Origin of the sequence: Enterococcus raffinosus, assembly GCF_019175485.1 — a bacterium.
In the GTDB taxonomy this organism is placed as follows: Bacteria; Bacillota; Bacilli; order Lactobacillales; family Enterococcaceae; genus Enterococcus_A; species Enterococcus_A raffinosus.
The window spans coordinates 981,028-1,038,698 of the sequence record NZ_CP072888.1 but is presented as its reverse complement, the minus strand read 5'-3'; the positions used below and the strand labels follow the sequence as shown (position 1 = coordinate 1,038,698).

The following is a 57,671-nucleotide window of genomic DNA, read 5'->3' as shown; positions in this document are numbered from 1 at the left end:
TCTTTGAGTTTTCTAGTATCATCAGCCTTCTTGATCGCCTGTGCCATTTCCTCAGTATAAGGGATTCGATGCCCCGTCACCAATAATCGATGACTATTAATCATATAAGGCGTACAGGTCAAAAGTTTCACAATGTCTCGCCCCGGTTCAATATCTATGACGGATGTATCTCTCGGTTCCACCACATCTATCTTGTCTACCTCATAGGCAAGCTTTTCTTCAAACAGGGTGATGACAAAAATCTCACCTATTTTCACATCTTCCAAATCGGTAAACAACTTCTTTTCTGGCAAGCCGCTGTGGGCAGAAATGACAGAGTGGGTATCGACTCCACCTGTCGGAAAGGACGTTCCTTGTAATACCGTTGCCCCTTCCTGCAGCAGCTTTTCATTGGTCGTATCAAACAATGGCAGCGTCACCTCAATCGAGGGAACACTAATGGCACCGATCAAATGCTTGCGGATGTATTCATCACTCACAATCTTCCGCTCATTATCGTTCGTAAACTTTGGCGCCTTTGGAACAAGCCCATTCTTTTTTAACTCTTCGTTACGCTTTTTCATCCGCTCTTTGGCTTTACGAACCTGTTCCTTGTTTTGCTTGATATTTTGTTCCTGAACTTCCTCCATCCTCTTTTGATCAATAAAATCATTCACTGCATTGATATAAAAAGGATACATCATGACCAGCACGCCTACTAGAAAGACTAGGATCATAAAGATTTTGCTGAGCATTTGCCGTCTATCGCTTCTAGGCTTCGGTGATCTTTTCATGCTAGCTCACCTTACTTTCAATAATAAAATGCTTGATCTTCTGCTTGATGTTCTTGTAACTGCGATGGCTTAAAATCTTGAATTTCTTATCCTTCAATCGCCAAACTTTCCCTTTTACACTCAAGCCATTTTCAGTCTCAACTCGATAGACGCCGCCAGGGATTTGCTTGAACTCAATTTTTCCATAGGCATCACTAACAGTGTGAACAAGTTTTCCATCAATTCGAACCACATCTCGCTTCTGCGTAAGCAATGCACGGACACCAGGTAACGGCTCGCCATTCTCGTATAGATAGAAAACGAAATTGTAATTGCGTTTTTTGGATTGATAAAGGATGATTTTCCGCCAAACAAAGTAGCCGAAGATCAGAGCAAATAAGAGACACCCTGCAATAAGGTAATACACACGGCTACGATGATACTTTTCTGTCTCTTCGATTTTTTTCGCAGCAGCAACTGGGTAGCTGATTCGATGACCGGTAACCAATAACCGATGACTGTTTACTCCATAGGGTGTACAGGTCAACAGAGTGACCAAATCACGATCCAATTCAATTTTAAGCGCGTCAAACTTATCAGGTTTCACAATTTTTATGCGATCAACCTGATAAGCTAGTTTTTTCCCTTCTATATGTAAGTAAAACTTATCCTTCTTTTTAAGAAGCTCTAAATCTGTAAACAGCTTTTTTTCTGGTAGCCCAGTATGACCAGTAATGACTGAATGCGTACCCTTTCCTCCTACCGGAAAAGAGGTCCCCTGCAAAACTGTCGCTCCCTTATCCAATAAAAAGTCATTGGTCTCATCGTAAACCGGCAGGCTGACTTTTATTTTGGGAATAAAGACAGCGCCGATCATATGCTTTTCATAATATTCCTTTTTAGGACTCTTGGTTCCCTGAAGGGAGGATTCAAAGGGATCATCAAAACTTCCAGCCCCAGGAATGATCGTTTTTAATTTTTTATTTTCTTTTTCAAGCTTGTCTAATCTTTTCTTCTTTTCAGCTTCTGATCGAGCCTCCATCTTGTCTTGAACCTCTTCCAGACGCTGCTGATCAATGTAATTATTGATCGAATCGACGACAAATGGATACATAAATATTAGAAAACCAGTGATAAACATGACAGCGATTGATAATTTTAAAAATAAGTCAATCTTGTCTCTTTTGTTTGGTTTTGCCATTATGATCCACCCCCCTCTACTTATGCTAATTCTCGCATAATAAAACTCAAAAGAGAAATTCCAATTGTAAAATTTCTTTCAAATATTTGAATAATTTTGCTTTGAAAGCCATCTCATTTCCTATGATTTAGGTGTTTTGTTTCATGTGTATATTCCTATTTTTTAAGTTATTTTTTTCAATTCCAAAAGTTAAAAAGCGCCAATCTTAACTAAAAATAAATATTTTTCAGTTTAATAATAAGATTCTCTCTTTCCCTAGCTCTTAGTAGATGGAGTCCACAAAAAAACAGGAGCCGAAGCCCCTGTTCCTCTCATTTATGCTTTTAATTCTTGGACAATTTGTTCCAGCTCATCTAATCGTAACGCAAAAATTTCCATCGCATCTTCGATATAGGTTGGCTGAGTCATGTCTACCCCTGCCTTCTTCATGACCTCGATTGGGTAGTCACTGCTGCCGGATTTTAAGTAAGCCAAATATTTTTCCAATGCATCTGGTTCGCCTTCCACGATTCGTTTCGCTAAGGCACTGGCTGCAGAAAAACCAGTCGCATATTGGTAAACATAGTAATTATAGTAGAAATGCGGAATTCTTGACCATTCATCCTTGATTTCTTCGTCATTCACTACGATTGGTCCATAATACTTCGCGTTTAGTTCACCGTAAAACTTGCTTAGGTGTTCGCTAGTTAATGGATTTCCTGCGGCATCTTCTGTATGAATAAAGTGCTCAAACTCCGCAAATTGCGTCTGACGGAAAATCGTTCCCTTAAAGCCATCTAAGAAATGATTAATGATATAGGCCCGAACCTTTGGATCTTTTTCTGTTTCCAATAGATAGCTGGTCAAAAGATTCTCATTGGTTGTTGAAGCAATTTCTGCTAAGAAGATGGAGTAATCACCGTAAACATAGGGTTGTGTGTGTCGTGTGAAATAGCTATGAACACTATGACCCATCTCATGTACCAATGTATACAATTCATCCAGACGATCATGCCAGTTTAATAAAATATATGGCTGTGTGTCATAGGCACCAGAAGAGTAGGCCCCGCTGCGCTTCCCTTGATTTTCCACAACATCGATCCAACGTTCATCGAAGGCCTTTTTAACGACTTCTAAGTATTCCTCACCTAGCGGTTTCAATGCTTCTAACGCTTTGGCCTGCGCTTCTTCGTAAGTGAACTTCACTGGCGCTTCTGCTAAAAGCGGTGTGTACAAATCATACATGTGCAGTTCATCTAAACCGAGCAGCTCTTTCCGTAATTCCACATAACGATGCAATAGAGGTAAATATTGATTGACTACTAGCGTCAATGTTTCATACACATCTTCCGGGATATGATTTCCGCTAAGTGCTGCCGCACGCGCAGAGGCATATCCGCGAATCTTCGCCTTGTAATTATGGCCTTTAATGTGCGTGCTTAAGGTTGAAGCAAAGGTATTACGGAATTGATGGTACACCGAGTACAGCGCCTTGAAGGCTTGTTCTCTCACCTTTCGATCCGTGCTTTCCAATAACTGACCATAAACACCGTGTGTTAATTGAACGTCTTCGCCTGCTTCATTTTGTACCACCGGAAATTTAAGATCGGCGTTGTTCATGACAGAAAAAGTATCTGCTGAGCTGCTGAAAATTTCACTGGCTCCTGCTAATAAGGCTTCCTGTTCAGCCGGCAAGACATGCGCTCGCTCTGAAATGATCTGCTCAACAAAATGACGATATAATTCTAATTTGGGCTCTGCTTCAAAAAATGACCAAATTTCTTGATCAGAAAGCTCCAGCATTTCTGGCTCAAACCAGCTAACCGCTTCACTCACTTGTGCAATTAAGCTAGAAGCGCGCGCATACAATGCTTGGTTCGTCGTATTGGCGGTATCTTCATCATTTTTTAAATGGGCATATACGTAAATGACTTCCGCCTTGCGATAAATATCTAGGACGTATTCGATCGCCGCTAAAAATTCGGCCGCACCTTTTCCTAAACTCCCTTTGATCTTATCCACTTCAGTCAGTTCATCAGATAAGGCCTGGAATTTTGTTTCAAAGGCGGCGTCATCTGTAAAAATTTTAGTTAAGTCCCAAGTCAGTTCAGTGGGTACTTCCTGCCGTTTTGGCAATTGTTTTGCTTCACTCATAAAAAACACTCCTAACTTGTTTTGAGATTTTCTTCTCTTTTATAATGGTAAATCCATAAAGAGTAGACAACCCTCATCTATTTAATCACCCTCAATCTTACCACAATTTTGAAAAAAGTATTTTTAAAAGCTGTCAGGCAGATGAAACTTTAGCCTTTCTTTGACAAAAAAGAGCTTCTAAATATAGGCGCTCCAATATTTCTCGCTGTTCAATACGATGAAAAAGCCATTCCCTTTGGTTTTCTTCACGATAGGCTAAAAACTGGTCAAAAATCCTTGAAGCATGCTTCCCTTCCTTTTGAAACAAGTAACGAAACACCAACAAATCATCCTGATAAAAAAAGGAATACCGACTAGGGAAGTACATCCAATCCGGCAAATACAATACGTGTCGCCGCTCTTGATAAAAATAATGCTGCAAGCCTCGAATTTTCGGATTGCTTTGAACCAGCTTAAGACTTAGCGCCTGCTTTCGTTTTCTAATACTTTCTATCGTAGGAAAAAGCTGTATTGGGCGTTTAGTTACAGGGGCTTTGATTATTTCACTCAAGGGCTGCGAATAGCTTGGCCAACTCTCTTCGCAATAAATCAATTGCTCCAGCTCATGAATATGATAAAGGAGACGGATCTGCTCTTTTTCTACTAGCCAAAGATGCAAGCCTCGCTCCTTATCAAAGGAGCAAAATTGTTTTTGCAAGGCTGAAAACTTGTCCGTAGGCCATAATTTCTTTCCCAGCAGCCACCAATCTTCATACCCCTGCTGCCGATATCCCGCCATTCGTTCCGCCAAACGCGCCCCCTTGATTGACGAACATTGAATCTCCACTGCCAATTTGTTCTGCAATAAATCGGGACGCTGCGGCAAATCGGACAATGGTGACTCCAGCTTCCAATCGTCTTCAAATTGATTTCCCCATGAAAAAAATAATTGCTTTAACTCTAGATGTTCAGGCGTTTCCCCTTCACTCAACCCATGACAATCTCCACTACACCGATGAGCGAAATGAGGAATCTTCACTTTTCCCACTTTTCGAATCAATCGTTCTCCACAATCTGGACAGTAAAAGGAAGTGTCCTCGTGACTTTCTGACGCTGGGATCATTTCTTTTTCTTTTGTATACGCAAACAGCATTCTTCTCACCTCATGAAAAGATACGCAGTTTTTCGCAAACTTTTGTCGAACCGCTCTTTTTTTGCAGAATCCCCGTTTCTTTTTGCTGAACGAACGACAAAAAAACCACCGTTCAAACGAACGATGGCGGTGAACACTTTAATTGAAATGCGCACGCGTAATCTCGATTGCATCACGATGCATCAAAAGCTTTCCATATTCCTCCAGCATTTCTGTAGAAACGGCAGAATCTTGAGCATATTCTAAAATTTCAGCGATCACATCGGACAATCCGAATTCACCGAAAACTTCAGGGTCAAAATAGACTTGCAGATAGTATGTCCCATCTAGCAGGTATAAATCACACCAGGCCTCATCTAAAAAGTGATAGCTCGACAATTCAATCATGTCTTCAAAACTATTTAATTGAAAAACCCGTAATCGGCTTACTTTTCCGTCTTCTTCAAGACTCTCAGAGTTTGCTAAAATCTGCTGCCGAATCAATTGATCGAAATCACTTGTTTCGAACTCTGTTGAGTTGTTCATTTTATTGAGATCCTCAGGTGTCAGGTTTTTACTAATAAATAGCTCCAATCCGTCATTCTTCGGAAGTACTTGGAAAGTGACAGCCTCACTGCTCTTGAACTCATCCTCGATATCGACTTCCTCTAATATACTATAGAAGAAAGATTCGATTTCACGATGATTTCCTAGCAAATCTAAAAAAGTAATTCCTCGTTCAGCTAAATCTTCATTCTCGATAATGACGCGGATCGTATTCTCATTGATGTGTTCCATCTCCATCTTGGCACACCTCACTTTAAAGATAGATTATATGTTCATTGTAACTGATTCCGACTAAAAGTAAAGAAAGCCGACGAATTTTATTAAATTCCTATAAATAAACAAGGCTCGCTACTTCAAACACAAGCTCAAAGTCTTTTTCAATTCAAGTTTTCGTTAATAAATAGGAATCGTTCTTGTATGCACGTCTAACTGACGTATACTTTGGTAAAGGAGGTCTTTTAATGATCAAGAGTATTGTGTTTGATTTAGGAAACGTTTTAATCGATTTTGACCCTATGCGCTTTGTCCGTGAAAAAACGACGGATCCTCAACAGCAAAAAATGCTAGTGTCAGAAATCTTCGGTTCAGTGGATTGGCTACGTTACGACAAAGGGACTATGACAAAAGATGAACTCTCTTTATCAGTCAAAACTCGCTTGCCTCGCGAACTGCACCCTCTTGCAGAAGAGCTTTTAGCATCCTGGTATGACGGTCTAACTCCCCTGCCTCATATGGAAGAATTACCGCGACGTTTGAAGGACAAGGGCTTAAATGTCTACATTCTGTCGAATGCGCCACAAGATTATTATCTCTACGAGGAGAAAGTCCCCAATCATGACGTTTTTGATGGGGTCTTCATTTCTTCAGATTGGAGATTATCCAAACCCGAGCATGAGATCTTTCGAGCCTTTTATAGTCATTTCCGCTTGAATCCTGCCGAATGTTACTTTATTGACGACATGGCTGCCAATATTTTAGCCGCTGAAGAAACAGGTATGAGGGGCTTTCATTATAAAAAGAACTTTCCTCCATTAGAAAAAGAAATGACGCGACTTCAGCTATTATAAAAAAATACCCCGCAAACGCGGGGTATTTACTCTATAATCCAGCCATTAATTGGGCTTGACGTAATTCATATTGGCGAACGTCTCGTGGTAAGAAACGACGAATTTCATCTTCGTTAAATCCAACTTGCAGACGCTTCTCGTCTATCATGATCGGACGACGTAACAATCCAGGATTTTCTTTAACTAAGTCCAACAATTCTTTTAGGGACAATTCATCTAAATCCATGTTCAACTTTTGGAAAACTTTTGAACGGGTAGAAATGATCTCTTCAGTTCCGTCCTCAGTCATTTGTAAAATGGCCTTCAACTCATCAATGTTCAATGGCTCAGAAAAAATATTTCGTTCAACGTAAGGAATCTCATGTTCCTGTAGCCAAGCACGTGCTTTCCGACATGATGTACAACTAGGGGAAGTATATAGTGTTAACATGCATATCACTCCTTTTCTTGACTCTCAATTTTTGTAACAGGTGATACTAGCTTCCTGCTATCTGTTTCTATTATACAAAAAAAAGGTAACAAAAAAAAGAGGTGCTACGTATTTTCTTTACAAATATTAGCGTTATTTAATTTATCTTAAGGGGATCAAGGGTGTCACGACAGCACTGATTTGTCAAGATGAGAAAACAGTGGCGCGACTCTCATTTAGCGCAGTATTATAACAGATGTAAAATCTGTATTAAAAAGTAGCGTTTTTTTATCAAATTATCAATTTTACATTCAAAATATAATTTTTTTATTCAATCGAAATTATTAAAATATATTTTTAAAAATAAAAAAAACACGAAAAAAACTTTGTTTTACAAGGTCTTATTAGAATCATTTTAAAATAGCTTGCTCATTAAAAGACAACTGTTATTAATTTACAGTTATTTAATCGCGAACGGTAAACCCTTGATCTGTATTAAATTTTATCAATAAAATCAAGAGATAAAATAGATACAGCTTACAAAAAATCAAAAAAAATCAAAATTTTTATACGGTTTTCAAAAATTGGTAAACCTTAAAAATTCACGCATTTTTCTCTTTTCAATCATTATTTTTTTTTGTAAGAATATTTTTGATTGATTGCACGATATGTTTTTTTCCATTCGAACCAATCAGAATAACATAACACCATTCATCTAAACATGTTGTTTTTTTGTTTACTGACAATAAAAAAAAGTATTTTTTGGTATAATAAAGGCATTGATAATTTAGGAGTGGTCCGATGATTCAAGGAATTGTTTTTGATTTAGATGATACATTATATGAACAACAAGCCCCGTTTGCTGAAGCAATCCATTCGCTTTTTCCCACGTTTCCGACTGAGAAAATGAATGCATTGTTCATCCGCTTTCGCTATTATAGTGATTTCCATTACATGAAATCAATCACTGGGGAGTGGTCGTTGGAAAAAATGCGCTACGAACGTATTCGACTGGCCCTAGCTGATTTTGAATTCTCACCAAATGATTCAGATCTTGATGCCTTTCAAACAGCATATGATGAGGCCTTACAAACTATTTCACTCCCACCAGCGATCTGTACAATGCTAGATTTTTTAGTCGCCCAGAAAACACCACTGGGAATCATTACTAATGGACCTGTGAAGCGGCAAGAGGATAAGATTCATGCGCTACAACTAACACATTGGATTCCTTCAGAAAAGATCATAATCTCCGATGGCGTCCAAATTCAAAAGCCGGATCCAAGGATTTTTAAATTAATGGAAGAGAAACTTGATCTGACGCCCGACAAGCTGCTGTATATCGGAGACAGTTTTGATAATGATGTGGTTGGGGCCAAAGCCGCCGACTGGTCTGTTTGGTGGTTCAATCATCAGTTAAGAGCGATCCCCAAGGGCCAAACAGCGTTGTTTGAAAAGGAGATTACGTCTTTCAGCGAATTGAGTAACGCCATCACCCATAAAAAAAGTTTGCAACGCTGAGCGCTGCAAACTTTTTTACTTTTATTCTCCCAAACTCAAGATTAAGCGAATATCTTCTTCTGTAAGCTTGCTGGATTGTTCTTCATTGCCTTGGATCACTTTTTGGAATAGTTCACGTTTTTCCTGCTGTAGTTGATTCATTCGTTCCTCAATCGTACCTTCAGCAATCATTCGCCAAACTTCAACGACTTTCTTCTGACCGATTCGATGTGCGCGACCAGCGGCTTGCTCTTCCACCGCAGGGTTCCACCATAAATCATAAAGAATAACGGTGTCGGCCCCCGTCAGATTCAATCCTGTTCCCCCTGCTTTTAGTGAAATCAAGAAGACATCTTTTTCTCCTTCATTGAAGGCATCCACCATTTTCAGACGATCAGAAACTTTCGTACTACCTCTTAAATAGAAGCTGGAAATTCCTTCCTCCACAAATTCCTTCTCAATGATGGAAAGCATGCTGGTAAATTGAGAGAACAGCAATACACGTCTGCCATTTTCTTTTGCTGCATGAATCAAGTCTTTGACCTGCTCTAATTTGCCTGAACCGCCCTCATACCCTTCCATAAAGAGGCGGGGATCATCACAAATTTGTCGCAAACGTGTCAGTCCTGCTAAAATACTTACCCGCTGCTTGCGGAAGGTCGCAGAATCCATTTGATCCACTTCTTGCCGCATTCGTTTCAGATAGGCCAAGTAGACGGTTTTCTGCTCTTCAGTCAGGCTGCTTAGAACGTTGGACTCGATTCGCTCTGGCAGCTCTTGCAAGACGGTATCCTTGTCTCGGCGTAATACAAATGGCTGGATCATCTTCGCGATCTCAGACACCGCCAATTGACGGAAACGTCCGATTGGCGGGAAGAATCCTGGCATCACCGTTTGGAATAGTGACCAAAGCTCTTCTAAATTATTCTCAATCGGTGTCCCGCTCAACGCAAAGCGATGCGGGATCGATAGATTTCTTAGGGCACTGGAGGTTTTCGTTGCCGCATTTTTTACCATCTGCGCTTCATCAAGGATCATATATTGATAGCCCATCGCCTCATGCAAATCAATGTCTTGGCGCAGACTCGCATAAGAAGTGATGACCACTTCTTCCGCGTCCGCAAGTAATTGCTCACGCTCACTCCGGTTTCCTGAAACCACTACCGAATTCATACTTGGTGCGAATTTTTTGATCTCAGCCTGCCAGTTATAAACCAAACTTGCTGGCGTTACGATCAGTGCTTTGATCGGCTGCTGAGCTTTTTCAGCTAGTAGGAAGGTGATTACTTGAATCGTTTTCCCTAGTCCCATCTCATCTGCTAAAATTCCGCCAAAACCGTAATCACTAAGCATTTTCAGCCAGCGGAAACCAGCTTCCTGATAAGGCCGCAGTGTTGCGTGAAGTGTATCAGGCAGCACAGCTTGATATTCCTCAGGATGAGTCAGATCCTGTACCATCGTGGTAAAGCTCTCGCTAAACTGTGCCTGCGGGTTATCCTTCAATCGCTGCTCCAGCATAATTCCTTGGCTCTTCGGCAAGCGAATCAACCCATCTTTTGCACTGATGCGTTCCCGTAGCTGACCAATCATCTCACTCGTTTGCTGAAAGGCCTCTGAATCAAAGGACAAGACCTCTCCGTTTTCAAGCGTATAAAAACGATCCTTCCGCAAAAGGCTGTTCAGGACTTGATCAATCTCATTGTCTTTGATACCGGTGACATCAAACTTGATGTCCAGCCATGAGCCTTCTTGATTCACTTCTAAAGTCGGCTGAAATTCCTCTCCATCTAAGAAGAGTTGACGCAGCTTTTTCCCCATTCGTACTTCTGCATAGCGTCTGAATTCTTCTATTTCGACTTTGAAGAAATAGTACAGATTCTCTTTGACCGGCAGCTTCTTCTCAAAGCCAGTATCGATTTTTTGATATCGGTACGTATCAAAGAGGTCTAGAATTTGTTTCTCCTTCTTACTATCCCGCAAAATCTCAACATTATTAGGCAGTTTGGGCTGGTGGGCCTCATTGGTAGAAAAGTAGGCATTCCCGTAATGGAATTCTGCCTCTGCCTTGACCATCCCTTTAATCTTTCGGAAGATTACCACTGCTCGCAGCGGCTCTTCCTTCATAATTTCCGCCACCTCATCAGCTACAATGACACGTCCGATTTTCCGTAAATAAAGAAAGACCTCTGTAAACAATTGTGAAAGCTGTCGTTGCTCATAGGCGATAACTGGTTCTTTCAAGCGCTTCATCAGCTGCTTCAATGTGATATACGTATCCTGCTGCTCATGGGTCATCAGGTAATAGGAATTCTCTACAAAGCCCATGAAATAATTGCTATAGTAGTTCGTAAAACCATCCTCGATTGTTAAGCCAAAATCGTTTTCTCCACGTTTTTCTAGCGTGAAGGTTAACGGCAATTCTTGTCCTTCGTGGACTTCTGAATAGACCTTATCGCCCAAATGAATACTCAAATTCCCCGTTTTCTCCATCGCTTCCAATAATTCCTGTATTCGGTGGACAGGTAATAGAAGGTAGCGCTTGTCTAATTTCCCCTTGACCTGCAGTCCGGCTTTTCCTAATAGCTGATACGTCTCGCTGACTCCAACTAGATCCTCGATCAAATCGCGGCATTTAGGGTCAAAGGCGCCGGCTTCAATCTGGAATTTGTATTGCTTATTGACGGTATAAGCCGAATCCGTTTGATAAGCATGCAAAAAGTCGTACATTTTTTTTACAATGTAGCTGCGTTTGCTTAGATTGCTGCCGATGCGCAGTGACACCGCCAATACATCCAATTCAGGATGATAAGGATTGGTGGGGATCGCTTCGACTACGAATTCAACAAACAAGGATTGCAATGGTTCGGCTTCTTTAGCCAAACGAGAAAAGCCTTGATTCAACAAATCCGCAAAGGACACACTGCTCTCCATTTTCTTAGGCAGCACTGTTTCAGGTTTGATCACACGAGACAGTCCTTTTTCCCGCAAATACAATTCCACTGCTACAGTGTGCTTGCAATAACCATGTTCCTCCCAATAAGGACACGCACAAATATCATTTTCTTTTCCACTGCCATCTAAATCAACCAGATAAAGTTCACTGCCTAATACTTCACCATGCCAAACACGCCGAGCAGGGTCTGCCTCAACGGATAAGACCCGCCCCTCTTTCAAGTACGTTCTGCCGCGTTCGATCACTTTTTCTGGAATACTCCATCTCATTTACGTTTCACTCCATCCTTCTAGCTGGTAACGAATACTGCTGCGTCCCGTTCCGCTAGTTTCCACAATAATTTGTTGTGGGATACGTTCCTTCAACTCTCTTACGTGACTGATGATACCAATCATCCGCCCCGCATTTTCGATGCCTTCTAAGGCCTCCATCGCCATTTCTAACGCTTCTTCATCTAAAGAGCCGAAGCCTTCATCAATAAATAGTGCTTCAATCGTCACGCCGCCAGCTTGGTTTTGAATCACTTCCGCCAGCCCTAATGCCAGAGAAAGTGCAGCAATAAAGCTTTCACCGCCTGACAGTGTATGGGAACTGCGGGTCGCACCGGCATTGTCATCATATACGTTGATCTCCAAGCCTGTATTGCCCTTCGAACGTCCGGTCTCCTGCTTTAATTCAAAGCGATATCGACCTTTCGTGAGCTGATTCAGCTGCTGATTGGCGCTTTGCAGCACCTCAGCTAGATACCATTGCAGCACATAACGCTCCAAACTGATTTTTTGTGGATTGTCCCCGTTCATCGTCTGATACAGCTGGATCATTTGGCTCAATTCATCCAACTGTCCCTTACTTTGCTGCTGGAGCGCTTCGATTGCTTCGACCAGCTCACGCTGCTGACGCAATTGATTTTCCTTTCCATAATGCTGCTGCTGGAATTGGGAGAGCTCTTCTTCTTTTTCCGCCAACTGCTGCTGTAGAGGCGCCAACTCGGGTTTTTCTCGCCCTTTGATGACTGCTTTTAAACGCTCCTGTCGATCTCTTAAAACCAATAACTCTTGATCGAAAGTCGCAATCTCTTTTTCCAATACTGAAAGATTAAGCGCTGGCGCTGTTAAATCGGTCATGTCTAAGCCTGCTTCAACGAATTGTTGCTGTAATTGTTCCTGATACTGCTGCAGACTCTCCGATGTTTCAAGCTGCTGCTTCGTCAACAGCTTTTGGTTCTCTTGCAATCGAATCCGCTGCTGCTCCGTTTCCTTCATCCGCTTTTCGTGTGCTAGAAGTTGTTCACGGTACTCTGACAGGCTTTCTGATAATTCCTTGATACGGAATTCAAGCTCTGCTAATTGCCAAGCAGCTGTCTGCTCTTCTAATCCAGCAATTCTGCCTTGGAGCGTTTGCAGCTCACCATTGATTGTATGAAGACTTGCTTCAGCCTCCTGTTTTTTGGTTCGATCCTCAGTGAGTTCTGTTGTCATTTGTTGCAACGCGTGATCGGCTTCAGTGATCTCAAGCAAAGCCTGCGTTGTTTCAGCCTGTTGCTGTTTGAGAAACTCTTTAAGCTCCGCTATTTCAGCAGCTACCTCTAGCTGATAATACTCCTGGAAAGCCTTCTGGCAATCTTGAAGTTGCTGCTCCAGAGATTCCTGCGCGGCTAAGCGTTCATTTTGCAGGTGGTCAAATGCCTTCATCGCTACTTCATAGCGAGCTTCTGCTTGCTCCTTTTGTAGTTCCAGCTGTTTGATACGAGCTTCTTGTGTTTCGAGTGCTACCTGCAATTGTCCCAGATTTTCCGTAGACATTTCTTCATGCTGTGCAGGATTAGGATGCTCCTTCGAGCCGCAAACCGGACAAGGCTCACCCGGTAGAAGATCCATACTCAAGCGAGCAATCTCCGCAGATGCCCATTGACTCTTTAATTTCTTATAGATTGCTGTTTCACTCGTCAATTGATTGCTAGTACGACTCGCTGTTTCAACTAATTGAGCAAGCTTGATCTGCTGATCTTCTTCCTCTTCCTGTTGATCAAAGATCTGCTTATCCAGCTCTTGCAATTGCAGAATTTTTTGCTGATATTGCAGTTCCTCATACCGTCGCTCCTGCCAAGCTTTTTCAGTCTGCCGCTTGGCTTCCAACGTTTTTTGCTTTTCTTCACAAGCCTTTATTTTCTCATTGATCAACGTCAGTTGGGTTTGCTGCTGGGTCTGTTGTTCAACGAACTCCGCTTTTTGCGTCGTTAGCTTCTCCCTTTGTTCAACTAAAGGCCGAAAAGATTCTAAGCTTTGCAGTTCTTTTTCTTTCGCTGCCCATTCAGACTTACTTTTTTCAAAATCAGCGGTAATTCTTTGGTATTCCGCATAGCTTGTCTCTAACGCCTCTGCTTGTTGTTGATTTTCATCAGCTTCTTGATTTTTCTTTTTTTGAAGAAGTTCCAACTCTTGGACCCGCTCATAGGTCGGTCGCAATTTTTCGATTTTTTGTGCCTGAACTAGTCGACTTTTTTTCTCCGCCTGTTCAGGAAGCTGTTCCTCTAATTCCAGTAGCTGCTGCTGGGTTTCCTCTGCTTGATTGAATTTCTCACAAAGCTCCTGCGCATGCTGGAATTTCTGCTGAAGCGCTTTTTGCTCCGCCTGTTTTCCCGCCAACTCCTTTTGGCTCTTTTGAAGCGCCTGTTCCTCCTCCAAAAGATAATCCTTCGCAAAAATCAGAGATTCTTCATAGGTGGCTCCTTTTTCACTGATAACCTGCTGAAACAGCTGATCAATGCGGGTCGTCAGCTCGCTGACTGATTTTTCCAATTCGCTCTTTTGCTGCTTCAGGCTATCGGTAAAATTACGATAAATATTCGTTCCGAATAAACTGCGTAACACCGTTTCTTTTTCTGTACTGTTGGCATTTAAGAAGGTTCGAAACTCTCCCTGCGGCAGCATCACGATCTGACGAAATTGATCCTTTTGTAAATGCAGAATCTGATAGATCACTTCATTCACCGCATCAACCTTTGTATAGGCCTCCGCTTCTTGACCTGCGTCATTATAAATACTCAGTTGAACTTTTTGATTCTTCGTTGTCTCGCCTTTACCGTTTTTCTTAGCCAATGTTTGTTTAGGCCAGCGCTCAATCGAATATTGCCGTCCTTGATGTTCAAATAGAAATTGAACGCGGGTTTCTTCCGTGGGCTCAGCAAAGGACGAGCGAATTTCATTTGATGAGCGGACCCCACCGGAAGCATCTCCGTATAAAGCAAAGGTGATGGCATCAAAAATCGTAGTCTTGCCCGCACCTGTCTTTCCACTGATCAAAAACAGCGGCGCATCAGACATTTCTTCAAAGTCCACTTCTTCATGAAGAAACGGACCGAAATTTTCCATGATTATTTTCTTCGGAAGCATTCGCTTGCGCCTCCTTCTTTAAGGATCGTATGTAAGCCCTCTTCGATCCATTGCTTTTGTAAGGTTGTTAATTCATTTTGCGAAACGTCCATAAAAAAATCTTCGGTTAAGGCAATAGGAGACTTTTCCTTGATATTTTCTGTTTTCAGTCGAGCTTCGACTGCTGTTTCAAAGCCATTGGCCCGTTCCACTTGAATAATCCGCGGATAAACCTGGCGCAACTGATTCATTAAGTTGGGGATTACCGCTCGATCTTCTAAGAGGATCGAGAGATAATTTTTCCGATCAATAGCAGAATAAAACGTCGGATCTAATAAAGAAGCAAAGCTCGTCTGCAGCTCCTGAATCTCGTGCAGCGGTGTTACCTCCCGAAAAGAGAACTCTCCCGTTTCCGTCTCCACGATCCAAACCCCTTTTGTTTGATCCTTTTCTGATAGAGAATATTTTAATGGCGAGCCGCTATAGCGAGCATTCGCGAGCTTCAACGCATCCTTACCATGAAGGTGTCCCAGCGCCACATAGTCAAACGCCTCTAATAAAGTACCGTTGATCCCGTCAAGGCCACCAACCTCAATCTTCGTTTCAGAGTCTGTCTTGCTGCTCCCTGCAACGAAAAAATGACTCACCAATACATGACTTTTCGCTGGATCAAAAGATTCCTGGATTTTTTTTATTACTTTAGGCATTGCCTGCTGAATCGTTCGCAGCTCAGGGTCTTCGAAATAAATCCGTGCGTCAACGGGTTCAAAATAGGGCAAAAGATAAAATTGTGTATCCGCCATTTCGATCGGAGTGAAAGCTTCTGCCAAGCGAGTGTGAAGATGGAAATTCGCTTGATTGAACCAGGGCGCCCCCGTAGCTAAGCGGGTCGCACTATCATGATTGCCTGAAATCGCCAGCAAAGGAAACCCCTCATGCAAGTTCCAGTCTGCGATTGTTTGATTTAATAACCGGACACTCTCTTCAGACGGTACTGACCGATCATACAAATCTCCCGCGATCACGATGGCATCCACCGCTTCTTCTTTTGCGATTTTTTTGATTTGATCAAGAATGTATGCTTGATCTGGCAGTAAATCATACCCGTGAAGCTTTTTTCCGATATGCCAGTCAGCCGTATGTAAAACTTTCATTGATCCACCCTTTTCCTCATTTAGTCCTTCCCAAAAGTATAACACGATTCAGCATTTTTTTCTGCTAAGCAAGTGAGTATCGTTTCATAAAAAGCTTTCTCTTCAACGAATTTTGCGCTACGATAAATCAAGTGACAAAAAAAGGAGGAAATTTTGTGCCAATTGGTATTATTATTAATTCTTTATCCATCATTATCGGAGGGCTTTTGGGTGGCTTCTTAGGCCATCTACTCTCTGAAGATTTCAAAGTGCAAATCACCTTGATCTTCGGCGTTTGTTCTATGGCGATGGGGATTCCCAGCATTAGTCAAATGGCGAATATGCCCGCCGTGATCTTAGCCATCATTTTAGGTACGTCATTAGGACTGCTCTTAAATTTTAATCAAAAGATTAATGCGGCAGCAACCTTGATGCAAAAACCCATCGCGAAATTCCCACAGCAGGAGTTAAAGCTTTCATACGACGACTACATGAGTACACTCGTCACTATTGTCGTTCTTTTTTGCGCTAGCGGTACTGGAATATTCGGCAGCCTAACAGAAGGAATGACGGGAGATCATACGATCCTAATCGCAAAATCAATTCTCGATTTCTTTACCGCTGCGATTTTCGCCTGCAATATCGGTTATGTAGTCTCTGTCATCGCGATCCCGCAGTTCCTCATTTTTTTCAGTTTATTTTTAGTCGCGACAGTCGTTTTCCCTTTGACTACGCCAGCCATGATCCTGGATTTTAAAGCCTGCGGCGGTTTTTTAATGCTTGCCACCGGTTTTCGTATGATTAAGGTCAAGATGTTCCCGACCGCTGACATGATTCCGGCGATGCTCTTAGTGATGCCTATCAGTTGGATATGGACCACTTGGATTCTTCCCTTATTAGGATAAACAAAACAGGTATCCTCTCATTTTTGAGATGGATACCTGTTTTATTTACCGTTTATGGCTGAACTACTCAGCGTCCTTTTCTTTAGCCACATATTTATAGTTTGGATTAATCTCATGATCCAGCTGATCGAACGCACCTTGAACTCTACGCTCTACTTCCGCCAAACCAGCCTTATCCATTTTCTTGATATCAGAAATATCGATCGGATCGCCATACCGAATAATCACGGGAGTCCGTTTGAACAGGTGTGAGAATTTAGTTGGTCCTTGATAAACGGATGGAACGATCGGTTTCTTCGATAGACGTGAAATCAAAGCCATTCCGCCTTTTAACTCAGAGGAATGGCGCGTACCGCTTGGAAACATGATCAAGCCTTTATCAGAATCCTTCAACATTTTTACTGGTCGTTTTACAACGCTGGGACCAGGCTTATCACGATCCACAGGAAAAGCATTCAAATGGACCAAGATAAAACGTAAAATCGGATTTTTGAAGAGCTCCGCTTTAGCCAAGAAGCTGAATTGCTTTGGTGATGCGCCGAGCGCCATATAAAACGGGTCCCACCATGTTCGGTGAGGAGCGACCAAAATGTAATTTCCTTCTGGCAATTTCTCTTTATTTTGATAGTGCGCATTGCCATTGATGATGGCTAAGAGGACGCGAACGATGACTCGAATAAATTTAAAAAACATTTTTTCTTCCTTTCAGTGTACTCACTAAACGTAGTATAATACAACGGTATGATTTTTTTAAGGGGGCAAAAGAAATTGTTAAGAAATGGTGAACGGATCGATCAGCTATACGCCGAGGATATCCAAATTATCCAAAGCTCAGAAGTCTTTTCTTTCTCGATCGATGCAGTCTTACTAGCAAATTTCGCTCGTGTACCAAAACGCGGCAAAATCATTGATCTTTGCGCCGGAAATGGGGCAATCGGGCTTTTTCTGAGTCGAAAAACAGCCGCAACCATTGATCAGATCGAACTCCAGCCTCGCCTCGCTGATATGGGACAGCGAAGTATCGCTTTGAACCATTTAGAAGAACAAATGACAATGCATGAACTGGATCTCAAAAAAACCTTTGATGTTTTCAGAGCGGACTCGACAGATTTAGTGGTCTGCAATCCGCCTTATTTTAAGGAGCTGCCTACTAGTCAAAAAAATCCGAATCCCCATTTAGCGATTGCTCGCCACGAGATTCACGCGACACTAGAAGATGTCGTCAGTGTCTCTGCAAAGCTGTTGAAAATGAATGGTCGTTTTGCGATGGTTCATCGTCCGGACCGCTTTTTGGAGATCGTGGATTGTCTGCGTGCCAATCGTCTCGCACCTAAACGGATCCAATTCGTTTATCCTAAACCAGGAAAAGAAGCCAACACCCTTTTGATCGAAGGCATCAAGGATGGCAAAAGCGAAGGGCTGCGTTTTCTTCCACCATTATATACGTATGACCAATCCGGCAGCTACTCAGCCGACTTACAGGAGATGCTTTATGGCAACTGATCAATTCTTTTATGTCCTTCTTTGCAGGGATCACAGCTTTTACGGTGGATATACGACGGATCTGACACGGCGTTTAGCGGAACACAACGATGGAACAGGAGCGAAATATACGCATCCCAAAATCCGCCGACCTGTGCAAATGATCCATGCCGAGCGCTTTGAAACACGCAGCGAAGCAACAAAAGCCGAAGCTGCCTTTAAAAAACTCCCTCGTAAACAAAAGGAAAAATATATACAAGACAACCAAAAAAAGAACGTTTTGTGATCCCTCACAAAACGTTCTTTTGATTATACCCCTTTTAAAATTTCTTTTGCGATCAGGTGGCAATAATGAACTGAGCCAACATCGTTTGGATGGACTTGATCATCATAGAACCAGTCTGGATGATCGTTACTGAAATCATACCAGTTAATCAAATGAACATTTTTATATTCCTTTGATGCAGCCTGTAAATTCGCGTTCACATCATTCTGCCAACGTCGGGTTGGGACATGGGTATTGATAATGAAGACCTCATGCTTATCTCCCAAGACATTCATGATCTGAGCAAAATCGTCTTTGCTGAAGACACCATTTGTTCCTAAACTCAATAGGACAGTATCGTTCAACTCACCCTTGTCCTTCAACGCTTGCAAAAGTGGCGGACTGTCTTTCAGTTGTCGTCCGACTTCCCCATCTACCACCATATTAGGGAAAATTTCCGTTAATCCTTTTGAACCTGCTAGTAACACAGAATCCCCGAAAGCTGTCACCTTTAGATTTTTTGCTTTAGTGATTTCACGATTGCTAAGATTGTACTTGTCCCCTAAGCTTTTTGGTGCTTCCGAACTGCTGGTGGTCTCCTCTGTTGGCGCACTTCCAGCAGTGGAATCACTTGCCGAAGGTTGTACTTCTGTTTTATTTGCAGCCTTCTTATTTTGTTCAATCTGCTTTTGCAGTGCTTGTTGATTCGCATCGACCTTATTTGTCGGCGCGATAATCACTCCGACAACGGCAATTATAGTAAGCACGCTCGAAAAGATAAAACCGATTTTTCTGCGGCTTTTTATTGGCGCCCAAAATGATTGCTTCAATGAGACGAAGGTTCGACGGTAATTGAAGCGACGCAGCGGTGTCTCCACATATCGATAAGAGAGCTCTGTAACAAAAAGAATCAGAATCACTTCCATGATCGTATGAAGAAAGGTATGGTTTGCAACATTGACCTTTGCTTCATAGAAAATCATTACAGGAAATTGATACAAATAAATCCCGTAACTGCGTTTTCCGATCCATGAAAAGACTGGGTTCGTCAACCAACGATTCCAGCTTGCTCCCGGATGTGCCGTAATAGCCACGAGTAAAACACTTAATAAGCTCACTAAGAACATCCCGCCGTAATAAACGAAGGACCAATCATCTCGCATAAAGAGAAAGGCAAGAACTAATAATAGCAGTGAGCCTAATCCAATGCCGTTTAGTATCCGTTTCGCCTGCCGTGGAATCTTGGCTTTCAGTCGAGTACTTGGCCAAATAAAGGCCAATGCCCCACCTAATAGGATCGAGAATAAACGAGTATCTGTGCCGTAGTAGATACGCGTTGGGTCTTGCCCCGGAACGAACCAAACCGCCATTAAAATAGCAGATAGAAACGCTGCTGCGATAATCCCCAGAAAGACTTTCCCCTTATTTTTCACCAGCTTCATCAGTAAAACAAACACGATCGGCCACAAAATGTAGTTCTGTGTTTCCACGGCCAATGACCAAATATGGGTAAAGGGAGATTCGCCAGAAAAGCGGTCAAAGTAAGACATCCCATGATTGATCTGCCACCAGTTGTTTACATAGAACAAACTGCTTATGACGTTGCCTCGTAAATTATTTAATAGGTTTCGCTGAAACAATGTTATGTACGCCGAAGCTCCAATCAGCATTGTAACCAACGCAGGATACAAACGCTTCATCCGTCGATAATAGAATTGCTTGATATCAATTCGGCCGGTCTGCTTCCATTCCTGCAATAATAAATCTGTGATCAAGTAGCCAGAGACCACAAAAAAAACAGGAACCCCTAAATATCCGCCCCGCATTTGCGCAGGCATCAAATGATATAAAATTACGCCGATTACCGCTAGGGAACGAATCCCATCAAACCCAGTAATATAGCGACTATGCTTTAGTCTTTTTCCCATAAGTTTACTTTCCAACTTTACTATAGAATATCAAATTAACTATACGTATTATTCTGACAAACTGCAACATTTTCTCAATAAAAAAAGTATTTCCTAAATATTTTAGTTTTTAACGGAATGAGGTTTGATGAGAAACTTCTATTCAGCTAGTTCAAATTTGATGAATTTTTCTTCATTCATGTGACATTCTGCTTAATGCGGCACAAGCTGGAGCGCTCTTTAGTCCGTATGCACTCTTTGAACATTTCATACTGAGAATTGACAAAAAAAAAGACTCCTGCTGGAAGAAGCAGGAGTCACCGTCATTTCTCCGTCAAAGAAATTGGGTAGTTATTTTACAAAACAACCATGTTGATAATTTAACATTAAATTTACCGTTTGTAAATATTCTAAACATATATTCCTGTAATAATTTTCTCTTTCCGCTAAATGATTATCAAACGGCACGATTGTTTTTTAAATTTTTTCCAACATTTCTTCAATCGAACGATTTAACCAATTTCGACAGCCTATTACAAAAAAAGTCGAGACGTTTGCCCCAACTTATTAATCCATCGATTCTTCGTAAAAGCGTCCCATGATTCGTACATTTTCTGAGATACTTACAAAGGCATCAGGATCATTTTCCCGCATGATTGACTCCAGTACCGGCAATTCAAAGCGGGTAACGACGGTGAATAAAACGGTCTGCTTGTCGTGCTTATACGCACCTTCCGCTTCGTTGATGATCGTGATCCCGCGACGCATTTGATCTTGAATGGCATTGATTACTTGATCGGGACATTTCGTAACGATCATGACCTGCATTTTGCGCTGCTTTGTATAGAGTGCGTCGGTCAATTTTCCGCTCATAAAAATTGCCAGAGCTGAATAGAACATGTATTGCCAGCTAAATAGAATTCCAGCCATCAGCATGATCATAATGTTAAAAATGATTGAGATCGAGCCAACGGAAGTTCCTGTTCTCTTACGAATTGTAATACTCAAAATATCCAATCCGCCAGAAGACAAGCCGTTCTTCAAGGCAAAGCCGATACCGACACCCATGATCGCCCCGCCAAAGATCGCACAAATGATCGGGTCTTCTGTTAATGTCGTCTGTGGAATAATATGGATGAAGAACGACGTTAAGAAAACAGTGATGAACGTAAAAATCGTAAACTTATGACCAATCTTGAACCATGCTAAGAAAAACAACGGCACGTTGATCAAAAATAAAGTGATAGAAACTGGTACAGTAAAGCCGATCACGCGATGTGACAAGGTCGTTAAGATTTGCGCGAAGCCGGTCGCTCCACTGGAATAAATATGTCCTGGTTGGTAAAAAAAGTTTACGGCAATCGCCGCTAAAAATGCATAAACCACTGCGACAGATAATCGGGTGGCGTAATCGTGATGGGGCCACTCCTCTATCTTCTTTTTCATCATGTCCTGTCCGCCTCATTTCAAAATTTCACTCACATTATACGTATTTTCATGAAAAAAAGAAAGCACCTACCATGATGGCAGGCACTTCTCTTAGTATATTCTTAGAGTTATGGGAAATATGAAAAATTTAATCAACGAACTTTCACACATGATACTCTATAGATAGATTTGCAGACTAGCTTTTCTGCTTATTCTTCGATTTTTGTTACATCAATGCTCAACTCATAAAGCTGTAATGGCGATACGGTACTTGGCGCATCAGACATTGGGTCTGCCGCTTTCCCATTCTTAGGAAAGGCGATGACTTCACGAATATTGTCTTCACCAGCCAAAAGCATCGCAAAGCGATCCAAACCAAGGGCGATACCGCCGATTGGAGGGAAGCCATAATCCAATGCTTCCAATAAGAAGCCGAATTGCTCATTGGCACTTTCGCGAGTAAAGCCTAATGTTTCAAAGACTTGCTCCTGTAATTCACGGGTGTTGATACGTAATGATCCGCCACCTAATTCGTAGCCGTTCAAGACAATATCATAAGCCTGCGCATAAACCTTTTCAGGATGCTCCTTCAAGTTTGGAATATCTTTTTCCATCGGCATCGTGAATGGATGGTGAGCAGAAACGTAACGACCAAGCTCTTGATCAAACTCAAATTGCGGCCAATCAACAACCCACAGATAATCAAAACGATTTTCATCAATCAAGCCAAGCTCTTTCCCAACTTTTGAACGAACTGCGCCTAAAGCAGTTACTGCTGTTAAGAATTGATCCGCCGCAAACATCAAGACATCGCCTGCTTCGGCATTTGTTGCCTTTTTCAACTCTTCACTGACGCCGCCCATGAATTTCGCGATTGGGCCAGTTAGCTCGCCATTTTCATCCACTTTGATCCAAGCCAAGCCTTTTGCTCCGAATTGTCCAACGAATTGACCTAAGCGATCCAATTCCTTACGAGAATATTTGTCCGCCGCACCTTTTGCGTTCAAGGCTTTAACCACGCCGCCGTTGTCAGAAGCCATACGGAATACTTTGAAGTCTGTCGCAGCAGCGATATCGGTAACATCGATCAATTCCATGTCAAAACGTGTATCTGGTTTGTCTGACCCATAGCGTTCCATCGCTTCATCCCAAGTAATACGTGGGAATGGCAGCGTTACTTCAACGCCGCGAACATCCTTCATTACTTGCGCGATCATCGCTTCTGTATATTCTTGAATCTCTTCAGCCGTTAAGAAGCTTGTTTCGATATCGATTTGAGTAAATTCTGGTTGACGGTCCCCACGTAAATCTTCATCACGGAAACAACGAACGATTTGATAATAGCGGTCAAAGCCAGCCGTCATCAATAATTGCTTCAAAATTTGTGGTGATTGAGGCAATGCATAAAAATGTCCCGCATGCACACGTGAAGGAACTAAGTAGTCCCGCGCGCCTTCTGGTGTAGATTTCGCCAAGTAAGGTGTTTCAATATCTAAGAAATCATTGTCATCTAAGAAGCGACGAACTGATTGCGTTAAGCGGTGGCGCATCATTAAGTTTTGTGTCATTTTCGGACGACGCAAATCCATGTAACGATATTTCAAGCGCACTTCATCGCTGATATTTTGTTCATCTTCGATTGAGAATGGCGGCGTTTTTGCACTATTTAAAATAGTGATCGCTTCACCCTTCACTTCATAATCCCCAGTCGCCATTTTCTTGTTCACGGCACCTGGATCACGACGGATAACTGTCCCTGTAATTTCAACAACAAATTCGCTGCGGCATTGATCCGCAATTTCCCAAGCCGTTTTTGATTCTTCTGGGTTGAAAACTACCTGTACAACCCCTTCACGGTCACGTAGATCGATAAAGATCAATCCGCCTAAATCACGACGTTTTTGCACCCACCCTTTTAATGTTACCTTTTGATCCAAATACTCATCGGACACGCGTCCGCAATAGACAGTACGTCTAGCCATTTTTTCATTCCTCCATTTATTTAAGTAATCTACCTTGTTAAAAGTAAGATTTATTTCATTTAATCAAGCTTTGGCATGGTCATTTCATCATAGATTGCTGCAAAGTCTTCATAAAGATCAGCTAGTGGAAAAGCTTTTTCTTCCCGAGTCGCAGAATCCTTCACATTGATGACGCCTTTTGCCAACTCATCTTCACCTAAGGTTAGGACAAGCTTCGCGCCTTCCTTATCAGCCGTCTTAAATTGCGCTTTTGCTTTTCTTCCCATAAAATCCCGATCTGCTGAAAAACCAAAGCCGCGAATCGCTTGAACGACCTTCAAACTCTCCATATTTGTTTCCTCGCCAAGTCCTACTACATAGGCATCAAGACTTGCCGCACTTGGAATCATTACGTCTTCTTGTTCCAGAGTTAATAGAATCCGTTCAATCCCCATCGCAAAACCGATACCTGGTGTTTCCGGTCCGCCCAGTTCTTCTACAAGTCCGTCATAACGTCCACCACCACAGATCGTTGTTTGTGCCCCCATTCCAGGAGCATCACTCATGATCTCAAAAATCGTGTGGTTATAATAATCCAAACCACGAACCATCCGGTGATCGATTTCATAGGAAATATTCAAATATTCCAATGTCTTTGTGACACCTTCAAAGTAGTCCTTTGCATAATCGCTTAAATAATCTAAGATGCTTGGCGCATCCGCAACAATTGGCTGATCCTTGCGATCTTTACTGTCTAGGACCCGTAACGGATTTTCATGTAAACGACGACGAGAATCTTCGCTTAACTCTTCTTCATGCGCCTCCAAATAAGTAATTAACGCTTGACGATAGTTTGTACGCGTTTCTTTGTCTCCCAAAGTATTGATCACTAAACGTAGCTGATTGATCCCCAGTTGTTTAAAGAAATCCATCGCCATCGCCATTACTTCAACATCCAAGCTCGGATTTTCACTGCCAAAGGCTTCTACACCGATTTGGTGGAATTGACGCAAACGGCCTTTTTGCGGACGTTCATATCGAAACATCGGACCTGTATAGTAAACCTTATAAGGCTTCTTGAATTCTGGTCCAAACAATTTATTCTCAACATAAGCCCGTACAATTGGTGCCGTTCCTTCAGGACGAAGCGTCACATGACGATCCCCTTTGTCGTGAAAATCATACATTTCCTTTGAAACGATATCTGTCGTATCCCCAACGCTGCGGGCGATGACTTCATAGTGTTCAAAAATCGGTGTGCGGATCTCTTGATATTGGTAGTCGCTGAATACTAAGCGGGCAGTCTCTTCGACAAACTGCCATTTTTCGCTTTCTCCCGGTAAAATATCATTGGTCCCTTTTGGTCGCTGATAACTCATGGTTTATCTCCTTCATATTGATGTATTTATTTTAACTTTGCAGAAAAGTACGATTGCTCTTCAAGCCAGATACCCTTCTGTAGAGGTGTTATACCTTGGATTAAAAATTTGTACGTTTTGGTAAAAAGAACTCGCAGCTAGCTCACAAGTAAGGAAATCATTTTTCCAAAAGCGGGAAAAATGAGCTTATCTTCGTACGCATACGATTCTGCTATACTACTTGTTCATTAGACTGCTACAAACTTACAGCTACCTTTCAAACGTTAAAAGCTGCAAAAAACAGAACTCGCAGCTAGCTTATTAATAAGGAAATCATTTTTCAAAAGCATGAAAAATGAGTTTATTTTCGTACGCATATCATTGCACTATACATCTTGAGCTAAAATTTACCTTATATAATGAATATACTTTCTCAACAGGCAAACTGCGAAAAGTGCAACTGACAAAAAAAAGCCCTTGTTCGTGTGAACGAACAAGGGCGAAAATTATCGCGGTACCACCTATTTTTTAAAAAAGAGTCTCCCTCTTTTTTCTCTAGCAATTAACGCTTGCGTAACGGAGCGGCTTTGCACGCGCTCATCTCCAGACTGTCTTTCAATTACTTTTCACGAAATTGCTTTCAGCCAAGGCAATTTTTTCTGTACGTTTTTTCGTAATTTACTGGTTCCTTCACAGATATTTCATTGATATTTTTATCTCTTCTTAAGCTACTAAAAAAAAGCATGAAAGTCAAGTGATTTCATGGGTATATCTGAAGTTCGAAAAAGAATAGTCGCTTTTTTTCATACTTTATTTTAAACTTGAAAAAGAATGATCGTTTCTTTAAAGAAACGAAAAAAGCAAGGAGCGGATACTATATGACAGATGTACGAATTGGAAAATCACGAGTCTATGCAAGCGACCTAGGTCTAGGAACGAATGCCGTAGGTGGACACAACCTTTACCCGAACTTGACAGATGAAATTGGAAAAGACGTTGTTCGCACTGCCATCAATAACGGAATAACTCTATTGGATACCGCTTTTTCTTATGGACGTGGCCGTTCAGAAGAATTGATTGGTGAAGTTTTGCAAGAGCCTGAGTTTGATCGCTCCCGTGTGATTGTAGCGACGAAAGCCGCTCATGACATGCAACAGGACGGAAAGTTTAATAACTCGCCAGAATTTCTGCGCAACGCGGTAGAGGCTGCCTTGCAACGACTTCAAACGGATTATCTAGATATTTTCTATATCCATTTTCCTGATGAGACGACTCCGAAAAATGAAGCAGTTGCAGCGTTACATGAGCTAAAAGAAGAAGGTAAAATTCGTGCGATCGGTGTTTCGAACTTCTCATTGGAACAATTAAAGGAAGCCAATCAAGACGGCTATGTCGATATCGTTGAAGAACGCTTCAGCCTGATCCACCGTGAACATGAAAAAGAACTGTTTCCTTATTTGAAAGCCAATAAAATCAGCTTCGTTCCTTATTACCCACTAGACTCAGGTTTATTGACAGGAAAGTACAGTGAAGAAACAACCTTCGAAGCCAGTGATCTGCGCAGTAAAAATCCAGACTTCAAGGGAGAACGTTTCGCAGAGATCATCAAAAAAGTTGATCAACTAAAACCTATTGCGAAAAATTACGGAGCTACTGTTACACAGCTAGTCTTGGCTTGGTACATGAAGCACCCGCAAATCGACGTAGTCATTCCTGGCGCAAAACGCCCAGACCAAGTCGAAGCAAATGCCAAAGCCGTGGATATTCGATTATCGACGGAAGATTTCGAAGCAATTGATCAACTATTTAAATAGAAGAAAAAGAACGAAAAGCTCTTTCTCTTTTTCTTAAATTCGATAATAATAAGCAAAAGCGAGTACGTATGTGCTCGTTTTTTGCTTTTTAAAGGCTCGCTGAATAAACCCTATGGGCAAAAAAAGCACACCGTTATCTCCTTCCAGTCAATAGTTTCTTGACTTTTCTCTCCCATTTTCTTTTCTCGCGTCCCTGTTCAATTTCTTCTTGCGTTTTGCCGTGACGTCTTTCAGAGCTTTTGGGCTTATGTGCCGTTGCGGCGGCTGACTCATTTGGCGGCAGCTCCCAAGGCAGCGGGTACTTCGCATCGATCTGATCAGCGATTTCCTGATAGTTCAGCTTGCCTTTTTTATTTTCATTCGAAGGTTCTGCCAACACCGGTTCCTCTTCAGACGGTTCTTTTTTCTCAGAAGTCTGACATTTTTCATCCGTTGATTCCAACTCAGCTGTTTCTTCTTGTTCCGGTTGACTCACTTCATGCTGCGTATCGAGACAGGTTTTTACACTTTTGAATTTCACATATTCCGCAAAACGACGAATGCCACCCGTTTGGAAAATGGTCAAGGTTGTCAAAATTTCCAATATTTCCGCCGTTTCACTTTCTTGTCCGTGCGGGACCTGTTTCGTGTCACGTAATGTCCAGGCATATCTTTTCCCGTTGCCATCTTTAAAAACCGTCGCAAGATCAAATTGAAACGCTGTCTTCTCGAAGGTCTCAGCGGCTCTCTTTATCAATAACTTCCTATAAGAACGAGCTTGTTTTGTCAGCTCTTGATACTCTTCTTCGCTCTTAAACAGGCGATCAATGACCGTCTGCCATTCTTCTACACCTACAAAATAATCGCGGAAATAGGCGCAATGACGACGTAAGGTGTCATTAGGTGCAGCGGTCAGAAAAATCTCACGAATTAGCTCTGGGAACAGGTAGGCAAAATCCCCCACAGAAAGTGCGTCACGTACCAAAATAGCCACTGCCGCCTCTACGATCTCTGCCGCATTTTTTGTTTGTTCATAGCGCTGAGTCACGCGTTTTTCCAAGCTCTTTCTCAACATACCAAAAATTTGTCGCTGCCCTAACAATGCCTCTTTCATTCGTTTCATCCTCCATTCGTTGTTTTTGATTCCTTTGTAGTAATAATTCTTATGTAACCGTTCACAAAAATATTTTATACATAAAATAACTCCGAAGTAAATAGGTTTTATGAAGTATTCACTAATGATAATTTATTTAAACCTTTTGGATAGTAACTTTATCGATTCTATCCCCCCTTTTTAATATTACTTTATCAAGCTTAATAAATAACGAACGATAATTTCATGCGTCCAAAAACAAACAGACAAAGGATTTATGCACCTTTTTAAAATAAACATAATTATTTTATTCGAATGAAGGTAATCATATTTCTTACAAAAAAAGATACCACCCTTTTAAAAAGGTGATATCTTTGAACAAAAATGTCCCAATCAGTCGCGCTTATTCACGACATTCTGTTCTACTCCTGCTATAAATGCCGCGAAATTATCTACTGCGATTCCCATCAACCGTTCTCGAGTTTCCAATGGCCGCCAAGCAATATGAGGCGTAATAATACAGTTTTTAGCCTTCAGTAATGGATTATTATCAGCCATCGGCTCTTTAGAGACCACATCGACACCTGCACCGATAATTTTCCCTTTGTTTAAAGCTTCTGCGACAGCTGCCTCATCTAATAGACCGCCGCGTGCTGTATTCAATAAAACGACGCCATCCTTCATTTGATGGATGGTTTCTTGATTAATCATCTCTTGTGTCTCCGCTGTCTGAGGGACATGTAGACTGATAATATCCGCTTGACGGTAAAGCTCCTCAATAGGTACTTGCTGCGCCCATGAAGCCTGGGGTTCTTTTGGACGATGATTCCAATAGATAACCTTCATATTAAAAGCATGGGCAATCGCCGCTGTTGCTTGTGCAATTTCACCATAGCCAATCAATCCAAGTGTCTTGTTCTGCAGCTCCATCAACGGTGTTTTTTGGTAGGTAAAATCAACACTCCGTTGCCAGTCTCCTTGGTGGACTGAGTCATTATGAACAGCGACTTGATTCACGATCTCCAATAAAAGCGCAAAAGTAAACTGTGCAACTGCGGCTGTTCCATACGCTGGAATGTTCGTCACCGGAATATTCCGCTTCCTAGCTGCTTCGATATCTACAACATTGTATCCAGTCGCCACTACACCAATATATTTCAACTGTGGAACAGCAGCCAAAACTTCTTCATCAATCGGTGTTTTATTCGTTAGGATCGCTTCTGCGTCACTGATTCGCTCAATGATTTCCTTTTTATTTGTAAAGGACGTACGATCATAAACGATAACCTCGCCAAATTCTTCAAAGCCTTTCCAGCTCAGATCTCCTGGATTCAACGCATAACCATCTAAAACTACGATTTTCATCATTTGCCTCCATTCTTTACCATTCATTGTACCGATTCTTTTTTGAATTGAAAAGAAACAAAAACCCGAGAGGGAAAAATGATTTCACCTCTCGGGTTCTACTTATTTATTTTTCTTCCTCTTTTTTTGATCTGCGAATCCATAATAGGAAGGAACTTCCTGCGAGTACACAAAGACCGAGGATCGCTGATAAAGGATTTTGCTCCGAACCAGTTTTTGGCAGGTTCTTAGCAGATGTCGCTTCTTTATCCGCTTTATTGCTGTAATACCTTCCACCGAAGTAGCTGCGATAGGTGCTTTCAGATTGCGGTGCTTTCACTCCCGAATCCTTGTCCTCTGTTTTCGCGCCACCTGTTGTGATTTCCTTCTTCGCCCATTTTGCTACAAGCGTCACACCGCCTGCTGGCATTTCAAAGACATCCTCTGATTTATTATCCTTCACATACCAGCCTTCAAAAGTATAGCCGCTTCGGGTTGGTGCTTTCACTTGGCTAATGTCGACTTTTTCACCGGTTTTACCGATAATATCAGCAGGTTTTGTCGCTTCATCGCCGCCATTTACATCAAATTTCACGGTTTGATCGTCTGCCTGCCAATTTGCATACAGCGTAATTTTAGCCCCATCTGTATCAGATAAATTCATTACCGCTTGCTCATCTTCATAGTCCACCGCGCCGTCTTTTTTCGTTGACCAGCCAGTGAAGCTATAGCCTGCTTTTGTGAAGGCATTTTTACTGATGCTTTGGTTTTGGTCGTACTCAAACGCTTGATCTGCCATAGTGCCTGTTCCACTGTTCTTGTCAAAGGTAATCGTATAACTGATTGGCGTCCATTCCGCTTTTAGCGTTTTTCCACCTGCCGGCATGACAAATGAATTCTCAGCTTTTGTTGCGCCTTCATACCAGCCAGCAAACGTATAGCCAGTCCGTGTCGGAGCTTTCACCGTTGAAAGATCTACCGTTGAATCCGTTACTTGAACAATATCCTTTGGTTTTGTCGCTGGATCACCACCATTTACATCGAACACTACAGTTTGATCTAGGGCGCGCCAGACAGCGTAGACCGTTAATTCATCATCGTGTGTTGTACATAAATTTTTGACTGTTTGCTCATCAAGGTAATCACAAGTTAAGCTCTTCGCCGATGTTCTCCAGCCTTCAAACTGATAGCCAGGTTTTGTATAGGTATTCTTCGCCAATTTTTGTTCCACATCATAGACAAATGTTTGCTTATCCATCGTTCCACTGCCGGTATTAGAATCAAAATTCACCTTGTAAGAGATGGCTTCCCATTCTGCACGTAAGATTTTACCCCCTACTGGCATTATGATTGAATCCCCCACTTTATCTGCACCATCGTACCAGCCAGTAAATTTATAACCCGTGCGCGTTGGTGCTTTTACAATGGTCAAATCGACTTCCGCATCCGTCGCCGAGGTAATGTTCGCTGGCTTGCTGTCAACATCGCCACCGTTCACATCGAATTGAAGAACTTGAGGAGAAGCTGACCATACAGCATAAAGAGTAATCGTCTCATTATTTTTCGCAGTTAGGTTTTTCACGTTTTGTTCATCAACATAGGCGGAGCTGCCTGTCTTACTCGTTGCCCAGCCAACAAAGGTATAGCCAGATCGAGTAAAACTATTTGCAGTGAGTTTCTGCTCTGCGTCGTAAGTGAACTGCTGTGAAGCCATTGTTCCAGTCCCTTTGTTCGCGTCAAACTGAATCGTGTATTGATTTGCTATCCAATCAGCCTTCAAAGTCATGCCGCCTGCTGGCATCTTGATCGTTCCGGTAATTTCATTACTATCTTTATACCAGCCATTAAATGTATAACCGGTTCTAGCCGGAGCCTTGACTTTGTCAATCTCGACCTCTTGATCGGTTTTCTTCACGATATCCGCTGGTTTGCTGGCAATATCGCCACCATTTACATCAAATTGAATCGTTTGATCAAGAGCTGCCCAGACTGCGTAAAGCTTGACTGTCCCATTTTCAGCAGAGCTCAGATTCATAACAGAAGCTTTATCGACATAATCTGCAGATACGGCATTGCTTGCTTTTGCCCAGCCGCTAAATTGATAACCCGGGCGTGTAAAGGTATTTTCTTTTAAGTTCCCAGCAACGTCATAAGTAAAGGTTTGATCTGTCATTGTTCCTGTTCCGCCGTTACTCTCAAACTGAACAGTATAAGCATTGGCTTCCCAAATCGCATAGACCGTTTTATCTACGGTAAAGTCAACAGTCGTGCCATCCACAAAATCTGCAGCCGTTTCGTTTGGTGTTGTTCCCCATCCTTTGAATTTGTAGCCAGTACGAGTTGGCTTAGCCACTGCTGTTAAATCAACCGTGTCGCCGAAATCATAAGACTTCGTATCAACAGTATCTGTTGTTCCGTCATTCTTCTTATAGGTCACACCCACTGAAACAGCTTTCCAGATTGCCTTCAAATCCAACGCCGTTGAGCTTGAGGTGAAATTGATTTTTGCCCCAGGCTGATAGTCTTTGCTAGCATTCGATTTATCTTGCCATTTAACAAACGTATAACCTGATAACGTAGGAACGTTGTCCGATAAAGTAATCGAACCGTTCCCAGAAGAATCCAATAAAACTGATTGCATCGTTGGCATATTGCTAGCGCTAGTTACACCAGATGCCAAGAAGCTTGGCAGTGCTTCATCATAGGTCACCTTAGCAATCTCCGTACTAAAGGTAATTTCAGAGCTCTTCGCATTCAACGTTGTACCAGATCCAACTTCTTTCGCTGAATATTGGAACTGATTCACAGTTTTTTGGTTATCGGCATCTGGCACTAAGAAATTCATCACCGTGTCTAATGTTTCATTCGGTGCAACAACCTTCGTACCAAAATCAATATATATCGCAGTAACAGCCTCCATATCGCCAGGCGTTGCTGTACTAAACCCGTGGCTGCTCAATTTCGCCGCATTCCAGGTTTGCAAGTCGCTGCTATAGTCTGGCAATGTATCGATCGCTTGCGTGGTGTAGTACACCGTGCCGCCAGCATCCGCTAGACCAGTAAAGCTGATATTTCCATTTGATCCGCGACCATCCGCTGATGACGGTAAAATATCGTACAAGCGAACATTGTTAAAACTCGTATTTCCTGTATTGCTGACGGTTGCTTTCATCTGCGGAGTCGTATTCTTATCTACCGAAAAATGGGTGGTTTCTGTCCAGCTGTCGCTGCTTCCGCTCCGACCTGCTGTGTCTCCGTTGAGTTTAGAGGCATAGACGACTGATAGAGCAGTGTGACCGCTAGTTCGCCCTGTGTAACTATTAGGAACAGTGTTATCGTAACCCATGCTTGTTGCTAGGGAATCAGATAGATTATTCATATTTTGAGTAATTTGAACAAAATTAGAATTTGTCACAGCTGTTGCTGGGATCGAATAGTTTCCAACAGGTGTCCCAGATGCTATCTTGAAACTTATTGGGATCTTATAAGAAACGCCGTCCTTATTATTGAAACCCTCTACTCCACTAGCACTAAAACGGTAATAATTATTTGTCGAGTCAGAACTGATCAAACTTACCTGCACTGTTCCAGGATAGTTCGTACTATTCATAGCATCATAAAAATCCTTTGGCGATCCAGGTTCGACCATTTCTAATACTTTGGGAATCGCCACTGTTATCTCAGGATCTTTTGCACTTCCTACAGCGTTGTACGCATTGTACCCTTGAATTTCATAATTAACTGTGTCCCCGGGTTGCCTAGCATTTGAATTCCCACTAACAAAATTTACATAAGTATCCGTGGTATTTCCAGGAGCGTAATATACATACCCAGTGTCCATTTCTTTTATTTTTGCAACTGCAGGCTGATCATTCGTTTCATCATCATAATATAATGTCGCTCCCATAGAAACTGTTGATACTTCATTCGTAGGAATTTTCGTTCCATCTGGCCAGTTTCCTGAACTCCAATTTTCTGCTTGATAGCGAATACCATAACCCGTATTTGGTAACCATGCTCCTGTTGTTGCTCCATCAAGTCCCATTGGAATGACATCTACTTTATCGATATACTCACTCGTGTTTAGCGTTGGAAGCGGAACTGTTTTAGTTCCAGAATAATTTGCACTAGTTCCCGTTCGAGTGATTCCCGTCTTAGTGTCAACAATAGAGAATTGTGCTTTATAATATCCTAACGGTGTTCCTGTTTCGGCTGTTTCATATACCATGACTGAACTGAAATTCACTTTTTTTGAATCTGCATCTTTCTGATAAAGTGAGAATTTCGTATTAAGAATATCTCTCTTACCAGTATTTTTTCCTGTCCAGCTATGATAATAATTTGAGTACCCGAATACATAATTTGCCGTTGAAACGGATGAATTATTTGATAAATCCACTATCGCAAGCGCTACGGAACCTGTATTACGACGTGAGTCAGTTGAAGTTAATTGCCAATTTTGCTGCTCCTGTTTTACGTAATCCGAGATTGCTTTTTTTTCTTGTAGTTTTCCATTTACTTTCTTGTAAACAATTCCTACAGTTATGTGAAAATTGTCTCCTACATTTAATGTGGCAGGCGGATTAAATGTGGTATCTATTGATTGATAGTTAGAATTTATATTACTGTTCGCCTGCCACAAGTTAAAGTGAGCAGGACTATCGGAAATTTCTCGGTAATGACGTGTATATCCAACTGGAATAGTTGAATCATCATTATTAGTTTTAGCGGGACCATTAAAATAGTTTGTCATATTAGCTGATACCGTTGATCCTGTAGGATACTCGATGTACGCAAGATTTTTCGCAGTTTCATCCAACAGCCATCGTTTATTATAACTATTATAAACTCGAACTCGATTTGAGATACTCCCCCCTTCATAGTCCTCTGAGGTTGGACTAAATCGCCCAATAGTAGTATTCATCCCATCAGTCGTTGAACTTTTCAATTGTACCTTACTCGACTGCGACAACTGCGTATCCGCAGAATCATAAGCAGTTGCTTGTAAATCCTGCCAAATTACTTGGTTTACCGGAATTTTCGCATCGTAATCTGGATTAAACTTAAATCGCAGGTTAACTGTTTCAACAGTTGTCTTAGTCATTTTCAAATGGATGATCAGCTTTTGATTGGTGGTATCATCCTCATAATGATCAACGATTGAATCTGCTGCTGGTGTTCCCGGATCGATAAAAGAAAAAATCGGATCTGTCATGGTAAAGTGTTCAAAATTTGGATTCGAAGGATCTGGCGTAAATCCATAGGGAATTTCTACCTTAGCTCCCGTAATTCCAGCGGTACTGATCGAAAGCGGAACAGCTACAGCGTATTCTGTTGGTGCAATACCTGATACCGGATCAGTATATGTTCTAAAAGTGCCCTCTGCTTGCAGACCAACATTGATACTTGCAGCTTTGGGTGTTGGTTTTGCTTTAGTCGCTGTCTTTTCTGGGTCTTTCTCTTCTTTATTTGACTCAGTTGTTTCTTCGGTAGCTTCTTTGGATTCTTCTTTTTCCTTCTCGGCTTCCTTTTCTTCGACAGCAACAACAAGCTTTTCACTTTCATAATTCGTTTCTTCATCAAAGAGAGACAACTCATAGCTTCCTGCTTTTTCGGCGGTCAGCGTAAGAGTCTTGGCTGTTGCTTCTTCATCAGCAATATTTTTGATCGTTAATTCTCTTTTTTCCTCATTCCAAGAAAAGTCTTCACTTGGCTTCTCCTCAAAAAGGTTATCTTCGCCATCAAAAGCTAATTCCTCTGGCAAATAAAGCTTAGCTTCTTTCAGATTACCAAACATCTCTAAAGTAAATTTTTGGTCTTCTTTGATTGTTTTTTCTTCTTTTTGCTTCAGAACCATTGAAGGTATCAATGCTTCTTCTCTTACCTCCTCGGTGGGCGTATCTTCCGATGAGAACTGTGTTTGTTCCTCACTTGAAGCTTCTGTAACGGTATCGGGTGTTTCCACTTCTATCTTTTCTGGAATCGTTATCCCACTTTGAACAGACTCTAAGGTTTTATCACTTTGCTCAGTTTGTTCACCTTTTTGTTCTAAACCATACGACTCAGCAAAAACTGCGCCTGTTGGCAGCAAAGAACTAAAAAGTAAGATAGACGTACCAAGAAATGCAATGGGCTTTTTCTTCATTTGAATCCTCCTCAACAAATCTCCTCTAATTTATTTCGAATTAATTATTATCAAAATATAATAATATATAAACAATAATACCAAACCGAAACTTGCATAATCAAAACTATTTTAATTTTAATTGATAATTTACGGTTGTTTTTGTGTAACATAAGTTAATTGTGTGTTCGCTAGAGCAAAAAAAGTAATCAAAAGGCAATTATGTATATCGTCTTTTGATTACTTCATTTACCCGTTACGAGAAAAATACAGGAGACAACTGATAGCCTTCTCCCCAGACTGTTTTGATTGATTCTTCAGTCAGGTTCATTCTGTCAAATTTCTTTCTCAGTTTTTTTACGATGGAGGAAAGGTGAGATAAATGGGAGTTCGTCACACCTGTTCCCCACAACTTGTTGCATAAGGCCTCTCTCGTAATCACTTCACCATTTGAATAATACAGTTCATTAAAGACTTTCTCTTCTAATTTCGAAAGGCTTAATTGATTCATTTGCTCTGCAATGTCGATCTTTTGACCAAAACTAGAGTTAATCCCTGTTTTTCTAAAGCTTGTTTGTGTCGCATGATTAAATTTTGAAACCATTAATTTTTCTCTTAAAGAGTCCAGATTCAAATTGATTGCCGTGATTTTCTCAACATTTTTCAAATCACCTAAATCTGCCACCTCGCCGACTTTACGAAACAGCAGATTCTTTTTATTTTCAAAAAGCGGCAACAGAAACTTAATTTCCGCATTGGATACCGTCTCACTGAAAATGATAAATTGAAAATGGTTCATCAAATCAGGGTATTTTTGATGTTGAACCAAATAATCATACAAACTAGAGGAACAAAGAACTTCGTAATTCAAAAACTGCAGCTTTTCCTGTAATTCGCCATCGGATAAGATATTGCGCGTAAGTATTAGTACATGTCCCATTTGGGAATCACCTTCTTTAACTTTTATAGATAACGATAATTAATTAATGCTTTTATTTTTCTTGAAATGTTTTCTAACCAGAAATATAACAATCGTTGTAATTGCGATTGATAATATTATCGAAAAAGATTTTTTCGAACTATCACTACTTAAGTTGATTTTTTCAGTATGCATTTTCTCATATGGAACTCTAGTCCCTCTAACTAAGAGACGATGACTATTCACACCATAAGGAACACAAGTAACCAATGTTACATAATCCTCACCAATAACAGGCAAAAGCTCTTTTGTCTCATTTGGTTCGACTTTTTGGATTTGATCTACTTCATAGCACAATGTTTCATTCATTACTTTAATAAAAAATCGATCACTTTTCTTTAAACTGACTAGGTCTGTAAAAAGTTTTGCATTTGGCAGTCCACGATGAGCGCTTATAACCGCATGAGTAGAGCTACCTCCTACTGGAAATGAGCTCTGAACTAGATGTCCAGCACCTTTTTGCAATATTTTTTCACTGGTACCGTGGTAGATCGGTAGTTTCACCTTAATCTTCGGTATTTCAATCGTTGCCATGACGCCATCAAAATTTAATATACTCATGTAATTATCTGGCACAGAGATTCCACTATTTTGGATAAATGGATCTTTTATTTTCTCACCAGATATACTATCGTTGTAGTCACTTGCTAATGAAATTTCTCTTTCAGAGTCCTCAGCAGAATACTTATCAATGTTTTTTTCGTATTCTGAAATCACTTTTTCTTCCTGAATCCCTGCAAAAATGTTTGCTATAAAGGGATAACTCAAAAGCCCGACTCCAATCAATACAAGAACTGGAATTAGTAGTTTATAAATTTTCATTCAGTCATTTTAATCTAGACTTGAATAGATTTAACTACTCAAGTCTAGTCTCCTTACTAAGCTTCTTTACGTGACTTTCTTGATATCAGATACGCTGCAAATAACGTTAATAAACCAGCAGCTATTAAAATGATAGATGCCGCGCTACCTGTTTTTGGCAGCGTAAATCCTTTGTTGTTGTACACTTTGTTTGATTGAAGTTTTGCTGCTAAGTCACTATTTTTACTTACTTCAAGAGCGACTGGATTTTTCAATAGCTGATACCCATCTTTTGCTTGCGTCTCAACCACATAATAGGTGCTTTTAGCGGTTTCCCATGATTCATTGTCATTTCCGTATTTCAGTCCTTCAAAGACAACTTCTCCTGTAGCATTTGATTCTACAATATAGTCTGCGGCTGAGTCATATTGTGCCTCTCCCGGAAAGACGATCTTTCCTGTAGCTGTTTTCTTCACATATTTACCAGCTTTTGCGTTTGCTTCAGTATTAGCAATCGCAAATTTCACATTCGATAAGGCAGTACTTGTTCCAGCTGCCAGTTTAACAAATCCAGTAGAACCTGTGTGTACTTCAGGGACTGTCGGCTTCGTTGGATCAACAGGATCTGATGGATCTCCTGGAACTTTAGAATCATCCGTATTTGCTACAAAGTCGACACCAATACTATTAGTGTAATTCAATGTTGCTTTGTTTTCGATTTTATCAACAGTTAGTGCATCTTGAGTGACAGTCGTTAAGACTTCTAAAGTAAACAACGGATAGGTAGCTGTTCCTGCCTGCGCTACTTTTTTCATTCCAGCTTTTGTAAGTGAGAAAGTCAGTTTTGTATCCGCTCCTTGTGGAGTAGTAACCGCAGTGTAATCGGTCGTTGGTGTCAACGTAAACGCTGAGCCATCTACCATGAAACTAACACCTTTATATTCCAAACCTTTTGACAAGATGTCGACCATTTCAAATTTTTTACCATAAACTTCTTTACTATTTGAATCTGTATAATATAGGTCTTTAGGAATATCAGAAATGATTCGCCATTTCACATCATCTCCGACATTTACTCCTTTATTTGTAACATCTGCTGTTTCAACTTCTTTTTTTATGTTTGGACCATCTTTTAATTTATTTTTAGGGTATGCATGAACATCATAATTCCAATCTGTTCCATCTTTATTGGTAGATGGTAATGAAATTAGAAACGGAATGCCTTCTGCATCTTCAACCACAGGGTTTGCTACTTCTGTGACCAAATAAATTCCTTGATCTGCCGCAGCAATCGTATACTTTGCCTCACCATTTGTATCTGTCGTTCCTGATTGGCTTGGTACGTCTAGATCAACACCATATGTTGCTGGATTCGCCAAAACAGTCGCTGCATCAGGTAAATCAGCAGCACTAGCGGCGTTAAAATTAATATTTGTTTTGTAAATATTAAAGCTGATATTTTCTAAAGGTTCTAAGCTAGGAAAAGCTGTAAGGTCCAGCTCATCTCCACTAGAGCCCGGTAATCCTGTTAAATTTGTTTCTTTATACTTGTGAATCGTTAAATCTACAGCTTTCGCTGTATCAACAGTAGACGCTGCTAATGAAGAACTCCCTCCAGAAATTAATCCACTCAACGCAAGCAACACAACAAATAGTGCTGAAAACATTTTTTTTAATTTATTCATTTCTATACCCCTCTTCTCTTTCTATTTACTCCATAAATGCTCAATGCAATGGTCAGAACTCCTGCGCCAGCAAGCACAACTTTCAAGGCTGTGAGAGCTTTCCCTGTTTTAGGCAGTGTATACGTTTTAGAATTGTAAATAATATACGCATCTTCGGTAGAACTCCATTCTACTGCTGGTGGTTTAGCGCCATTTTTCTCTGCTTCTCCGGTAAAGGTAACCTTGACTTGGTTACTTACAATTTCTACCTTGACTTTCCAATAGCCGTACGGTAATTGGTAGCCGGATTTCGTTTTTGTTTCACGCAACTCATACTCGCCAGTTTCTAAGTCTGAAAACGTTAATTTCCCAGAATTATTACTGGTTTTCACTTGTTTGAAACTCGCTTCTGCAGGTTTAGTCAGTGTAAACTCCACGCCATCCATAATTTGTTTACTAGACGCATCTTTCTTCAAGATAGTAATATCTTGAGAAGCTTCCCATTGAGCAAAAAGTGTGACATTTTTTGCCGGCATCTGGAAGGAGCTTGGTGTAAAGACTTCAGAAGTAGAATCGAATGAATAATTCGTTCCTTTTCCGTCGGCCTTATCATTCCATCCAATAAACTTGAATCCGCTTCGAGCCATCGTCCCTGGTTTTTTAAGACCCACCGTCTCACCAACAGTATACAATTTGCTATCGACTGGAACTGTTCCAGCTGAATGACTATTCCCATCGTAGGTAACACTGAATGTTGTGTTAACTGTAACGATATTTTCCGCAGTGCCATCCGCCGCATCTCCTGGCTCAGTCGTCCCGCTGGAAGTACTATTTCCAGGTGTGCTTGGATTAATCCAATAAGAAGCGATATTTTTGATCGTATTCGCTGAATAGTTAGCTGGAACAGTCAATTGTACGTTGATTTTTATGTCTTTACTCTCTAATCCAGTCAATTGCGTTTTACTTAAATCAACTCGCAATAGAGAAGAATCATCCTTCATAACGACTGTGCCTACTTCACTCCCTTCAACCTTACATGTAGGAGTGCCAGTAAATGTCGTTCCAGCAGGTGCTATATCCGTAAGAACTAATTGATCATAGCCAGCTAAACTGTCTGGTAAACGCATCGTTACTTGATAATCCAGTGTTTGCTCCGTACCGGCATTGATTGTTTTTGTGTCTTTATATGTGCCATCTGCAGCTTTCACTTGTTTCTTTAATTCTTTTGGTTCTTCAAGCACTGTAATTTTCGACTCATTGCTGTCGGTAGGATCATCCCCATTAATAGATACATCCGCTTTATTTTTCAATGTCGCCCCTTTAGTAATGTTCTCTGTAGCTTTAACCGTTACGAACAACTCAATCGTACTATTCGGCGTCGTTAATAGATTGATTCCCGCTTGATTCAAATGTGCTTCGAGCTTGCGAGTAGTGGAATTATATTCAATCTCTCCCACTTTTGCGCTTCCATCCCGCAGCTCATCTCCACTTATAGTGAGCGCTTTTGTACCGACATTCATAGTGATCGAATTAGTAAGCGTGTCATCCAAAGCCGTTTTGCTTGGCAACGTATCTGTAATATCAATGGAGTCATAGCCGTCAACCCCTGTAGCTGGTGTCGTCATCTCAATAAAATAAGTAAACTGATCATCCTTGGATATGCCTTTTTCAAAAATATCCTCTGAGAAATCTGCTTTGTTTGTCGTCTTTCCTTTGGCAACCTTCTTGTGAAGGGCAGTGTCTTCAGAATCTGCCAATGCCAATTTGAAATGAACATTATGTTTACTATTTGAGTCTTTTTCAAAATGAGTGGAGCTGATTGCCCCAGCCTTTGAATTTGCTACAATAAATTCGCTTGCGGCTATTGCAACTGCTTTAATAGCAGAACCATCAGCTTTAGTAACGATCCGATCATCTTGGGCACTATTTGACCAGCTGTTACTTCCATTTCCCCGAGAGGTCCAAGTGTATTTGGCAAAATCCGCTGTACTGATGGAAACACCTTTATCGGCATATTTTTTCTGCCATACCTTGTAGAGTGTCTGGCATTGTTTTTCATAATATTCATCAACTGTTCCATCATTGATAGAGGAAACTTTCTTTCCACTTGCTTTTGCATGAACCGCTGCATGGTCAGTCGCTCCGGACACTTTATCGGAATCATTGTACTCATGAACCGTTAAACCAATAATATTCCCGTTATCCGCAGTAATATCTCCACTTTTACTCACGACACCGCCAATATCTGTCGCTGCAGAAGTATCATCTGTACAAGCGCCTGAAATTGTTCCGTCGCTTGTAGCTAATATATCGCCTGTAGCAACAAGACCAACATCTTTCGCTTTTTCAACAATTAGACTTCCCTCACTGACTGAAACTTTGCCAGCAACACTTGCACCGATTTGCGCATCTGTTTCCTTGTTTCCAATAACTTCGATCTTCGAATTTGCATCGTTAACGATTAAATCTTTTGTCATCAATCGAACACCAATTTTGTCAGACTTTACGTCCATGGTTCCGGCTTTTTCTAAGGTAAGATTCTTTCTATAAACACGAATATTTCCAACACCATCAAAGGTTCCACCTGTTTGAAGCAATTCACCATCTGCTACATACAGTGACGCTCGCGTATTTGGTCCGAAAGAAAGATTGTCTTCCCCTGCATTTCCACCTACTGAAGACTTCACTGTACTATTTTTCACAGTATAATTGTTCAAGATATGGATAGAATCGTTGTAATCTGAATCGTTCGTTGCCGTAATCGTTGCGTTATCTGCAATCAGATTATGAACCTTCATGGCAGCTATAGAACTAAGGCGACCATTTTCGATAGTGCCTTTCGTATAAGCATCCAGGGTACTGTTAGTTACTTTTAGGTAATTCTCAGTCTCATCGTAGGCCTTACTACGACCATGATAAAAACCAACAATGTTTCCTTGACCTTTCGAGTTTGAACCTATAACATGTGCTCCATTTTCGATAATCCCATAAGAGGCATGGTCAGAATAGGTCGTTTCCATTTCCCCAAGCGCAATCCCATAAGCACCACCTAGACCTTCAACAGTCGCGGCGTTAACTTTTAAATAGCCGTTACCATTATCAATATCTGCTCGAACCCAAATTCCAGAACTTCCTTTAGCGGAGGATGTCGTACATTCGCCTACGACTTTAGTAGTTGATCCGGTCGCCTCAAGTGAGACGCCAGTAAAAATTCCAGCAGCAAATTCTTCCGGCGAGACACCAGAAACGCTTGTCATCCCTTGAACATTTGCCCCATTAGAGGCTATTAATCTTCCGTGAGTTGCAATCCCGCCAGCACTTCCACCTGTACGAGAGGTCCCGGTCAAGTCAGCGTCATTTACTTCAATTGAACCTAAATTGTAAAAACCAGCATGATAGCCCTCTGTAGTAAGTGCTGTGCCTGATTCAATACTTGCCAACTTCTGAACATAAAGCCCTTTTCCTTTTTCAAAATCAACACTGTTTTCCGCGTTAACGTCAATTGGATCAGCCTTTGATTGGACAGTAAGAACACTATTGTTCTTAGCAGTCATGTCTTCAAAGAGGGCACCCAGCATATCCCCTTTTATATCCACTGTGGCTTTATCAAAAACAGCTTTTCGAATGACTGCCCCTGCCACTGTTTCAAAAAGTGGGTCACTATGGGAAGTTTGCATGCTATTAAAATCAAGATTCGTTCCAGTACCAGAAGTAAATCCATTATCCAAAACCAAGGTGCCATCACCAGTGAAATTCACTGTACTATCTGGACCATAGACGTATTTGATGGTCGCTGTTACACCAGCTTCGACCTTAATTGTTGCAGCAGCACCTGCTGAAACTTCGACATAAGAATCTGAGTTAGAAGTCTGTGTTCCTGATACGCCAGTGGCGGTAAAACTGTTCGCCCCGGTGAACGTTAGCGTATCACCATCAGACAGCTCAATTTTATCTCCTGTAACTGCAGCTAAGGGTGCCATCTCTTTCTTAGCTTTTTCAGACTTTTTGCCTTCTTTTTTGTTCTCTTTATCTGTTTCTTTTGAAGAAGCTCTTTTTTGAGGAACCGATTCTTCTGTTTCGCTCGAAGTCATTTGAGATTCCTCTACAGATTCAGCAGAAGTTTCTTCTTCTGAAGACGAAACTATTGTCTCTTCTTCGCCAAAAACTTGTTTTAAAACTAAATCTTCTGAGAGCTCGGAATTAACATCAAAAGCTTTACCAATTGCTTCGGCTTCTTCCTTCGTTAGAGATGAAGCTTCTTTTTGATTAGGTATTTCTCCATTTGAAAGAGCTTCCCCATCGCTCAATTCTATTTCTGATATTTTTTCTCCATTTTTATTCAGAAAAGTGACCAAATGTTTATCTATTGATGATATATCTTGATCTGATTCAATAGAGTAAGCAATCATATTACTAGGAAACATTAATAAAAAAATCCATAGTAACTTTGAGCCGACCCCCAAAAGTTAGACCAAAATCTAACTCTTGGAGGTCGGTATTTTTATGGCTAAATATAGTTTTGAATTCAAATTGAAAGTAGTTCAAGAATACTTAGATGGGAAAGGTGGTTATAGCTATTTAGCAAAGATACATTCGGTTAAGGATAGGAAACAAATACTAGATTGGGTGAATTCCTACCGGGAATTTGGCGAAGAAGGTCTTCTCAGAAAACGTAAAAATGCGAATTATTCTGTTCAATTTAAGTTGGATGCGATAGAGTTATATCAAACTAGTGAGCTGTCTTATCGTGAAATTGCCAATGTACTTGAAATGAATAATCCGTCTCTCATTGCCAGTTGGATGAGAAAATTTCGGGATGATGGTATTGATGGACTCACAAAAAAGAAAGGACGTCCATCTACCTTGACTGAGAAAAAAGAACAGAAAAAGAAGCGTTCAATTGAGTCAACACCGGAAGAACGAGACCGTATTAAAGAATTAGAAAAACAAGTGCGTTCCCTTCAGATTGAGAATGCCTTTTTAAAAGAGCTGAGGAAGCTGCGAAAACAGGAAGCCCAACAAAGACGAACGAATCAATCGCACGAATCATCAACAGCCTCCGAGGATCATTCAAATTAGTTGAGCTTCTTGAGACGTTAAACTTTCCTAAAGCGACGTTTATGTACTGGCAAAAACGATTTGACAGAGACAATCCCGATCAAGGAATCGAAGCCGAAATGCTTCGTATTCGTAAAGAACATAAAAATTATGGCTGTTTACGAATGACGAATGAACTAAAAAATCGCGGATTTCATGTCAATAAAAAGAAAGTTCAACGTTTGATTCGAAAGCTAGGGATCGAAGTCCGTTCCTACACACGTAAATCACGTCGCTATAATTCTTATCGAGGAAAGATTGGAAAAGTGGCGAAAAACCGGATTCGTCGTCATTTTTATACGAGTATTTGTCATCAAAAAATTACGACAGATACAACAGAATTCAAGTATTTTGAAATAGATACCAAAGGCGTGATCCGACAAAGAAAGTTATACCTAGACCCGTTCATGGACATGTATAATAGCGAGATTCTTTCGTACCGCATTTCAGAAAAGCCGAATGCCTTGGCAATTATGGAAGGTTTAGAAGAAGCCATCGCGATCACGGCTGATTGCCCCTATCGTCGCACCTTCCATTCGGATCAAGGGTGGGCTTATCAAATGAAGTCCTATCGGCAAAAACTAAAGAAACAGAAAATCTTTCAAAGTATGTCTCGCAAAGGAAATTGTTTAGATAATTCAATCATGGAGAACTTCTTCAGTCTTCTAAAACAAGAAATCTTTCATGGGGAAACCTATCACAGTTTTGATGAACTAAAAACGGCGATCGATGACTATATCTATTACTACAACAATCACCGGATGAAACAGAAATTGAATTGGAGAAGCCCTGTTCAATTTCGAAAAGCTGCACAGAAAGCGGCATAATTGTCATGTTAACAAACAAAAAATGGAGTAGATTTCTCTACTCCGAAATAAGTCTAACTTTTTGGGGTCACTTCACTTTGCGAATTTCCCTATTACTTTTCTTAATTTCATTCATAGAACCTCCTTAATATTTGTATTTCTAAAAATATTTTGCACAATAATCCTTTTAGAATTTTCAAAAGATATTTATACAAAATTATCTATCTTTTACTTCCCTCCAATTGATTATTATTTGAATAAAAGCAATACGCCTTAATTCCGTTAATTAGAAACTTCTTTACTCGCTCCACTTATAGCCGTATCCACGAACGGACGAGATACTAAAAAGCGACAGCTTCGATCTCAAGCGCTTGATATGTCCGTCAATTACCCGCAGATCGATATTTTCAATATCATTACTCCAAAGCTGTTCCGCAATCTCTTCACGACTTAGTGCTGTTCCTTTATTTTTCAAGAAAAGAACCAGCAGATCGTATTCCTTTTTCGTCAACGACACCACTTGATTTTCTTTTTCGACAATACGGCTTTGTGTATCAATGGAAATTCGTTCAATGGCAGAGGTAAGACCGTAGATATTCTCTTCTTTTGCATTTGGCTCTTTTTTTAGAAGATGCTGGACGTACTTGATCATGACGGTCAGGCTCTTATCCTTGCTTAAGTAATGGTCCACGTTAATCGTTATGGCCTCCAGCTCAACTTCTTCCTCTGGAAAGGCGGTCAAAATGATACAGTGAACACTCGGGTTGATCTCTTTGAGAATGGCTAATAACTTTACCCCGTCCATTTCATCCATACAAAAATCAGAAATAATCAAGTCGTATTTCTTTTTCGTAAACTCAGCAACCGCTCTGATGGGTGTTTCCATGAACGTGACCTCATAGCCGACTTCCTCTAACGCCTCGACTAATTTTGCGGCGTACCGTACATCATCTTCTACTAACATAATTCGCTTACCCAATTTATATACCTCCAGTTGAATGCATGATTTAAACAAAGCTTGTCAGCGACTATTAATTTCCGTCTTTATATAACATACTTTTAAACCATTTAACCTTAAATTAATTTTTATGTTCTGAAAATTACCTGTTTCCTTAATTATAATCTTAGCAAAACTTAAATACTTTTTCAAAACTTTATTAAATATTTTTATTATATTTACGGTTAAAATTGTGTGATTTGTGTGTTTTTTGTGTATTTAAAGAAACATATAGCCTTTCTAACTAATTATTACTTAAAATTCATTTTTAAATTCAATTATTTTAGAGTAAAAACAACGAATCATATAATTGTTTTTCCGGAAATTACAAACGTTATTTACTCATAATTAAAAAAACAGAAAGTGATAATCAAAAATTAACTTATAATTTCTAATAAGTTCCTTTGCAAAAAAATAAGCTGCGAAGCCTCTCGTCTAAAACGCGAAACTTCACAGCTTATTTGAATGTTTCTTATTGATTCGTTTTGAACCATCTATTGAAAAAATAAATGAAGGGGAGAGCAATAACCGCTGAGTAAAGAACGATCGCAGGCACAATATGATTCTCGTAATCTCCTACCTTCAAGCTTCTTGAATAATAGACCTGAACCACTTGTTCTCTCGGCTGATTCAATTGATCCGTTAGCTCTTTACTGTCGACCTTGGCAGTAGCTGCTTTTTTTGAGCTCAATTGCTTTTTGATACCAGATTTTTCAATGAGATAGTTATCCAACGCCTCTTCTTTCGCCAATACTTCAGCTTTTTCTTGAATAAGGGTTATTGCATGGAGCTCTACATCAATTGCTGAAGCTTCACCGCCAAAAGAAAAAAGTGCCGGAAGAAGCAGCCATAACAGTTGACGCTTAATCTTCTTTTTTCGTGCGATTTTATCTAGCTGCTCTGTTTGAATATAAACAAAGATAATCAATGCGATCACTAAAATGACTGGACTCACTGTTAAAAAGAAAATGATGTAGGTAAGCATCGTTCGATGTTCGATACTCCAAGGTCTTTCCTTCACATCTCCTTTGATGTTCTTATACTTTTGCAGCTTTACTTGTGAGTACTTCTTATTTCCATGGATTTCATCTCCGCTTTTATACGCTCGAACGGATTTTTTAACGTTCTTCTCAAAATTGTAAAAGGTGATTTGACTCTCTACATTATCCAGCGTCTCTATTTTGAACTCATCTATGGCTAGTGTTTTCCCATCCTCCAAGGACCAAAAACGGACCTCTGCCATTTCTGCAAGCTTTTCCTTGTCCAATCCCCGTAAATTGACCTTTTTTTCATATTCAAAATCTCGTCCATCGATGCCGACCTGCTTTTTTTCATCCGTCTGTCCATTTTCAGAAGTGAGAGTCACCTTCAAAGGGACTTCCACTTGTTTCTTTTGCTTCGTGTATGTCAAAATCGGAAAATAAGTACCTGAACAAAGCGCCGTTTCACCCTCCTCTTCAGCAAAAGCGTTCACAGGAACTAATGCTAAAAGCAACAACATATACCAAACCCATTTCCTAATCTTCATGCTGCTGCTCCTCGTTGGGGATGATTAACCGAGTCACCACATAATTTTCTTCAATCTGATAATCACAGGACCCATGTAAAAACTTTGCAAGATCCTTAATTAAGTAAATACCATTTCCGCTGCTGTAAGAATAATCCTGTGTCTCTTTTGGAATGAAGAAAGGAGATTTATTACTTTCTAAAATATTTTGCAGATGATGAGTCTGGGCCACATTTTTAAAGGTGATATGAGCCTCACTGTCCCTTAATTCAAGCGTAATTTCTAACTCTGAATTTTCTAACGCATAATGAACCATGTTTGAGCTGATATTGTGCAGCAACAGGCGCATAGCAACTTTATTTTGATAGATCATTGCTTTTTCAGGGCCATCAAAGAAGAAGCTTAGTTTCTTATGCTTCAATTCATTCATTTGATAGAATTGCGAAGTTCTCACCATATCGACTAGGTCAAACTGTTCGATGCCAGCATCAAATTGATACATATTCTCTCGCAATAGATGTAGGATTTCATTAATTTCAAGTAGCAGTTCATTATAGACTTCGATTTCTTTTCCTAAAAACTGCCTCTTTTCTTCTTGCTCTGTACGCATCAACTTCATTTCACTTTCAAGCAGCTGATTATGCAAAGGCCCCTTTAAATCATGAACCATTGCCTTTGAAAGATTGATCGTATTCTCCAAGTGTTCCCGCTCTAAAGCTAACTCAATTTCAAGATTTGTATTCTTTCCGTAAACCATATTCAAGGTTTGCTTCTGCTTCAAGAAGAAATTATTCAGTCGTTCATTCAACTGATCGTCTGCAGTAGCAAAAAACTTCTCATCAAGCTCATTGCGTTCCGCCCGATCAAGGGAAGTAGAGATTTGATATAAGGGGGTCAGAAGTTTCCTTTGCAGCCAGATAATAATGAGCACCAACGCCACATATACCGCGAGGATCAGTATATTGAATTTGAAGATGAAGTTTTGGACCACATTTACAAAGGGAACCTGATAAATCACGTACCAAAGAGAACCTTTTTGCTCCCCAATTTTTGTTTGTTCAAAAGATTCCAAGAACTTCGCATTATCATTGACCACCCCTTTAATTTGGGCATCATTTGCCAAATCAATGGTGGAATACAATCGATTCCCCGCTTCATCACGCAAAACAACCTCAATCGCCGTATCCTCAACTAATTTATCCAATTCATTTTTCCAGGTATCTTTTTTCAAAGCCGCATGGATATCTTCTTGGATCTCTTCTATATAGACATTTTCTTCATGGCGATAAAAATTTCGAAAAACATAAACACTTTGCACGATGACACAAGCAAAAATGAGATAAATGATAACGGATACCACCAAGAGTCGTTTGTTGAATAGATTATTTCGTTTCATTCAAACTCTCCATTTTTCATTATATTTTTATTGTAATACATTAAATATATTATGAAAAATAAATTTTGGATAGTGATTCTTTGTCATTTGATAAAAAGTATTCGCATTATGCTGAAATTAAAACCTGTAACTAACTTTATTTAGATAACTTTTTTCAGTCTAATTGTTAAGGATCATAATTCGTTCATTTTTTAAAGTTAAACGTCAAAAAAAGCACTCAACAAAAAAATGAGTGCTCTTTCGAGGGATTTGCCCGTTATGTTTTTTGATTTAGAAGCTTAATTTAACGGACATACCATGATATATTCTTCTTCATTTTCATCAACAATCTCAAAACCAACAGCAGTATACATTTTCAAAGCATAATTGTCCTTCTGAACAGCCAAAGAAGTTTTCGCATATCCTTTTTCTTTCAATTTTTGAAGCATCGCTCGCATCATCGCTGTACCGATACCCTTCCCACGATAGTCCGAATAGAGTGAGATTGAGAATTCAGGGGTTTGATCATCGATCGACCCAAATCCTTGAATGTTTCGAACCCAAACTGCCCCAACAATTTTATGATCGACTTCTGCGCATAAGCAGAAATCATCCTCATACTTACCAAAATCACGAATGTAAATATTGATACTCGGTTTAGTTAGCTCACTTCTTGGAATCGGGTTTTTCTCATCCCTTTGAAAAATCGCTTGGTATAAAAATTCTTCCAACACAGGATATTCTGATTCTTTTAACTCTCGAATTAAATAGTCCATACTACCTCCTGCTATTTATTCTTTTAACTACGTGCCTATACGATTTGTTAATCTTCTCTATTCAACTTTTTTTGAAGTGCTTAATAATTATTATACCTTAAATAACTCGCAGCTAACTCCTACTAACGAAATGATTTTTCCCAAGACCAGAAAAACCACCCTATTTTCGCTTCGCATATCATTTTTCTAACCTGCTTAAGCAGGAAGAAAAACTGACAGCTATTTCATTAGTAAAGAATTCATTTTTCAAAAAACGAAAAATGAGGTTGTTTTCGTACGCATACGATCCAACTAAATAGCTCGTAACTTTTATTCTACATAATACCCTTCATCGATTCCAAACGTAGCCAACTGCAAAAAGTTGGACTCGCAGCTAACTCCTACTAACGAAATGATTTTTCCAAAGATCAGAAAAATCACTCTATTTTCGCTTCGCATATCATTTTTCTAACCTGCTAAAGCAGGAAGAAAAACTGACAGCTACTTCATTAGTAAAGAATTCATTTTTCAAAAAACGAAAAATGAGGTTATTTTCGTACGCATACGATCCAACTAAATAGCTCGCAACTTTTATTCTACATAATACCCTTCATCGATTCCAAACGTAGCCAACTGCAAAAAGTTGGACTCGCAAAAACAAGCCAGCAGCAATCAAATGTCTTTGATTGTTGCTGGCTCTAAGAATATAACCGCACAGATCAACCTTTTGGGAAACCAAATTCCCGACCGTCCTGCTTACTGGTGGCTGATTGATTAAACAGTAATTGCAAAAACTCATTTATATAAAAAGTGATTCTGTAGCGGACTTCCTCAAGTAACAAAGGCTTCGTGAAGCCGGGCATGGATAATATTACTTAGACAGGTATAATCCTGTAAAAGCTACTATCATCCATATAGATTAATAAGCGCGTGCGATCCAAACAGTGTGTTTCGCAGGCTTTCCACTAACGATGTCGACTGTTTTTTCAACAGGTGGATTAAATGGAATATTTCTAGTAGTGAAGCCAGTTTCTTCTTTGATCTTAGCTTCTGTTTCTTCAGTACCATCCCAACCGATTAAGACAAATCCTGGAACTTCGCCAGCTTCCTTAGATTTTTCGATATGTGTCTTCAAATCAGCTAATGTATCAATATCAGTATGTTCATTCGCTTCATAGCGTTTTTGTGCGCTTTCGAATAAACGTTTTTGCATAACATCCAGTTGCTCAGTAATATAGTCTTCAATACCATCTAGTGATACAGATTCTTTGTCATCTAGATCACGCATTTTAATTACTGCTTGATTATTTTCTAGATCACGCGGTCCGAATTCCACTCGTAATGGCGCCCCTTTTAGTTCCCACTCATTAAACTTATAGCCTGGCGTATTATCAGTGGTATCAATCCGTACACGGATATCTTTTTCCGCTAGAGATGCTTTCAATTCTGTCAAACGATCTAGAATTGCTGGGTTCTTTTGCCAAGGGCCAACTGGAATCAAGATAACTTGTGTTGGTGCAACTTTTGGTGGCAACACTAACCCCTGTTCATCCCCATGAACCATGATTAATGATCCAAGCAAACGAGTAGAAATTCCCCATGAAGTCGTATAAACAAAATCATGTTCGTTGTTGCGGTTTAAGAATTTGATATCAAAAGCTTCCGCAAAGTTTTGACCTAGGTAATGAGACGTTCCTGCTTGGACGGCTTTCCCGTCACGCATCATTGCCTCTACAGAATACGTATCCACGGCACCGGCAAAGCGTTCTGACGGTGTTTTTTGTCCACGATAAACTGGGATCGCTAAAGTATCCTCGATCAATGTCGCGTAGGCTTCTAATGCGCTCATTGTACGTTCGCGTGCATCTGTTTCAGACTCATGGGCCGTATGTCCTTCTTGCCATAGGAATTCAGATGTACGTAAAAACGGCATTGTCTTTTTCTCCCAACGGAAAACATTTGCCCATTGGTTGATTTCGTAAGGAAGGTCACGGTAAGAGTTGATCCACTTAGAGAAGGCATCTCCAATCAATGTTTCAGATGTTGGTCGTAACGCATAAGGCTCTTCTAATTCTTCGTCACCAACTTTTGTCAGCCAAGGCAATTCTGGCGCAAACCCTTCAACGTGCTCTTCTTCTTTTTCTAGGAAATGCTTAGGGATCAGCATTGGGAAGTAAACGTTACGGATATCTTGAGATTTCAACCATTTATTGAAGTCCTCTTGAATATGTTCCCATAGTTCCCAACCATCGGCTTTAAAGATAATACAGCCACGAACGGGTGAATAATCCATCAAGTCAGCTTTTTGAATTGTTTGTAAATACCATTTTGAAAAATCTTCTTTTTGTAAGTTTGTCATTCATGCATCCTCCTAGAAAATAAAAATAAAAAAACCGCTCCATCCCTACATATTGTAAGGACGAAACGGATAATTTCGCGGTACCACCTTGCTTGGTCAAACCTTGTTGACCCAACTTTCAGCTCTAATAACGCTAGAGACGCGTGCTGCTTTCACAGCAATCAACTTTGGTAGGTTCATAAATCCCAGAGGGCGTGTTGATCTTTCAGACGGTGAATCAACTCTCTGCTGCCGATAAAATTTATTACTATTCCAAATGCTTAACACCATATTAAAGACTTCTCATCAAAAATGCAAGCCCAAATGTCAAATTTTTTTTTAATCTTCTGGAACATAACGTTCTTCTAGGCGACTCATCCACCATCCTAAAGCAGCACCTAATAGACATAGAACCGCGCAACCAAGGAAACCAAGGAAGCCAATGCCACTATAATCGGTCGGCACAATCATGACCGTCGATGCAAAAACAATTCCTAAAATAAAATGATACATTGGCGCATAAAAATGACTAAATACCCAATCCATGACTTTCGATAAGCTTAACACTGTGACTAAACCGCCAATTCCAATAGGGATAATTACCCCCATGTCCACAGTCTTAAAGCCATCGGCCATTGCTTTATACATCCCCATATAGACCAGAAAGTTTGAAGGACTCAAGCCAGGAACGATCAGACCCAACCCGATCAACGCACCTGCAATCATCCACGTGAAAAAGTTTTGATCCACTGTTCCGAAAAGGCTTGAGCCTTTCCACAGGAACAAAAAGCCTACGACGAAACTAACCGCAATAATGACATAGTCTTTGGTATCTCGGCCTTTCTTTCCAGCTTCTTTCCATAATGCGGGAACCGTTCCGATAATACAACCAACAAAAAACCACAGCATAATTGTCTCAAATTCGCCTAGTAAGAAGCTGACTGCAAAAGATAAGACAAATACTCCCGCTAATCCACCTAATCCTACTGGAATAAAAAATAAGACATTCTCTTTAAAGTTTTTCGTGATGTGAGCCAAAAATGAAATAATTCGTTCATAAATCCCAAATACAGCCGCTAAAGCACCACCGCTGACTCCCGGTAAAATAAATCCAGAGCCGATGAACATTCCTTTGATGAAGCGTAAAAACCAGTCGCTCTTATTCGGCTGTGTCACTTTCTCGTTTTCCATAAAAAAATAAATCCTCCTAATTCGTCTCTAAAAATCCTCTTTCAAAAGGCGAAAAAGAACCCTGCTTTTATTGCCCTATGATCCAACTTAAGCAAGTCGCTTTTATCGCATCTTAGCCAGTGTACCGATAAAAAGATGCCGGTGCAAGACCCCACAAGAAGCTTCTCGCAAAAACTTATAAAAAGTTTGAGATTTTATCAAGCTGAGAGAATCAAACTTGAATCCCTTGCATAAGAAGCACTATGTTTTTATAGATGGTAAGTAAAAGTGGATAAATCAGCTGAAAAACGTGCTTTTAAAAAGAGAGACAATACGGGCAAGTTCATCACGGCCGGATCAACAAAAAACACACCCATTGTTACCAATCGGTCGACATGAATTTGAAAAGAAAAAAATTCAAGGCCCCCGAAAAAGGCGGGGCCTTGAATCTTTAAATTTTGCTATAGACAGATTCAAGATACGCTTGTCGTTCTTCCTCTGTTAAATTTTTGACAGAACCCAAATGATACCAAGAAATATTCCGCATCCCAATATCTTCTAAAGTAGTGGTCAACTGATGCTTGTAACTGCGTGTACAACGCTTTTCCAGCCCTTCTGTTGGTTGATCAGAGGTCGTGAAAACAACCACCGAATCAATTGACAATAACGGCTGAATCCCGTTGCCGCCATCGAAAAAAGCGAATTCATTTAATAATACTTTGTCAAGAAAGCCCTTTAAACTTGCCGGTGAGCTATACCACCAGATCGGAAAGATCAGTACCAACTGTGACGTCTCCCGCAGCAAATTCATGTAGTGAAGGACCAAAGGATCTAAGACCGACCCACTTTGATACACAGCCAATTCTCCTTCCTTCATAACTGGATCAAAGCCGTCTTTGTTTAGATCAATGACCTGAAAAATCTTTTGATCTTGTTCCAACCCTGTGATCAAATGATTCAGAATCCCATGATTAAAGCTGCCCTTCCACGGATGATCGATAATCAATGTTGTAGTCATTTTACCCTCCTCATTACCCTTTTTATCAAAATAGCACAAATTCATTTCATTTAGATGTCAATTTGATTTCAAACCCGCTAAGAACATGCTAAAGTTAAGTTATATTCAAAGAAGGAGCTGTCCCATGAATTATATTCCGAACATATTAACAATTTTTCGTATTTTGGCTTCATTCTTCATACTGATTGCTCCTGATTCTTTTTTCTTTCCCCTTTATTTTTTTGCGGGAATAACTGATATCTTAGACGGCTGGATTGCACGAAAAATGAACTGGACCAGCCGCTTTGGAACGCTTTTAGACAGTATTGCTGACTTGATCTTTTTTCTAGTTGTTGTCTTTAAAGTCGTTTTTACGATCCAGTTACCGTCTTTTTTACTGTGGGGAGCTGGTGTCATTGTCCTCATTCGCTGTCTGACATACGTCATTGGTTTCTTCCGTTTTCACCAATTCGCCAGTTTGCATACCTATCTAAATAAATTGACGGGCCTGCTGCTTTTTTTATCTCCCATTCTATTAATTCTCCTTCCCATCACACCCTTTGGATTGATTCTCTTGACCTGCGGCAGCCTGTCCTCGATTGAAGAACTTTTTATTGTTGCGACTACCAAAAAATTAGACAAAAATGTGCCAACTTTTTTTCAAAAAAAATAAACTGTCTCATTGCACCCTATTTTTATACTAGGTAAACTAGTAATAGGAATTGCGCGCGTAATGACGACATGATTATAAGATAGTAGGAGGTGGCCCTCATGGCTAATGAGGATCAAAAGGATTTCAATGCAATGATGAATGAGGATAAAGGAATGCCGAAAATGCAGATCATTACCGATGAAGCAACGATCAAACGGTATGGTGGGACAAAAATGTACTTCGCACCCCCTTTAGATTATGATGCGCTTATGAAGAGAATCCCTTATGGTAAGATCATCACCACTGGTGCGATCAGAGACTATTTGGCAAAACAAAATGGTGGAGATTTTACTGAACCAATTACTGCCGGAGCCTTTATCTCAATTGCTGCATGGGCTAGCGAGCAGCGAGAGACCGACTTGACCCCTTATTGGCGCACACTTAAAAATAAGGGAGAAATCAATCCGAAATTTCCTGGCGGTGTAGAGGCACAGATAGAAAAGCTTGAGGCTGAAGGACATTCAGTCGTTCGTCGAGGAAGGAAAAACTTTCGCTATTATGTAGAAAATTACGAAGAAGTAATGTATGAGCTATAACCGTTTTCTTTACGAGAACGGTTTTTTATTGTATTTTTTTGCTCACTTTTTTTCTGTATTTTTTCTGATCCTAGCGGGGATAAGCTTTTTCACAAACATCCTTGAAGTGCATATTTTTATTATATATTTTCCTTCTAGATTTCGATAAAATGGTTGGTAGGATAGGATTCTTATAAGCTTTATGATCCCTTTTGAACAGGAGGAAAACGATGGAGATTAGTGAGTCGACATTACCGAAATATCTGCTTCAACGGACCTCTCTTTTTAATCAAACCAGTCCCCTCATCGTGACCGCTCTTTGCAACGAAAAAGACAAATACGTTGATGGTTATTTGAATTATCTTTACACCCTTAAACAAGGAAAGCAAACCTACATTGTCAAGCATTCAAAAGAGACCATCTCTAGTGGCATCTCTTTGGCGCCAATCGATCCGAAACGAAATTACTTGGAATACATGACGTATCAGCTGCGTGCCGGCTTAGCGCCTCAAATGGTTCCTGAAACCTATTATGCCGATCCAACTGAGCACCTCTTCATTATGGAAGACCTCTCTTATCTGAGTGTATTGCGTTTTGCTCTTTGTCGAGGCGATCAGTTTCCACGATTAGGCAAACAGGTGGGAGAATATCTAGCACGGACGCATTTAGCCACCTCGAAAATGAAACTGTCCTCGGACTATTGGTACGCGCTAAAAAATTACTTTCAAAATACCGATATGCGACTGATTATTACGGATTTCATTTTGAAGCCGCCGCCTAGAACTGAGACAAAGAAAACGCCCGATCAAGAAGCACTACTGGCAATTCTAGATACTATTTTGGCGGATAAAACCATACGAAGTGACTGGCAGACATTGATTGAACGTATCACTAGTCAAGATGACTGTCTGATCCATGGGGATTTCCATTCGTCTAATGTTTTTGTTTCCCAGAATTCCTTTAAAGTGATTGATATGGAATATACCATGACCGGCCCTTTTTCCTATGACATCGGCTATTTCTTAGCGAATATCCTTTCACAGTATACGGCTTTCAGCGTACGGGGTGACACGTCTATGTGTACCTATCTGCTGCAGGTCATCAAGGATGCTTACAAAACTTATTTTGATTATTTTTCAAGTCATGCAGAAGGTTATCAACAAGCACGAATCATAGAAATCTTTCAAGATTCTTTAGGTTATTTAGCGATAGCGAATATCAACCGTATCGCAAACTTAGGTGAATTTCCAGATTTTGACTGCTTAGCCAAACCCAAAGAAATCTTTCTAGCAAAAGGTCTGTCGATGATGTTAGCACAAACGCTCCTGGCTCACCGTCAACACTTAAGATCTACTGAAGTTGTTTGCGACTTGATTCAATCAACACAAAAAGACTTTTTACAAAAATTAATTCCAAAAAATGAAAACGCTCTTATTTTAACTTGAAGAAATGAGGTACGAGTATGCTATTGGAACAAATTACGAATGCGGGTATTGTCGGCTGCGGCGGGGCTGGTTTTCCTACTGCTGCGAAATACAATACAAAAGCGGAGTATTTTATTATCAACGCGGCGGAATGCGAGCCGCTTCTAAAGACCGATCATTATGTCATGAATCATTATGCGGAAGAATGTATTCAAGCTATTACAGCGGTAGGAAAATTATTAGAGGCAGAGCATCTCGTGATCGCCACAAAGGGGCATTACACAAAAGAAATCAATGCCTTAGAAAAGGCCATTCAGAAATACAATGCACCAATTTCTATCTTCAAAATGAACAATTTCTATCCTGCTGGTGACGAACAGATTATGGTTTTTGAAGTCACTGGTCGAACCGTACCTCCGGGAGGCATTCCAATTGAAGTCGGCTGTGTCATCTCCAATATTTCCACTATGCTGAATGTTTTTCATGCCCAGCAAGGAAAAAACGTCACACATAAGTTATTGACGATCACAGGTGCAGTCAATGAACCAAAAATCCTAGAGGTTCCAATTGGCACCTCTTTTGAAGATTGTTTGGCTTTGGCAGGCGGTGCGACGATCGACGACTTCCTATTTATCAACGGCGGACCGATGATGGGGAAAACCGGTACAAAGGAGGAT

39 protein-coding genes and 1 other annotated feature (2 of these 40 only partly in view) are annotated in these 57,671 nt (G+C 40.5%); of the genes, 11 read left to right on the top strand and 28 right to left on the bottom strand.

The features are described from left to right. From J9537_RS05070 to J9537_RS05050, 5 genes are all read right to left on the bottom strand, one after another. On the bottom strand, positions 1 to 773 hold the 5' portion of the coding sequence (locus J9537_RS05070; protein WP_218256961.1) for a class C sortase. Its footprint begins 406 nt before the window's first position; the window shows 773 of its 1,179 coding nt (coding positions 1-773); it begins with the start codon at positions 771 to 773; the stop codon falls past the left edge of the window. Between the two features lies 1 nt (position 774). Then, positions 775 to 1,953, bottom strand: a complete 1,179-nt coding sequence (locus tag J9537_RS05065; protein WP_218256960.1) for a class C sortase — start codon at positions 1,951 to 1,953, stop codon at positions 775 to 777. Positions 1,954 to 2,268: 315 nt separating this feature from the next. Further along, positions 2,269 to 4,086: an oligoendopeptidase F gene (gene pepF, locus J9537_RS05060; protein WP_218256959.1), complete on the bottom strand. Its 1,818-nt coding sequence runs from the start codon at positions 4,084 to 4,086 to the stop codon at positions 2,269 to 2,271. 133 nt (positions 4,087 to 4,219) lie between these two features. After that, the gene (locus J9537_RS05055) at positions 4,220 to 5,218 is read right to left on the bottom strand and encodes a competence protein CoiA (RefSeq protein ID WP_218256958.1); all 999 of its coding nucleotides are present in this window, start codon (positions 5,216 to 5,218) and stop codon (positions 4,220 to 4,222) included. A gap of 138 nt (positions 5,219 to 5,356) precedes the next feature. Further along, a complete protein-coding gene (locus tag J9537_RS05050; RefSeq protein WP_010746501.1) occupies positions 5,357 to 6,001 on the bottom strand; it encodes an adaptor protein MecA in 645 nt (214 codons plus the stop codon). Between the two features lie 224 nt (positions 6,002 to 6,225). On the opposite strand from J9537_RS05050, the gene J9537_RS05045 reads away from it, so the two are divergent. After that, a complete protein-coding gene (locus J9537_RS05045; protein WP_218256957.1) occupies positions 6,226 to 6,831 on the top strand; it encodes an HAD family hydrolase in 606 nt (201 codons plus the stop codon). 31 nt (positions 6,832 to 6,862) lie between these two features. Here J9537_RS05045 and spxA read toward each other — a convergent pair whose 3' ends face one another. Beyond that, positions 6,863 to 7,261 (bottom strand): transcriptional regulator SpxA, encoded by a 399-nt coding sequence (gene spxA, locus J9537_RS05040; protein WP_010739854.1) that lies wholly within the window; start codon positions 7,259 to 7,261, stop codon positions 6,863 to 6,865. 780 nt (positions 7,262 to 8,041) lie between these two features. Here spxA and J9537_RS05035 point away from each other — a divergent pair. Further along, on the top strand, positions 8,042 to 8,761 hold the full coding sequence (locus tag J9537_RS05035) for an HAD family hydrolase (protein ID WP_218256956.1): 720 nt from the start codon (positions 8,042 to 8,044) through the stop codon (positions 8,759 to 8,761). Between the two features lie 21 nt (positions 8,762 to 8,782). Here J9537_RS05035 and J9537_RS05030 read toward each other — a convergent pair whose 3' ends face one another. Genes J9537_RS05030 through J9537_RS05020 form a run of 3 tightly spaced genes read right to left on the bottom strand, consistent with a single transcriptional unit; the run spans position 8,783 to position 16,218 of the window. Further along, complete coding sequence (locus tag J9537_RS05030; protein WP_218256955.1) at positions 8,783 to 11,962, bottom strand: DEAD/DEAH box helicase; 3,180 nt, start codon at positions 11,960 to 11,962, stop codon at positions 8,783 to 8,785. Next, a complete protein-coding gene (locus J9537_RS05025; protein ID WP_218256954.1) occupies positions 11,963 to 15,085 on the bottom strand; it encodes an AAA family ATPase in 3,123 nt (1,040 codons plus the stop codon). Next, positions 15,067 to 16,218 (bottom strand): exonuclease SbcCD subunit D, encoded by a 1,152-nt coding sequence (locus J9537_RS05020; RefSeq protein WP_218256953.1) that lies wholly within the window; start codon positions 16,216 to 16,218, stop codon positions 15,067 to 15,069. Before J9537_RS05020 ends, J9537_RS05025 begins: the two co-directional genes overlap by 19 nt. A 155-nt stretch (positions 16,219 to 16,373) precedes the next feature. Between J9537_RS05020 and J9537_RS05015 the strand changes: the two genes are divergently transcribed. Continuing rightward, a complete protein-coding gene (locus J9537_RS05015; protein WP_218256952.1) occupies positions 16,374 to 17,102 on the top strand; it encodes a DUF554 domain-containing protein in 729 nt (242 codons plus the stop codon). Positions 17,103 to 17,165: 63 nt separating this feature from the next. On the opposite strand, the gene J9537_RS05010 is transcribed toward J9537_RS05015, so the two are convergent. Beyond that, positions 17,166 to 17,795, bottom strand: a complete 630-nt coding sequence (locus J9537_RS05010; RefSeq protein WP_010746509.1) for a lysophospholipid acyltransferase family protein — start codon at positions 17,793 to 17,795, stop codon at positions 17,166 to 17,168. A gap of 75 nt (positions 17,796 to 17,870) precedes the next feature. Here J9537_RS05010 and J9537_RS05005 point away from each other — a divergent pair, with 75 nt between their 5' ends. Both J9537_RS05005 and J9537_RS05000 read left to right on the top strand, forming a co-directional pair. Then, on the top strand, positions 17,871 to 18,605 hold the full coding sequence (locus J9537_RS05005; RefSeq protein WP_218256951.1) for a tRNA1(Val) (adenine(37)-N6)-methyltransferase: 735 nt from the start codon (positions 17,871 to 17,873) through the stop codon (positions 18,603 to 18,605). Continuing rightward, on the top strand, positions 18,595 to 18,870 hold the full coding sequence (locus J9537_RS05000) for a GIY-YIG nuclease family protein (protein ID WP_218256950.1): 276 nt from the start codon (positions 18,595 to 18,597) through the stop codon (positions 18,868 to 18,870). Before J9537_RS05005 ends, J9537_RS05000 begins: the two co-directional genes overlap by 11 nt. A gap of 23 nt (positions 18,871 to 18,893) precedes the next feature. On the opposite strand, the gene J9537_RS04995 is transcribed toward J9537_RS05000, so the two are convergent. The 4 genes from J9537_RS04995 to hisS all read right to left on the bottom strand — a co-directional run bounded on the left by J9537_RS04995 (position 18,894) and on the right by hisS (position 25,524). Further along, positions 18,894 to 20,777 carry an acyltransferase family protein gene (locus J9537_RS04995; protein ID WP_218256949.1) on the bottom strand — a complete coding sequence of 628 codons (1,884 nt, stop codon included), beginning with the start codon at positions 20,775 to 20,777 and terminating at the stop codon, positions 18,894 to 18,896. A gap of 546 nt (positions 20,778 to 21,323) precedes the next feature. After that, positions 21,324 to 22,202, bottom strand: coding sequence for a YitT family protein (locus J9537_RS04990; RefSeq protein WP_218257331.1), 879 nt, complete (start codon positions 22,200 to 22,202; stop codon positions 21,324 to 21,326). Positions 22,203 to 22,393: 191 nt separating this feature from the next. Then, positions 22,394 to 24,166, bottom strand: coding sequence for an aspartate--tRNA ligase (gene aspS, locus J9537_RS04985; RefSeq protein ID WP_218256948.1), 1,773 nt, complete (start codon positions 24,164 to 24,166; stop codon positions 22,394 to 22,396). 59 nt (positions 24,167 to 24,225) lie between these two features. Next, positions 24,226 to 25,524, bottom strand: a complete 1,299-nt coding sequence (gene hisS, locus J9537_RS04980) for a histidine--tRNA ligase (protein WP_218256947.1) — start codon at positions 25,522 to 25,524, stop codon at positions 24,226 to 24,228. A 471-nt stretch (positions 25,525 to 25,995) separates the two neighbouring features. Next, positions 25,996 to 26,206, bottom strand: a binding site (T-box leader). Between the two features lie 175 nt (positions 26,207 to 26,381). On the opposite strand from hisS, the gene J9537_RS04975 reads away from it, so the two are divergent. Further along, positions 26,382 to 27,317 carry an aldo/keto reductase gene (locus tag J9537_RS04975; RefSeq protein WP_218256946.1) on the top strand — a complete coding sequence of 312 codons (936 nt, stop codon included), beginning with the start codon at positions 26,382 to 26,384 and terminating at the stop codon, positions 27,315 to 27,317. Positions 27,318 to 27,450: 133 nt separating this feature from the next. On the opposite strand, the gene J9537_RS04970 is transcribed toward J9537_RS04975, so the two are convergent. The 7 genes from J9537_RS04970 to J9537_RS04940 form a co-directional block, all read right to left on the bottom strand. Beyond that, positions 27,451 to 28,410 carry a hypothetical protein gene (locus tag J9537_RS04970; RefSeq protein WP_218256945.1) on the bottom strand — a complete coding sequence of 320 codons (960 nt, stop codon included), beginning with the start codon at positions 28,408 to 28,410 and terminating at the stop codon, positions 27,451 to 27,453. Between the two features lie 372 nt (positions 28,411 to 28,782). Further along, positions 28,783 to 29,754 (bottom strand): D-2-hydroxyacid dehydrogenase, encoded by a 972-nt coding sequence (locus J9537_RS04965; protein WP_218257330.1) that lies wholly within the window; start codon positions 29,752 to 29,754, stop codon positions 28,783 to 28,785. Positions 29,755 to 29,860: 106 nt separating this feature from the next. After that, positions 29,861 to 35,878, bottom strand: coding sequence for an InlB B-repeat-containing protein (locus J9537_RS04960; RefSeq protein ID WP_218256944.1), 6,018 nt, complete (start codon positions 35,876 to 35,878; stop codon positions 29,861 to 29,863). Between the two features lie 235 nt (positions 35,879 to 36,113). Further along, positions 36,114 to 36,797 carry a winged helix-turn-helix domain-containing protein gene (locus tag J9537_RS04955; RefSeq protein ID WP_218256943.1) on the bottom strand — a complete coding sequence of 228 codons (684 nt, stop codon included), beginning with the start codon at positions 36,795 to 36,797 and terminating at the stop codon, positions 36,114 to 36,116. 39 nt (positions 36,798 to 36,836) lie between these two features. After that, positions 36,837 to 37,658, bottom strand: a complete 822-nt coding sequence (locus J9537_RS04950; RefSeq protein ID WP_218256942.1) for a class C sortase — start codon at positions 37,656 to 37,658, stop codon at positions 36,837 to 36,839. Between the two features lie 56 nt (positions 37,659 to 37,714). Beyond that, positions 37,715 to 39,322, bottom strand: coding sequence for a SpaH/EbpB family LPXTG-anchored major pilin (locus tag J9537_RS04945; RefSeq protein ID WP_218256941.1), 1,608 nt, complete (start codon positions 39,320 to 39,322; stop codon positions 37,715 to 37,717). Positions 39,323 to 39,324: 2 nt separating this feature from the next. Then, a complete protein-coding gene (locus J9537_RS04940; protein ID WP_218256940.1) occupies positions 39,325 to 43,725 on the bottom strand; it encodes a SpaA isopeptide-forming pilin-related protein in 4,401 nt (1,466 codons plus the stop codon). A gap of 79 nt (positions 43,726 to 43,804) precedes the next feature. Between J9537_RS04940 and J9537_RS04935 the strand changes: the two genes are divergently transcribed. Continuing rightward, positions 43,805 to 45,225 (top strand): IS3 family transposase gene (locus tag J9537_RS04935; RefSeq protein WP_425333176.1). Its coding sequence is split into 2 segments (ribosomal slippage): positions 43,805 to 44,282 and positions 44,282 to 45,225, totalling 1,422 coding nucleotides; the frame shifts between segments, so codons are not numbered across the junction. Between the two features lie 277 nt (positions 45,226 to 45,502). Here J9537_RS04935 and J9537_RS04930 read toward each other — a convergent pair. From J9537_RS04930 to J9537_RS04900, 7 genes are all read right to left on the bottom strand, one after another. Next, positions 45,503 to 46,183 carry a response regulator transcription factor gene (locus tag J9537_RS04930; RefSeq protein ID WP_218256938.1) on the bottom strand — a complete coding sequence of 227 codons (681 nt, stop codon included), beginning with the start codon at positions 46,181 to 46,183 and terminating at the stop codon, positions 45,503 to 45,505. A 490-nt stretch (positions 46,184 to 46,673) separates the two neighbouring features. After that, on the bottom strand, positions 46,674 to 47,729 hold the full coding sequence (locus tag J9537_RS04925; RefSeq protein WP_218256937.1) for a hypothetical protein: 1,056 nt from the start codon (positions 47,727 to 47,729) through the stop codon (positions 46,674 to 46,676). Next, positions 47,719 to 49,104, bottom strand: coding sequence for a sensor histidine kinase (locus tag J9537_RS04920; RefSeq protein WP_218256936.1), 1,386 nt, complete (start codon positions 49,102 to 49,104; stop codon positions 47,719 to 47,721). Before J9537_RS04920 ends, J9537_RS04925 begins: the two co-directional genes overlap by 11 nt. A gap of 278 nt (positions 49,105 to 49,382) precedes the next feature. After that, a complete protein-coding gene (locus J9537_RS04915) occupies positions 49,383 to 49,859 on the bottom strand; it encodes a GNAT family N-acetyltransferase (protein ID WP_218256935.1) in 477 nt (158 codons plus the stop codon). An 898-nt stretch (positions 49,860 to 50,757) separates the two neighbouring features. Then, on the bottom strand, positions 50,758 to 52,197 hold the full coding sequence (gene proS / locus J9537_RS04910) for a proline--tRNA ligase (protein WP_218256934.1): 1,440 nt from the start codon (positions 52,195 to 52,197) through the stop codon (positions 50,758 to 50,760). Positions 52,198 to 52,515: 318 nt separating this feature from the next. Continuing rightward, positions 52,516 to 53,367, bottom strand: coding sequence for a DUF368 domain-containing protein (locus J9537_RS04905; RefSeq protein WP_218256933.1), 852 nt, complete (start codon positions 53,365 to 53,367; stop codon positions 52,516 to 52,518). A gap of 430 nt (positions 53,368 to 53,797) precedes the next feature. Beyond that, entirely contained in the window at positions 53,798 to 54,364 is a 567-nt protein-coding gene (locus J9537_RS04900) for an NAD(P)H-dependent oxidoreductase (protein WP_218256932.1), read from the bottom strand. A gap of 124 nt (positions 54,365 to 54,488) precedes the next feature. On the opposite strand from J9537_RS04900, the gene J9537_RS04895 reads away from it, so the two are divergent. From J9537_RS04895 to J9537_RS04880, 4 genes are all read left to right on the top strand, one after another. Next, entirely contained in the window at positions 54,489 to 55,016 is a 528-nt protein-coding gene (locus tag J9537_RS04895; RefSeq protein WP_218256931.1) for a CDP-alcohol phosphatidyltransferase family protein, read from the top strand. Positions 55,017 to 55,114: 98 nt separating this feature from the next. Next, positions 55,115 to 55,591: an MGMT family protein gene (locus J9537_RS04890; RefSeq protein ID WP_218256930.1), complete on the top strand. Its 477-nt coding sequence runs from the start codon at positions 55,115 to 55,117 to the stop codon at positions 55,589 to 55,591. Between the two features lie 209 nt (positions 55,592 to 55,800). Further along, entirely contained in the window at positions 55,801 to 57,015 is a 1,215-nt protein-coding gene (locus J9537_RS04885) for a phosphotransferase (RefSeq protein ID WP_218256929.1), read from the top strand. Between the two features lie 17 nt (positions 57,016 to 57,032). Beyond that, positions 57,033 to 57,671 carry the 5' portion of a 4Fe-4S dicluster domain-containing protein gene (locus J9537_RS04880; protein ID WP_218256928.1) on the top strand. The gene runs 708 nt beyond the window's last position, so only the first 639 of its 1,347 coding nucleotides appear in the window; its start codon is at positions 57,033 to 57,035; its stop codon lies off the right edge, out of view.

Coding starts and splice junctions, on each gene's coding strand:
- J9537_RS05065 (WP_218256960.1), bottom strand. CDS start 1,953: ATGGCAAAACCAAACAAAAGAGACAAGATTGACTTATTTTTAAAATTA.
- pepF (WP_218256959.1), bottom strand. CDS start 4,086: ATGAGTGAAGCAAAACAATTGCCAAAACGGCAGGAAGTACCCACTGAA.
- J9537_RS05055 (WP_218256958.1), bottom strand. CDS start 5,218: ATGCTGTTTGCGTATACAAAAGAAAAAGAAATGATCCCAGCGTCAGAA.
- J9537_RS05050 (WP_010746501.1), bottom strand. CDS start 6,001: ATGGAGATGGAACACATCAATGAGAATACGATCCGCGTCATTATCGAG.
- J9537_RS05045 (WP_218256957.1), top strand. CDS start 6,226: ATGATCAAGAGTATTGTGTTTGATTTAGGAAACGTTTTAATCGATTTT.
- spxA (WP_010739854.1), bottom strand. CDS start 7,261: ATGTTAACACTATATACTTCCCCTAGTTGTACATCATGTCGGAAAGCA.
- J9537_RS05035 (WP_218256956.1), top strand. CDS start 8,042: ATGATTCAAGGAATTGTTTTTGATTTAGATGATACATTATATGAACAA.
- J9537_RS05030 (WP_218256955.1), bottom strand. CDS start 11,962: ATGAGATGGAGTATTCCAGAAAAAGTGATCGAACGCGGCAGAACGTAC.
- J9537_RS05025 (WP_218256954.1), bottom strand. CDS start 15,085: ATGCTTCCGAAGAAAATAATCATGGAAAATTTCGGTCCGTTTCTTCAT.
- J9537_RS05020 (WP_218256953.1), bottom strand. CDS start 16,218: ATGAAAGTTTTACATACGGCTGACTGGCATATCGGAAAAAAGCTTCAC.
- J9537_RS05010 (WP_010746509.1), bottom strand. CDS start 17,795: ATGTTTTTTAAATTTATTCGAGTCATCGTTCGCGTCCTCTTAGCCATC.
- J9537_RS05000 (WP_218256950.1), top strand. CDS start 18,595: ATGGCAACTGATCAATTCTTTTATGTCCTTCTTTGCAGGGATCACAGC.
- J9537_RS04995 (WP_218256949.1), bottom strand. CDS start 20,777: ATGGGAAAAAGACTAAAGCATAGTCGCTATATTACTGGGTTTGATGGG.
- J9537_RS04990 (WP_218257331.1), bottom strand. CDS start 22,202: ATGAAAAAGAAGATAGAGGAGTGGCCCCATCACGATTACGCCACCCGA.
- aspS (WP_218256948.1), bottom strand. CDS start 24,166: ATGGCTAGACGTACTGTCTATTGCGGACGCGTGTCCGATGAGTATTTG.
- hisS (WP_218256947.1), bottom strand. CDS start 25,524: ATGAGTTATCAGCGACCAAAAGGGACCAATGATATTTTACCGGGAGAA.
- J9537_RS04975 (WP_218256946.1), top strand. CDS start 26,382: ATGACAGATGTACGAATTGGAAAATCACGAGTCTATGCAAGCGACCTA.
- J9537_RS04970 (WP_218256945.1), bottom strand. CDS start 28,410: ATGAAAGAGGCATTGTTAGGGCAGCGACAAATTTTTGGTATGTTGAGA.
- J9537_RS04965 (WP_218257330.1), bottom strand. CDS start 29,754: ATGAAAATCGTAGTTTTAGATGGTTATGCGTTGAATCCAGGAGATCTG.
- J9537_RS04960 (WP_218256944.1), bottom strand. CDS start 35,878: ATGAAGAAAAAGCCCATTGCATTTCTTGGTACGTCTATCTTACTTTTT.
- J9537_RS04955 (WP_218256943.1), bottom strand. CDS start 36,797: ATGGGACATGTACTAATACTTACGCGCAATATCTTATCCGATGGCGAA.
- J9537_RS04950 (WP_218256942.1), bottom strand. CDS start 37,658: ATGAAAATTTATAAACTACTAATTCCAGTTCTTGTATTGATTGGAGTC.
- J9537_RS04945 (WP_218256941.1), bottom strand. CDS start 39,322: ATGAATAAATTAAAAAAAATGTTTTCAGCACTATTTGTTGTGTTGCTT.
- J9537_RS04940 (WP_218256940.1), bottom strand. CDS start 43,725: ATGTTTCCTAGTAATATGATTGCTTACTCTATTGAATCAGATCAAGAT.
- J9537_RS04925 (WP_218256937.1), bottom strand. CDS start 47,729: ATGAAGATTAGGAAATGGGTTTGGTATATGTTGTTGCTTTTAGCATTA.
- J9537_RS04920 (WP_218256936.1), bottom strand. CDS start 49,104: ATGAAACGAAATAATCTATTCAACAAACGACTCTTGGTGGTATCCGTT.
- J9537_RS04915 (WP_218256935.1), bottom strand. CDS start 49,859: ATGGACTATTTAATTCGAGAGTTAAAAGAATCAGAATATCCTGTGTTG.
- proS (WP_218256934.1), bottom strand. CDS start 52,197: ATGACAAACTTACAAAAAGAAGATTTTTCAAAATGGTATTTACAAACA.
- J9537_RS04905 (WP_218256933.1), bottom strand. CDS start 53,367: ATGGAAAACGAGAAAGTGACACAGCCGAATAAGAGCGACTGGTTTTTA.
- J9537_RS04900 (WP_218256932.1), bottom strand. CDS start 54,364: ATGACTACAACATTGATTATCGATCATCCGTGGAAGGGCAGCTTTAAT.
- J9537_RS04895 (WP_218256931.1), top strand. CDS start 54,489: ATGAATTATATTCCGAACATATTAACAATTTTTCGTATTTTGGCTTCA.
- J9537_RS04890 (WP_218256930.1), top strand. CDS start 55,115: ATGGCTAATGAGGATCAAAAGGATTTCAATGCAATGATGAATGAGGAT.
- J9537_RS04885 (WP_218256929.1), top strand. CDS start 55,801: ATGGAGATTAGTGAGTCGACATTACCGAAATATCTGCTTCAACGGACC.